Raw genomic sequence first — 57671 nt, 5'->3', positions numbered from 1 at the left:
TGCTCGCCGTTTCAAACCCCAAAAGGGGAGAAGGTCGCGCGCGACAAGCCGAAGCGCCGGAAGGCGAGCGCTTTTGCTTCGCCTGCGTTTCAAACCCCAAAAGGGGAGAAGGTCGCGCGCGACGATGGCTATGCAGGCCATCATATCAGAGGCCGAAATGTTGAGTGGGTTTCAAACCCCAAAAGGGGAGAAGGTCGCGCGCGACTGACGGGATATCTTCACCACGGATACGGAGCGGGCGCGCCGGTAACGTTTCAAACCCCAAAAGGGGAGAAGGTCGCGCGCGACCCGGAGTGGAATCCGGCGGCGGATGATGTCGTGGGCAATCTTCGTTTCAAACCCCAAAAGGGGAGAAGGTCGCGCGCGACAGAGTATCGAAGATTTGGCAGAGTTTCCATATGCCCAACGGGGTTTCAAACCCCAAAAGGGGAGAAGGTCGCGCGCGACGGGGATTTCGGCCCCAAAACCGAAAGCGCGGTAAAGTCGCTCCAGAAGTTTCAAACCCCAAAAGGGGAGAAGGTCGCGCGCGACCCCGCGGCGGGATTATGGTTGCGAGTAGACGAAGCGATTTGGCGAGGCGGTTTCAAACCCCAAAAGGGGAGAAGGTCGCGCGCGACTTAACGGTGGGAGGCTCCTTCCTCCCCCCGCCGAAGAGTTTCAAACCCCAAAAGGGGAGAAGGTCGCGCGCGACAATGTCGATATCGCCCCTGACCAGCCCCGGCTCGTAACCGTGTTTCAAACCCCAAAAGGGGAGAAGGTCGCGCGCGACGGATTGCAGCATATCGGTACATCGCTTGTCGGCGATGTAACGTTTCAAACCCCAAAAGGGGAGAAGGTCGCGCGCGACTTACCTTTTCGCGGGCCCGCATCAATATTAGCACAAAACGGCTTATGCAAGTAACCTCCCGCGGGCTGCCGAAAAAGCGATATTATAATATCACTTTCAGGCGGCTCCGGTTGTCGCGGAATCCAGCAGCGATGCGGGCTCATGCCTCATCCAAGTAACCTCCCGGCATTTTCGGGGTTTTGGAGGTTACTTGACGCCGAATCAAGCGCCCAAAATGCCGGTTTTCAAGGTACGCCGGGGCTTGCGCCCGCGAGCAACGGTTATAAGCCGCCGGGATCAAGGCTTGGAACGCGCTTCACAAGCATTGAAAAGGTCGTTTTGTCGCGGCTTTCCGGCTTGGTCTTTCGGTCAAATTCCTCCTTCCACACCGCGACGACATCCGGGCGTTCAGCCGCAATCCGCCTGGCAAGCTCAACGTCGCTTCCGGGGGAGGATTGATCCCTGCACTCCTTGCGGAAAAGCATTTTTATGGAATCTTCGTCGGCGGCAGCCAGGTCGAAGGTCTCCAGGTTCGCCGAGGCCGGAGCGGCACTCGATGGATTGACGGAGGATGCATTTTGCGCAATTTCGAACCAGCCGTAGCCGGCGCATTTCTTTGCGCCGACGCCCTGGGCCGCGAACGCGGCGGCAAACAGCTCCGGTAACGGCGAGGGGGGGTGGAAGTCCCGCTGCGGCCTGTACCAGAACGTCCAGACTCCGCCTTTCTTCACGGTCAGGAAGGTGCTGGGCACCGGGTCGAACCAGTCGCCGGGGGCGGGGATTCGGTTTCCGGAAGGCATGTAATAGGGGCCGTAGTGCGGCGTAAGAACATCCACTTCCAGCTCCGGCCATTTGTCCGGGAAAGCGTCCGCGAAAGAGAGCTTGCCGCGCGCTGCATCTTGATTGCCGTCGCCGAGAAGCGGACCGAAGGAAGCGTCAATGGCGGCACTTGACCAGCCGGCGGGTTTTGCGTTGGCGCGAAGAAAGCCCTTGACGGACGAGGCGGGGATGTACGGGCATCCGGTCATCCGGTCGAGCATGAATCCAAGCTCGGTGGGATGGTCTAGGCCGAGGCCGAGCACCAGGCGGGACTTGAGCTTCGCCGAAACGGGCAAGTATCCGGCGGCCCGCAGCGCGGCGGAGCGGCGCCTGATAAACCTGCCGAAGCTTTGGTCCATCCCATTGTTAAATTTCGAAGCGAAGGAGTGGTGGAATCCGGACTTGCCTTCGCCTTCGCCTGTACCCAATGTCCAGCCCTCGCCCCAGGTGTGCAGGTAGCAGTCGTGGATCAACGACCGGTTCGCCAACCGGTAACCATTGCTGCCCGTAAGCACCGGCTCTGCATGACTATTGATGTCAGCGGGCATCGGAAGGTTGAACGGCATCAGTCTCCTCCTTGGCCGCTATGCAGCATTGCTTCCGCGAACCGCTTGAACCAGAGCGCGATTTCCTTCGCTTCAACACTGGCTTTGCGGTATGCCTCGGCATCGGAAGACGTGATCAGCTGCAATAAGTCGCGTCCTTGGGGATTCTCGAATATCCTGCGTTCCGGATCGGCAAGCCACTCTCTCAACCAGGCAAGTGTTTCCCGGTAACTGCCGCTTTCATTATCCGCCTTTGATTTATAAAACGCCGCCGTCTGCCCAAGCCCGTTTGTGTGAAGCTGCGTACCGAGATCCAACAAGCGCGTTCTGAAATCCTTTTCTCTTGGCTGCCCGGCCCCGGAAATAGCGGATACCTTTGCATATGCAAAGGCAGCCCGCTTCTGAAGCAATGTCTGCGGCATCAGTTCATACCTCCATTTTTAAGCGAAACGTGGGTAATGCCGCGGCCGATAGTCTCGTCCGCGCCGATGCGTATCAACTTATGCCCGCCGAACCACTTGAAATACGCGTCCACGTCGGCGTCGCTGCGGCCGCGCAGCGAGCTTACGAAAATCGCGTCGGACGGAACAAGCTCCTGGTTGAACAACGCTCCCCTCGCCACTGTGCCCTTTTCCTGATCTATCCTTACGCGCGTCACGACGTCTGTTGCGGTTTTGACCAAATCGCGGAACACAAGGTCGCTTACGGCCAGCAGCCGGGTATTGAGCGCTTCCCTGACGTAATTGAAGGCTTCGTCCGACGGAAGCAGCGCCGACACTGAATTCACAATGCCCTCGGGAAGCCCCGGCTGTGCACTGACGAGCGAGTCTTCGAGGCTGATATCGCGTGCCGCGCCTCGACAGACGAGCGCGTTGTCATCCGCAATGGCGGGAACGGCGGGCGCTGCAACTCCGTAACGCGCGGCGATGCGGGCGAACCGCTCCAGAGCATAGGGGCAGGTCACCCAGAAGAACGGCTCAAGAAGCGAGCGCACGGGAAAGGCGACGAGCATACCGTCCGCGACGCAGATTCCGCCCTTGCCGTCCTTAGAGCCGAAAACAGCAGCGGCGCCGCTTTCGCCCTTATCGTCATGGTATTCCGCGCGCAAGACCCCCTTCAAGGTGGAGCCGGGGATGACCGGATACTCGGTGTGCTTTTCGCGCTGGACGGGCATATCTATAAAACCGGAGCTGCCCTCGTCGCCGCAATGCATGGATGTCTCGGCGTAAAGTCCGAGCATTGCAAGATCCCTGTATTTCATTTCCACTCTCCTATGGCCAAAGTGCCAAAACCTTTTTTTGCATCTTCGGGATAATCGGTGAACTTTGCTTGAAGCAGTGAATTTGGATCACCGCTTAAAAGCTCGCAAAAGTAAACGGTGCCCGGCCTGACCGCGCGGCGCAAAACGGTTGGAGCCCCACTTGCGCCGTCCCAGCCGCCGCAAGTTATGTATCCGCCGCCCGCAACCGAAACAAGTTTCAGTGCGACGCCCGCCAGCACAAATTCGCCGGTGCTCGAGTCGAAATCGCGCGGGAATATGCCCAGCGGATGTTCGAAAATCGCGGGGGTGACAAGCGCCAGCTTCAGCTTTTTCGCATCGACCGAAGCGCTCGGAAACGAGGACGGCGACGCCGCGCGTTCAACGGAGACCGTCCGTCCTTCGCCGCCGAGTCGGATTATTCCGTTTTCGGGAAGATCCTCCGAGCAGTCCACGCGAATGCGTAAATCCGTTTTCTTCAGCGGGCGCGCAAACTCGACGCCGAAAAGCACGGAATCCTCAACTTTGCCGATATTCGGGGATATTTCTATCCCCACCCTCGGCTCGAAAGTCCATAGCTCGTCGGAGTGAACAAAGCTTTCCGGCGAAGGATGTTCCCCTTTCGCCCAAGCCGACAGACCCGCGTAATCAATCCACCAGCCGTCCGGCTGCTTTGCGGAAGAACTTGCACAGACGGCGCCGCAAAATCTGTCCGAACGAAAGCCGACGCCATCTCCATCGGACGGTTTGGCAAAATGCGCGGCCAGGACTTTTTTTCTGTTTTCGCCGGATTTAAATTCAAGCCACAGATCCGCCGGACAGGGAAACAGATCGCCCTTTCCATCAGCTTCAAGCCACGGTCCTCGCACAACCAGATTGTGGTAGGAATCCGGGCCGCGTTTATCATTAACAACTTTGCGTATATCGCCCGAAATCCCGTTGTCGTTGCACCATTGATACAGCAAAACGGCCTGCAGCGCGCCGTAGACGGTCTGCGGGGAAGGCGGGAACAGGCTCTTCTGGAAATTGGCGAAGGGCTTGCCGTCCCGGAAAAAAAGCACGTCTTCGGGCACAAGCGAATAGTTTTTCATTTATTTTCCTCCTGCACGCGCATTTCATTCATCGCAAGAAAGCGGGCAAGTTTGAGGACTTCGGTCTTTCGATGTATCACGAACGGAAGGAGCAATTCCGAAACGCGCAGGGCAATGCTCTTATCTTTAGAATCGCCGCGCTCCCCGCCTCCGAGCAGGCCGCTTTTGGATACCGAGTGCAGCACAAGCGCGCTTAGCGCCGCTTCGCCGATTCCGTCGGAGACGTTTTCCCCCGTCAGCTGCTCCGCAAGCTCGATTATGGAATAAAGCTTGGTGGAGCCCAGCCGCGCGCCCAATTCGGACCTCACTTTGCGCAGTTTCTCAAACCAGTCCGGCTGGCCGTCGCATTCCACGAACTTGAAACCGCCTTTTGCACGGATGCCGTTGCGCTGCATGACCTGGAAGGCCAGGGCATTGCGCTTAAGCTCGTCCTTTGCGTATCCGTCAAGCAGGCGATGAGTCTCCGTCAGGAGTGGGCCGACCGGGGACAAAGCATGTGGGAAAATTATCGCGGCCGAAATGGTGGCGTCCGGCCCCGCGAATTCAAGGCCTTCCCGATACGACAAGGCAAGTTCCGCGCAACAATCAAGCGCGGAAGCCGCGGGAAGAAACGCAAGAACATCATCGCCCCCGGCGTAAACAAGGTGGCCGAGATGCCGCCTCACAATCCCCGGAACCATTTTCAGCGCAAAGTTGTTGAGCGCGGACGAAAACTTTGCGTGGCGCTCGGCCAATCCGTTTGAATTGCCGGAGCCGCGCAACAGCTTGCCTACATTGTCGCCGTCCATCAGGAGGATCGCGTAATAGCCGGACGGAAAAGGCACGCTTTGCGCTTTCAGCGATCTCTCGAATTCCTGGCGCGCCGATTCTGCTTCTTTGGCTTCAGTAGGAAATTCCCGGAGAAACCAGGTCGCATTTACGCCCCGCCCGTCCTCGGATTCGCAATTCCCGCGGCAACGGACAATGGCGGGTTCGTCCAACTTTTCGTCCGCCCGTTCAAGCGCGGCGCGGAATTTGCCGTATGCCTGGCGCAATTCATCGCTATCCCTGATGGCCTTTCCGAGTTGCGAGCGGAAATCGCCAAGCGAAATCTCGTGGGTTGAAGGAAAGGCAAACGCATCGCCGTCCCCGCCGATGGGAAAAACGCGCTTCGCCAGGCAGACCGCGCACAAGCCCTCCTTTTTGCCCTTTCGGAAGAAACCCTTGCTCTTGTCCTTTAACGAAAGGGCTTGCCATGCTTCTGAATCTTTTTCGCCACCGTGGTTAAGTGCGGTGCGCTCGCCGCACAAAAAGCACTTCGTTCCGGGTTCGGATATCTGGATAAACGGCCTTCCCGCCCTCATCGCATTGAACGCGGACGCCGCGGCCTCGTTAGACTTTGAGTAATCGGTTTGCAGAGGAACGGCGCTCCAGCTTATCTGAAACTGGGAGGGAATCTGGCGATCCAAAACGCTCATTTCAAGCAGGAAACCGCAGTTGCGGATGTAATTCGCCGCTCTGTCGACAATAGCCTTCCAAGCCTGCCGGACTGAATCTTCCATCTGCGCGGTTAATTTGTCCAACAATTCCTTGGGCACTACGGCCGAGAATCTGTTTGGAAGCGCCGCGATATCCGAGCCGATATCGGACTTGCCCTCACCGTCAAAGTTGTTCGACAGCCATTTTTCAAGCGCCGGCTGGTTGCGCATAGAAGGAAATGCGATCGCCCAGGGGCCGAGCTCGCGGACAATCACCATTGCCGCTTCGCCCGCCAGCGTGGAAAGGATCATGCTCCCCGCCCATAAATCCGCGGTGCGCCGCGCCTGCGCGATGAAGCCCTGGACGGGGCCGATAGACCATGTGAGCAAAAGCGGATTCCCCCCCCCCGCCAGCCGGGCCAAGGCAGCATCGGTTTCGTAGCGGCCATCGGATTCGGGAAGCAAATTCCACGCGCTTACGGCCTGCGGAAATGACGCGCCCGCGGGAAGTTTCAGCATTTCCAGCGCCGCGTCCGACAAGCGGCTCCAGGAGTTAATTGAGGTCATATGAGCACCTCCGGCGTGATGTCAACAAGACGCCCGTTGCCGGAATAAAAATTCAGGAAGTCGTCAACTATCTGTGATTGTTCAGGAGCAGAAAAATTGCGCCTCTTCCATTTAAGTTTGACTCCTTGAGGAAGAAACCTGCTTTTCAGATATAGAAAAACGGGATAATAGCTGCCATCGTCGGATTTTTTAACAGCTACAAGAAGCGGGCTTGCGCGCCTGTCGCCGGTATTTGCGTTTTCGGAAATAGATACGATCTCATCGTTGAATCTGCCAAAAGGCAATGGCAGACCGAAACCTATCCTTCCCGGCAATTCAACGTTGCCGACATTCCTATTCTTTGCCCATTGGTAATCTCTTTTTGTTCCGTATAGTATGCGGTTTTCGAGCTGTATTCCATATCTGCGCCTGAATGCCACAAGAAGGCAGCCGGCAAAATCCAGGGCATCAAGCGGAGAACCAAATTGAACATTGGCGCTTTTCGCTTTCAAGATGCGCGTATGTCCCTTTGCAAAATGCGAGTAGTTAGGAAAGCCCAACCGCGGTTGCACATTAAAAGCAGATGATAATTTTGGCAAGATTTCCTGCAATCCGTCATTAGGTTTATTGACATTCCTAGCCGAAACAATATTGAGTTCCGAGCATTTTGCAAATATCATTGACCCCCACCCTCTTCGCGACCTTGAACCCAAACCTCCGAAAGTTACGTAGCACCAAAGGGAAGCCTCCAACAACTTCATTTCTTTCTCATTTAAACCCGCGCTGCCAACGCGCGACGAAATGATCAGGTTGAGATTGCATCCCGAGGGAAAATAAAATTTTTGGGCATCTCCCTTGAAACCGACACATCCATAACCCAACCAGCCAAGCATGTTGCTTGGAGTTTCTGAGCCAGATCTGGGACTGACGATCTTTAGGCGATTCCTGTGAGATGAATCGAAACCTGAAACCTTTGTAAGAGAATCAGCAATGAATTTCTTCCCGCCGACATCCTTTTTCGTCGAAGAACAATCATGCTCAACTCGTAACGCGGCATTTGATGCAATTGAAGTATCCCCAAAAATCCTTGTCTCAATTGTTTTGGCATTTTCTAAGCCATTGGAATCACTTCCATACAAATACCCCAGCAGCGCGCGCGCCCAGAATCTCAACCCTCCGCGGATTGCGCTTGCGCGTATTTCTGCCGTGTTCCTGTTGTCCGCGCCGCCGGCAAACGCCGGAGTCAAAAGCTCAATTTTCGCTTGGAGCATCGCATACCTCCCGAACTGCAAAATCCACAGGCTTGAATCCCGACAAATCCGGAGAACTGGAATTTCGCCTCCGCCGCATCGGCTGCGCGGGACGCACGCTGCCCAGGCACGCTCCGGTTTTTGCCCCCAGTCCCGCGAACGGCGCGATCAGCCCGAGCAGGTGAAATCCGGCCATTCCTTCAGGCGAGTCGTACGCAATCTCGACCCTGCCGACTATTCCGCGATCCCTGACGCCGGGGCGAAGCATAAATTCAACGGTTGCGCAATCAAGCCGCACCAGTCTTGATTTGGACGGTGAAAACTCCTCCAGCAAATCCTTTACTTCCGCCGGTGAATAAGCCGAAACGCGCCTGGAAAGCTGTTTAAAAACAATCTCGGGGACAAAGGCAAGATTGCCCAAGCCGCCGCGCCTGCACTGGAACGGCGACCTGAGCTCAAGCGAAAACTCGTCGCGGCTTTCCGAGCGCTCAAGCGCAGCGGAGATGGCATCCTCCCATGCCAGCGACGCCTGCCCGGCATTCGACAGCCTCGCGTTTCCGACCGGCACAAGCGTCCGCGAGCCGATGCGCATGGGGAGCGCGAGCAAAGCTTCGCTTGAAGCAAAACGCTGCGCAAGTCCGTCGTCCAGAAAGCCGAACTCCCAAACGAAAACCGCCGCGCCATCCCCGGCCGCGCATGGCGCCGGCCATCCGACCGAAACGGAAGATGCGTCCCTGCCATGATAAACGGCGGCCGCGCCGTCAACCGAGTGCAGCAACCTTGTTGCAAGCCCATGCCACATCGAAACGGGCGCCGCGGCGGTCCGGGCAGGCCCAACAAGCTCCAACGCGACGATAGATGGCATTTCGTTCAGGCTCCCAACTTCACGACCGGAAATGAAAGCTGCTTCAGCTTCCCGTCAAATTCAAAACCGTATTCATCCGAAACAACCTTAAGCACACGCTCCGCGATGACAAGCAGCTTGTCCGCCGCCGCCTTATCAATCGGCTTCGGAATCATTCCATGCTCGAACTCGCATCCGTTGCGCACATTCATAAGCTTGCGCAAATCCTGAATCGAATGCTTCAGCTTTCCGAACAGCCGCCCGTTCTTGGCGCAAAGCAGCATGAATCTCTGCGCAAATCCGGGCATGAGAAGCAGCGGCATTTCGGTGTATTTATCCTCGAAAATCTCTCTGCCTGCGGAATGAAACAAATCCAGTTCGCCCGTATCCAAGCAAGATTCGGGTATTTTGGAGGGGTTCAATCCGTGACCCAGGAGCAGAGCAAATCCAAACGCCCTTTCCAGTGAGGAATATGCGAGTAGCACGGACGACGAATAACCGCCGGCGGCGAACGCTCTTTTGGCCGAAGCGAAGTGGTTTGCGCAGACAAGGCCCGCATCCTCGGCGGAATAACCAGTGAAATCGGGGGATTGGGACTGAAGGGTTTCGAGTCTTACAAGCGCCTCGATATGCGCCGTAATCCCGTCGTAAATCCTTCTTGCCCAGACCCATCCATCCTCCGGCCCGTATTTTTCAACGGCGGAGCGTAGCTTTTGCAGATGCCCGCGCGCCTCTTTGAATTCAAACCGGTTCCAGGCGCCGTATCCCGCGCACATCGCGCCGAGCGCCGCGCCGAGGTGCTCGAAGTGGCTTTTATCCTTAAACTCCGAAGCGGCCCTGGACGCCAGATCGAACTGACAGGCGTTGAAGCTGTACTCGATTTTCCTCAATTCAAGCGTTCCGAATTCAATCAAGGGGTTCGTTACGAGGCGCGGATACTCGGTGCCGGCCAATGGCATGCGCAATGCCGCGTCATATTCGGCGTAGTCCACGTACACTATCAGCGCGCCCATCAGGAAAGCCGCCAGCGCGGCCGCCAACGACATCGTCTTTTTGCCGCCCGTCGGATCCACCACAATCCGCCCGGGCGAAACCTCGTTTTCCCTGCAGAAATCATTTACGGCGCGGTAAATGCCGCGTTCTTCCGGAGGACGCACTTTGACCACTTCGAGCCTGTTTCGGGAAAGCCCCGAAACGCGCGAGATGACATCAATCACGTCTTCGCCGGCGACTTTCACGGCCAGAGATTCGGCGGTTCCGATTATTAAATGCTTATCGGGATTGAACTTCGCCGCGAGAAGAGCCGCGGGCTGCCATGACAGTCCGAGTACGCTGACAAGATGCTTGACCTTGGGAAAGTCGCCCACATGGCCGTCAACTGGAAGCCTGGAGAAGAGCCTTGCAAATTTCGGGCCGAATTCACGCGCGTATATGACGTCCTTTTCATGCCTGTCGGCATCCGACCAGCGCGCCCTGACCTCGTCGAGGCCCGCATTCAGCACCGCGATTTTAGGCTTCTCCAATTCCTCTTCCCCGGAGCGGTGAAAGCTCCCTTCAAAAACTATGGAAAATGCCGCTGAATTCTCTCATCGGCATTATACAAGCTTCTGTTTATAAGCCCGCCAACACAAATCTGATTTTCAAACTGCAAAAGACGATAGCGCCGGACTTTGAATATTGACCTTTGCAGCCTCCCATAGGCGAAGCCCGCCCCGTATGGTGCGGATTATCCATGTTTTCCGGCATTTGTCAAGGCTTCGCGGTTTGCATTCAAAAACAAAAGCAATATTGCAGCCGAAAGCAGTTTCCGGCCGCCTGAGCATGATCGCGCCCGCTATTGCCGTCCACCGTCCGCGCCGCCGTCTTGCGGCTCCCGCACGAACAGCGGTGTCGCGGTGTAAATCGCCGTGTCCAGAACCAGTACGCCGGCAAGCGCGGCGAAAACCTTTTTCAAATCGAGAAATGCGAACCAGGACGCCGCCGCGAACAGAATCATCAGGACGACGTCCGCGATAATGCCTATTTTATCCGCGCCGTCGAGCCCGCCTAGTACGGAGATTGCAGAGCCTAAATCTTTCCTGTGCTTAAAGTATTTGCACGTGAAACGGACGCTGATCGAGATATGCAATATCAAGATGGCCGCCATTAAGTAGTACAAGAGCAGCTCCTCCGGAAATCAAATAAGGATGCAGCCGGGGATATGGAGTAATCCTGCTGGGCAAAAGTGGAAAAGCTCCCGCGCGATGCCGTAGGGGCGCACTGCATGCGCCCGATGCGGGATTAGCATCGGCTTCAATCCCCAACAAAAGGTGAGACGCTCCCGCGCGACGCCCCTCACATACGGAAACGCCGTAGGGGCGCACTGCGTGCGCCCGATGCGGGATTAGCATCGGCTTCAAACCCCAACAAAAGGTGAGACGCTCCCGCGCGACCGAGGAATGGGTGCTCCATTTTATAAGAACGCTGCCTCAGACCGAGCAGTTTCAAACCCCTAAAGGGGAGAAGGTCGCGCGCGAGCGACGAAGACCCGGACGTCGCGATCCGCGAAGTCATCGACGCTTACGCGTTTCAAACCCCTAAAGGGGAGAAGGTCGCGCGCGACATCCGGAAGAGCCAGACATGGTTTTCTCGGAGATGGTCCATGGGTTTCAAACCCCTAAAGGGGAGAAGGTCGCGCGCGACTCTGTATTTTGTTCGCGGTATTCGCCACCACGGGTATTCTCGCGTTTCAAACCCCTAAAGGGGAGAAGGTCGCGCGCGACCGGCCGAAAAGCGCGGCGGCTCCGGCAAGGACAAATACGCCTGTTTCAAACCCCTAAAGGGGAGAAGGTCGCGCGCGACGTCACCAAGACCGCTGCCGACGTCGCCGGAATGCCACTGGAAGCAGTGTTTCAAACCCCTAAAGGGGAGAAGGTCGCGCGCGACCCTGCTCTGCAAGCGCGCTGCCGGAGATTTTCACGCGGGTAAACGGTTTCAAACCCCTAAAGGGGGGAAGGTCGCGCGCGACACGTAAATATAGACGCTACCGATGAGGAGTTTGATGCTCTAGCTGTAGCGTTTCAAACCCCTAAAGGGGAGAAGGCCGCGCGCGACCAGCAAAACTGAATCTACGTATAAACACCTCGCGACCACTGCTGTTTCAAACCCCTAAAGGGGAGAAGGCCGCGCGCGACACAAGTTAAATATGAAAACAACCGTTTCCACTTTACATTAATTTCTGGGTTTCAAACCCCTAAAGGGGAGAAGGCCGCGCGCGACCAACGTAACTAGCCGGCGCGCCGGCGTACTGGCGCACCTGTTCGTTTCAAACCCCTAAAGGGGAGAAGGCCGCGCGCGACTCTTATCACAAATTCCGCAAAACCGCCCGATTTGTGCTAACTGTTTCAAACCCCTAAAGGGGAGAAGGTCGCGCGCGACAGGTAACGATCAAGTGGATAGACGGACTTGTGTCCCGCCGCTGTTTCAAACCCCTAAAGGGGAGAAGGTCGCGCGCGACAAGTCGTGCGAAAAAATTGGGCCAAATTACGCCCATGAGACGCGTTTCAAACCCCTAAAGGGGAGAAGGTCGCGCGCGACTGGCCTGGAGGCTGGGAGTCCGAGGATAGGGCTGCCAGAAGTTTCAAACCCCTAAAGGGGAGAAGGTCGCGCGCGACTTGGCCTACGATTACTCGCTGACCCTTGCGTTCCAGATTTTCTACGCGTTTCAAACCCCTAAAGGGGAGAAGGTCGCGCGCGACATGCAGACGTGAAAGAGGTGGTTACACTCGGCAAGGCACTGAAGTTTTCAGTTTCAAACCCCTAAAGGGGAGAAGGTCGCGCGCGACCAACGGCAGGATGCTGTGACATCATTAGCTCAAGATGTTCTTGTGCGTTTCAAACCCCTAAAGGGGAGAAGGTCGCGCGCGACGAAGGTGTCGCGCGCCAGGATTTATGCCCTGGGGAAAAAGGGCATAGTTTCAAACCCCTAAAGGGGAGAAGGTCGCGCGCGACCGCCTCCCGTCTCGCCTCCGGGAACCCGTCCGCCCTCCCTCGTTCCGTTTCAAACCCCTAAAGGGGAGAAGGTCGCGCGCGACGGAGGTTGATAACCACCCGCTATTCCACCGCCTATCCTGTCAAGGTTTCAAACCCCTAAAGGGGAGAAGGTCGCGCGCGACTTTCGCGCGGCACCCACTTTCCGGCAAGTTTGCCGAATTTGCGAATATGTTTCAAACCCCTAAAGGGGAGAAGGTCGCGCGCGACTGATGTAGTTGTTGCGGCCCCAAGCGCTAAGCCCGGTCTAGGAGGGTTTCAAACCCCTAAAGGGGAGAAGGTCGCGCGCGACTGCGCACGCCTGCATTCACGGACTGCTACGGTATCAGCTAGCACAAAGTTTCAAACCCCTAAAGGGGAGAAGGTCGCGCGCGACAGAGGTTCAACAAGCGCAAGGCGAAATCGGACACGTATTGCCTTGGTTTCAAACCCCTAAAGGGGAGAAGGTCGCGCGCGACTGCTCTACAAAGAGCATGACGTACGACGAGCCATGGCAGGAGAAAAGTTTCAAACCCCTAAAGGGGAGAAGGTCGCGCGCGACCTGAAGGAGAAGGACCACCTTCAGGGAGAGGTGCGCTGGGCGTTTCAAACCCCTAAAGGGGAGAAGGTCGCGCGCGACGTCCAGTAACGCCTACCAGTCCTATCTGGATTACCTGAAGGCCGGATGGAGTTTCAAACCCCTAAAGGGGAGAAGGTCGCGCGCGACCTGATGGCGTAGACACAATTGCGCTGCAGTATGGCTTCATGCGGTTTCAAACCCCTAAAGGGGAGAAGGTCGCGCGCGACCTATCTGAGGTCCGCACACCATTTACTGGAGAAGCGACTTAGGAGTTTCAAACCCCTAAAGGGGAGAAGGTCGCGCGCGACGAGACCGGGCAAATCGTCGAGGCCCTAAAGACCATTGCCGACATTTCATGTTTCAAACCCCTAAAGGGGAGAAGGTCGCGCGCGACGGACGGCTCTTGGTGCGACGATAGCGGCAATAATCGGCGGATTCGGTTTCAAACCCCTAAAGGGGAGAAGGTCGCGCGCGACCTACCCCGAGGTGGTCGGGAGCTACGACGCCTGGGGAGAGACGTTGTAGTTTCAAACCCCTAAAGGGGAGAAGGTCGCGCGCGACTAACCACCCGGAGCGTTGTCAGTCAACTATACCCGGGTCGCAGCGTTTCAAACCCCTAAAGGGGAGAAGGTCGCGCGCGACCTACAGGTGCTTTACGGCGAACGCTTATCAGTTACGGAGAAAATAAAGTTTCAAACCCCTAAAGGGGAGAAGGTCGCGCGCGACTCGGTACAGCCTACTGGGTGGCTGAGGCGAACGCAATTACGTTTCAAACCCCTAAAGGGGAGAAGGTCGCGCGCGACTTACCCTTCCGGCGGGCCAGTTCCGATGCGGTTTTCCGGCCGCCTTCCAAGTAACCTCCAAAATTCAGACCCCAGAAGGGGAGTTGGGAGTGCCCGAAAGCAGCTCCGGAATCGCCGGAAATCAAGCATTCATGCGGCCTCCGGCCCGATCCAAGTAACCTCCCGGCCTTTTGGAGGTTTCCGAGGTTACTTGCGGCTTGAATGTAGCACGGTTTTAAGGAAGCTGTCAACAACCCCGGCAATCGCCGCGTCGTTGGAAACCGGCGGATTCGTTCCAGGCATCACTTCCTTTTGCCGCGCCTCCCACTTTTTAAGCACCTTGTGAAAAGCGGCGCGATTCAGCCGCAGACCTTCCGGCGTGTTTTCGAAGTCGTTTTCCGGATTGACTTCCCTGCGGTTGAACGCGGACAAAACGAACCGATCGCAAAGCGCAGGACGCAGCGGCTCCATCAAATCGAGTGCGAGAGAGGGGCGGCCGGGGCGATCCGCGTGCATAAACCCGGCGTCCGGATCGAGACCCGCGGCATCCAGCCTTGCGGTCAACTCGGACACCACAAGGGAATAGGCAAGATTCAATAGGGCGTTGACTGGATCCGCCGCGCCGCGTCCGGTCCTGCCCGGCCATTCCACAGAGCCAAGCATGGGGCCGAACGCGCGGAAGTAGGACGCGGCGGCGGCTCCTTCAATTCCGTTAAGCTCCGGAATTCCTGGGGCGGAATCCGAATTGGGCAATGCCTCCGACAGGACTTCGCGCGCGGCTGCAACTTCGGGGGGCTCGGGCTGGAGGTTGCTGGAATAATCCTCGACGACGGCAAGCGAGGCTTCGAGTTTCGCCCGAACCGTCGAGCGCGCCAGGGCAAGGCACGCATTCGAATTTTCCAAAAGCGCATACTGGCGCCGGAAACGGCGCTCCGTCCCCGCGGGCAAAATCCGCGCTTTGAGCCTGCTTCCGCTTTCGGTAAGGAACGAAACCGGAATGCCTTTCCGGACGCACAGCGTAATTGCGGGAGTGGTGATCTCGATGCCGCCGAACAGAAGGATGCCGTCGCACCGCACCGTTTCGATTTCGCCGATTTCCTTCCCTTCTATGGAGACAAGAAGGCGTTCGGATTCGGCGGACAATTTCGCTCCCTGCGTCGAAATGTAAGCAATCATTGCGTTTGCCTGCGGATGAAAATTAAAGCGCGGCATCTAAAATACAAGAACATCCGGGTCAACCTCCTCGGGGGGCTTATCCGACGGCTTTGCAATTATGTCCGTCTTGGCCAGACAGTCGCGGCAAATCATCCAGCAGACAATCGCGTTGGCGTCCTCGTCCGCGATTTCCGAAAGCCGTTCGCGCATCGCGGCGTATTCCGCATCCGATAGCGAAACCTCGAATACGCTGTACTGCCGGCGCGCGCCGTAGTCCTCAAGAATCGAAGCAACCTTGGTCCGCTTCGCATCGGAGGAAATGTCGTAAGCGACTATGTAGTGCGTCCGCTCGCCGGGCATTATCGAAGCTTACCGTTTATATCCCTGCAAATGGCCTCAAGCTCCGCATTGATCAGGTCGTCGCGGGTAAAGGAAAGTATGGCCTTGCTTGTTTTCCCCCCGCCGGAGAGAAAAAGTACTACGCCGCTTACACCTTTGCCGCCCTTTTTGACAGAACTTATTTTCGCATGGCTCTTGAATTCGCCTTCGGGATGGCGGTAATATACAACTACGCGTGTAATGTATCGGCATTTGGCAAGCAGGCGGTTGATCATCTTGTCCGCTTCGGGATGCCTTCCCTTGCCGTAGCTTCCATCCTCCCAAATCACCACGGCTTCTCCGGTTCTGTCGGGCGGCAGGGATACTTCAAGCCCGAACCTCTGCTTCATCGCGCGGTGGAACACGCCGCCGGTGATTGTCAATGAAGCGCAATGCTTGCCCTCCACTTTCGCGACGTCAACAAGCGGACCCATCTGCTTGCGGATGGCGGCAAGCCAGTCCGGGATTTCATCGAACGCCAGCATCGAATCGGATGCGAGTGTTTCCAGCCCAAGGGAGTGGGTTTTCCAAAGCTCGTAATCAATCGAAACGGGCAAGGGCACGAGACGCTCGACCGAGTTGAACAGCTCGTACTTGTAAAGCACGGGCATGTCCAAAACCTGGGCCAAAAGCGTTGCGACGGCAATCTGGGCTTTGAAACCGCCGGTCGCGTCTACGGCGATGCCCATCCCCGCGCTCCGGACTTCCTCCCAGCGCCGGCAGATTATGTCCGCCAAGCTGGCGAGACCCTCCGTTATGAAGCGCCGGCCGTCTTCAGGAACCAGTCCCCTTACCACGTGTACAGCCGTGCTGAATTTCAGTGTTTCCGAGATGCAGGCGGGATTCCTTTTCACGTGCTCGGCAAGAACGTCACCAACAAGCTTTCCGTTGTCAGTGTCGCTCACGAGAAATTCTATTCGGGAAAGCTCGGTGAAATCCCTTAGCCTCCGACTGGATGCATCTCTGGCAATAAGCGCTATCGAATTCAGCTCCGCGCCGCATTCCTTGTCAAGCGCGTTGCGCTCCGCAAGGTAGTCAAGTATATCGGCGCGGCGGTGCGCGGCAAACTCGATACCGGCGGCCTTAAGGTAACCGCCAATCGAAGTTCCCACAGTGCAAAGCAAAGTGTTAATTTGGCTTCCGCTGTAATCGTACATTAAATTCCTCCAGTGAAAAATCCAACGATTAAGATAACATTCCCCCGTTGTTGGTACCGGGGCGAATGTGTTAAATCCACCAAGTTGGCCGCGCTCCCGGCAAAGGCCAATGGGGCAAAATACGCCGACTAGCTGTGCGGCCTTTTGTTATTGCAATGCAAACGCCGTGATTCGATCCTTTCTTTCACCTCCTTAAAACATGAGTACCGGTTCCGATCCAGGCAGCCCCCACGCAACCTGCCGCTGAAGCTCTCCGCAAACGCGTTTTCCACCGGCCTTCCCGGACGGATGAAACCGAGGGTCATCCTTGTTCCCCTTTGCCCATTCACACATCGCCTTGGACGTGAACTTCGTCCCGTTGTCGCACGCAATCACCGCGGGCAACGGACGATCCGAGCCGGGCGGTTATGACCATCTTTTCCCGTCGCCGTCGGCGCCGCGCCGCGCCCGGCTCATGCGTGCGGCAGAATCACGATTTTGCCGAATCCCGCGCCGTCCTTTATCGCCCGCCAGGCCTTCGGCGCGTCGTCCAGTGCGAACCGCTGGCCGACGACCGGCTTGACCTTTTTCGCGGCAACGAATTCAAGCAGGCTCGCCTCCGCTTTTTCCAAAAGCTGCGGAGTTTCACGAAGGGTCATCATCGTAAATCCCAGCACCCCTGTGGCTTTGGATATGAGCGAAGCGAAGTCTATCTGCGGCGGGGTGCGGCCCACCGCGCCGTAAACCACGACCCTGCCCAGCGGCTTCAAGCATTTCATCAATTGCGCGGTGGTCTCGCCCCCGACCGCGTCGAAAGCGCCGTCCGCACCGCCGAGCCCCGCGACCGCCGCGGCGAGATCTTCCTTGGATGTTACAACAACGCGGTCAGCGCCAAGCTCGGATATCCGCTCGGCTTTCTCCTCGGAGCGCGTCGTTGCGATGACGTAAAGCCGCATTGCTTTCGCCATTTGCACCGCGATGTGCCCCACGCCGCCGCTTGCCGCGGTGATTACGACGGTCTGGCCTTCCTGCAAACCGAGCAAATGGATAAGCCCGCCCCATGCGGTCAGCCCGGCCAGCCAGAACCCCCCCGATTCCTCGTCCGTGAATTCTTCCGGCGTGCGGATGAGATCGTCCTCGCCGCAAACGACGTACTGCGAAAACGCGCCCGCGACGCGCCCGAAACCGACGCTGCCCTGGCGGAAGGTGACGCGTTCTCCGGTCACCCACTTTCCGACCCCCATGCCGATCGCCTCGACCACACCCGCGCCTTCGAATCCGGGCGTGTAAGGCAGCGGCGGCTTGCGGAAGTAATATCCGGCGCAGATGAGAACGTCCACGGGATTCAGTCCGGCGGCGGCGACCTTGACAAGCACCTTGCCGGGGCCGGGAGCGGGCACGGGGGAGTCCGCGACGGTCATCGCGGTTTCGTTGCCCAGGTTTTCGAAAACGATTGATTTCATCGCCGACGGCGCGAGGCCGCGGCAATTTTACCAGACCTGCGTCCGGAATTCAGCCCCCGGCTAGCGGCCGGGAATCAGCTTGTCCAGATTGCCCAGAGCTTCCTTCGAAACGAGCCTGTCGAAGGTGACCGATCGAAGGGTGTCTTTCATACCCTTGTCCACCTTGCACCAAACGTTGTGAGCGGCGCACAACCCCAACAGGCGGCAATCGGCGGGATCCTGCAGGCAGGGAACGATTTCGATCGGACCGTTTATGGCTTCCACGACGTAAAGCAGGTTTATGCTGGAAGCTTTCTTGATGAGCTTGTAGCCGCCGTACGGACCGCGTATGCTTTTGATCAGCCCCAGGTTTTTGAGGTCGCGCAGAACCTGCTCCAGAAACCTGTACGGCACGTCCGATTTCTCGGCGATTTCCCTCGCGGGCACCGGATTGTCTTGCGCGGCCGCCAGCAGGATGAGAACCCTGACTGCGTAATCCGTTTTGCGCGTGATGTTTATCTTGCATCCCTCCGTCGAGGATAATGCGGGGCGGCGCCGCCGCGTCCGCGAGTCTGATTTATACTATTCCGATAGTGATTGTCAACAATCGCGGCGCATCCGGGGTATTTCGCGCTCGAAACCGGAGTTTGATACGAAACATTCAACCGGGTGGTTTCCTTGAAGCGGATGTATAATTTCATTGCGTCCGGCAAATCGCGCGGCTGCAAAAGGGGAAATTCCATGAAATCCGCATTCAGACTGCTTTTGGCAATAACGCTGGCGCTTGCCTGCTGTGGCCCGCTTTGCGCGCAGGAGCAGGAAAAGCTGCGCATCGTCGTGATGAACTTCGAAAACGTCCAGGCCAAAGAAGAGCTCAACTGGCTCTCCTTCGGAATCGCCGAAAGCCTGACTACCAAACTGGCGAAAGTCAAAAGCATCGTCGTGGTGGAGCGCGCGCAGCTTGCCAAGATACTGGGCGAGCAGCGCCTGCAGCAAAGCGGCTTCGTGGATACTACCGAGGCGGTCGAAGCGGGTAAGTTGATCGGCGCGAAGAGCATGGTGGTCGGAAGCTTCCAGGTAAGCCAGGACAAGCTGCTCGTGAGCTGCAGGCTGGTCAACGTCGAGTCCGGCGAAATCGAGGCGCCGTTCGAGGTGGAGGAAGCGAAGGACAACGTGAGCGTCCTTTACGCCAACCTGGCGACCCAAATTATCGGCGAAGTGAACAAGACCGGCGCCGCGTCCATCACGCTTGACTCGCAGGAAACCCAGGCCATCGAAAAGCAGGAATGGAAAAACTGGGATTGCTACAAGGAAATCCAGCTGTCCAACATCATCCTGTTCGGCAGCGAAGAAGGCGCGGGCTTCGCACGCGAGTACATTTCGCCGGAAGACCTGGAAACCGCGATGGGACACGTCGAAAACGCGCTATCGATAGAGCCGGGCAACGCGCACGCGTATTTCAACCGCGGCCTGATTCAAACATACCGTTTCAAATGGAACGAAGCACGGCAGGATCTGGAAAAAGCGGTATCGCTGGAGCCGTCGTTCGACCGCGCGGTGTTTTCGCTGGGCGTGCTCGATTTCATGAATTTCAAATTCGATGACGCGAAGCGCAATTTCGAAAAATCTCTGCAGATAAATCCCAATTTCGCCGAGGCGCGGTTCGGGATGGCGTATATCGAGTTCGTGCGCGGCAGGTACGATGAGGCCGAGCGCCTGTTCAAGGAAGCAATCGAAAAGTCCGACCAGAACAGCGTCAAGGTTTCATGCTACGTCGGCCTGGCGAGGCATGCCTACTTGATGGGCAGGCTCGACGACGCCCTTTCTTATTGCGACAAGGCCGCGCAGCTCGCGCCGTACGACGCGCAGCCGCTGTTCGCGCGCTCGGAGGCGCTCGAAATGTTCGGACGCTACGACGACGCGCTCGCCGAAGCCAAAAAGGGGCTGGACAAGAATCCCGGCAACACAGGAAGCCAGCTCGCCTACGCGCTTTCGCTAACCCGCGCCGGCCGCGCGGACGAAGGCCTCGCCATCGCGCAAAAAGTCGCGCAGTCCGAGCCGACAAACGCGAACGCGCACCTTCAGCTTGCGACTATTCATATGAGCCGCGGCGAATCGGACGACGCGATTTACGAGTACAAGCGCGCGCTCGAAATCAAACCCGGCGACGTGGTCGCGCTCAACGGATTGGGATATACGTACATCGTGAAGAAGGACTACGCGCAGGCGCTGGACAACTTCAACCGCGCCAAGTCCATCTGGCCGGAAGGGATAGACACGCTCCTCGGCATCGGCCGCACGCACGCAGACCAGCAGAAATGGGACGAGGCGATCAAGTGGTACAAGCAGGCCCAGTCGCTGTCGCCTAAAAACATCAACGTGATGTGCATGCTGGGCGAGGCCTACGCGCTCGCGGGAAAATCGTCCGAAGCGTGGGCGGTTTACAAGCAGGCGGACGTTATCGCGCCCAGCCATCCGCAGGTGCTTTCCGCGGAAGGATATCTTCTGTTCAACGAAGGAAAGTACCCGGAAGCGGAGGCGAAACTCAAGAAGCTGCTGGAAGTTTCTCCGAACGACCGCATCGGCCACAACTTTTACGCCTGGGCGCTTTTCAAGCAGGGCAAAAACGACGACGCGCTGTACCATTTCCGGCGCGCGATCGAGATCGATCCCAAATACGCCGACGCTTACTTCGGCCTCGGCCAGGTTTACCAGGCAAAGGGCGACGCGGCAAAGGCGAAGGAAAACCTGGACAAGGCCGTGCAGCTCGATCCGGCATACGGCCGGGCGGCGCAATCCCAGCCGCAGGCCGGCGCCTCCCCCCCCGCATCGAGCGACCTTGCGTCGGGACTGGCCGCAGCGCAGAATATGATCCTCTCCGGAAATTACGCCGGTGCCGTCCAGATGTTGATTCAGCTCGACGCGATGTACCCCAACACGCCGGAAATTTATCATTTTTCCGGGGCGGCGTACATCCTGGGCGGCGACTTGATAACCGGCTCCAACATTCTGTCGAACGCGGTCAACAAGTGGCCAAGCTACGCTCCGCCGTACTATTGGCTTGGCATCGCGTTCGAAACCGCGGGCGACCTGGAAAGCGCATACGGCTATTACTCGATGTATCTGGAGCTGGCTCCGGACGGGGAGTTCGCGGAAGACGCCGGCGAGCGGATGGAGAACATCGAGGACGCGATGGACGACTACTACGGCGGCGACGATTACGGATACGGGTACTGAAGTTGGCGCAGGATCGCAGTCCAAACTTCAAGGCGGGCCGAGAGCGGCAAATTACGCGATATGCCGGCGGTTCCAGGCGATATCCTGCTGAAAGCACCGGCGGCGAATCAGCTTAGTAATTATCCTTTAAGGCTTCGATAATTCGGGAGCAGTTTGGACGGCTGTTCGTCCAATACCGCAATGATTCAAAATCCGTAACAGCGATAATTTTCGACCGACGTACTGTTACAATTCCGCGCGGCGGGTCTCCGCCGGAGGAACCTTGGATGAGGGAACCGGGCTGCTTTTCGTTTTTCGCGCTCGCCGCGGTGTTGATTTCGGCTGCGGTGCTTCTGGTTTGCGGAATCGGTGAAATCAATGCGGGCGCGCTTGCAACGCATGCGGCGTGGGGGGCGGAGATGGCGTACTCTCCCGATCCGTTCGCCGAGGCGCTGGGGCAGCTCGGACTGGATTCGTCGGTGCTCGGAATAGACCGCGCGGACCGCGGGATGTTCGGCGGGGACAAGTACCGGCTGCACACGTTCGATGTGCTCTCGGACGATCCCGTGAAAATTCCGCCGTACACGCGCATCGTGCGGGATTCGCTTCTGGCGAACACGAAAGGCTCTATGGATATCCTGTATTCCGCGTCGAGCCAGATCGGAAGGAAGATAAGAATCACTTTGGTCGGCGAGCCGCTGGAGGATTATCTGCCCAAGTGCGAGGGGAAGGACGCTCTGTACGATGCGCTGATGTACATGTGGGATAACATGGGGGGAGGGAAAAGCATCGCGAGGCTGCGGGACAAATCTGAATTCAAGAATCAGTGCGTTGAAATACCGGAAGAGCTTCAATCCGCGGCCGCGATAATCATATACGGAACGGTGAAGGCCGCCGAGTATCGCGAACTCGCATTCGCGGATTTTTCTCCGGAAGAGCGCGAAAATTTATTCGACGCCGCGATGAAATACATAGGCGAGGTGGACAGCGAAACGCCGGATGCGGAAGTCGGGCGGACCGTGGAAGGCGCGGCCGACCGCGTGGACTGGGGATATCTGTATACCGGGTTGATGTACGTTTCGCATGCGGTAGATCTGGCATACGCGAAGCTGAAAAACGGCAATGTCAAGCTGCATGGAAACAGCGTCCGGCTGCCTTCGCCGCTAGGAGAAATAATATTCGGAAGCGTCGGGATAGATGAATATTCCGGCTCAAGTCCGTTTCTGGTTGTCGAAACCGGAGGCGACGACAATTATTCGAGCGGCGCAAGGACGGATAACGCGGATAACTGGGCGGGCATCATTCTCGACATGGCCGGTGACGACAGTTACACGGAATCAGGCGCACTGACTCCTGCCGAGGGGGCGGGTGTGCTCGGCTATGGAATCGTGATTGACTTTTCCGGAAACGACAAATATTCCGCGAAAGCGGTTTCGCAGGGCGCGGGGCTGTTCGGCGGCGGCGCGCTTATTGATCTTGCAGGCAACGATTACTACGAGTCGGTCGTCGGCAGCCAGGCGGCGGGGCATTTCGGAGCCGGCGCGCTGTGGGATGCGGGCGGCGACGACGTTTACTACAGCTACCAGACGAGCCAGGGATACGGATGGACGCTGGGGTGCGGAATCCTTCTGGACAACTCCGGGAACGACGAATACATCGCGGAGGACGCGGACATAAAGTTCCCCAGCGCGCAGAGCGACAAGCACAACAGCTCGCTCTGTCAGGGATTCGGGTTCGGCAAAAGGGCGGACATAACCGACGGCCATTCGATGGCGGGCGGCGTCGGGATTCTTGTGGATGGCGCGGGCGACGACAAGTATTCGTGCGGGGTGTTCGGCCAGGGCGCGGCGTACTGGTACGGCGTGGGGATTCTGGCGGACGTTTCGGGGAACGACAGCTACTTCGGCCAGTGGTACGTGCAGGCGAGCTGCGCGCACTTCGGAGTCGGGATTCTGGACGACGCCGCGGGCGACGACAGGTACACGGCGAAGATGAACATGGCGCAGGGCGCCGGCCACGATTTCAGCGTCGGATTTTTGTTCGAGGAAGGCGGGAACGACGTTTACGAAGCGCCGAACCTGTCGCTGGGCGGCGGGAACGCACAAGGTACCGGAATTTTCTGGGACGTCAAAGGCGACGACGAATACCGGACTTCGGGAGTGACGCTGGGGCAGGGGAACGGCGGGCCGCGCGGCTCGCTGCGCGACCTGATGCGGACGATCGGGCTGTTTCTCGACACCGGCGGGGATGACACCTACCCGGGAACGCTTGATTTCGCCGGGAACAATGCCAAGTGGACCCGTCCCGGGCCGGACACCGCAAATCCGATCCGCTTCGAAATAGGCTGCGGGCTGGATGCGGAAATGCAGGTTATACTCAATTCCGCGACTCGGTGACTGATCGTCCATTTTATTCGCAAACTTGATTGACCGGAACACCTTTAATAATTGCGGGCGATAGGGTACAATAATTCAATCCCGCCGCTGGCGGGGCGGTTTTGTACGCATTCATTTGATTGGGGCAGGTGAGGAATATGCATAACTCGCTTACCGTTTGGCGCGCAGCGGTTGCAATTGCCGTATTTTCCATTGCAATGTATGCGCTCGCGTCTTGCCAGGGGGGCGCAAAGCCTCCGACTGCTCCCGGCGGGGGAGGGCCGGCGCCGAAGGAAAACGCCTGGGTGATAGCCGAAGGAATAGACCAGGTGTTCATCGGTTCGTACGAGCCGAACGTGATGGACATTCCGCACGGATACGTCGCCTTGGATTCGTTCAACCTTGTAAATCAGGCTGGAGGCGATTTCGGCGCTCCGGTCAGGGTGACGATTCAGCTTCAAAATCCGGTCAGTCCCGGAACAGTGGTTTATCTGTACAGGCTCTATCCAAACGGGGTGGTTCTTCCGGTGGCGTCCGGCATTGTCGGTGAAGACGGCCGCACGGTCGTATTCACGCTGGAGCAAGGCGGAATTTACATTATTTTGATTTTGCATTCCCAGCTCGACGACGCCTCGACATTCAAAGCCTGGGCGTTCGCCGATTACGCGCTGGGCCCGGCGCCTCTTGAAGTCAACTTCAACGCGTTCCACGAGCGCGGTATAGAGCCGGTGACTTACCACTGGGATTTCGGCGACGGCGAAACCGCGACGGGCGCTTCGGTTTCCCATACGTTCTTTCCCGTCGGCGATTACAACGTCGTATTGACCGCGACCGACGCGGGCGGAAGAATTTCTGTCTATTCTTCCACCTCGGTGAGCGTGACCACCGGCATCGAACCGCTGGACTTGACGGTTCAGGATCCGCAGCCGACGGGCAATCCGCGGGAATTCCAATTCTTCTCGACGCTGTCGGGCGGGCTTCCTCCTTTCACCTATCACTGGGATTTCGGCGACGGCACCACGTCGGACGAAGAAAATCCGGTTCATCAATACGCGGAGCCGGGAATCTACCGGGTATCGCTCACCGTTTCCGATTCGCTGGGCAACGTCGTGGATCGCTCCGGAAGCATCCACGATCTTCGCGAAGTGATATTGAATGCCAATCCGTTGGCCGGCCCGCGCAATCTTGACGTGGTTTTCAGCGTGACCGTGCAAGGCGACAAGCTATATCCGTCCGAAGTCACGCTTGACTACGGCGACGGAACCATCAACGAGATAAAGCACCTTTACGATCAGCCGTCCTTGGAGGCCTCCGGCGATTACCCGCGCACTTATACAGTCGTATCCGATTACCACGCTGTCCTGACCGCCACCACGATATTTGAAGGAACCGAGTACACCTTGACGGACGAACTCGACATCGTTGTGGGCGCGGCTTTCCCACAGCTGTCTTCGATCACCCCGGGAATGGTTCTGCCCGGAGAAAACGTGGTTATTTCGGGAAGCTATTTCGAAGATGCGATGGGAAGCGGCTCGGTTGCGGTGGGCGCACGCACGGCGACCGTGATTTCCTGGAGCGACACGCAGATTGAAATCGGGATTCCCGCGGATATGGAATTCGGCACGTGGGATGTCGTCGTGACGAACGATTTCGGTCTGGCGTCAAATCCGCTGCCGCTTGTGATTGACGTTCCCACGCCGGTTCTTGAAACGATCTCGCCGGCGTCCGGCGTCGAAGGAGACATGGTCACGTTGACCGGGCTTTATTTCGGCGATGGGACGACCGGACTTCTGTTTTGGAACGGCGTCCAAATTGCGGCGGACACCTGGGCCGATTCGCAAATTACGTTTTTCGTCCCGCCCGGTACGGCGAACGGCGTCGTACACATTGTGAGGGACGGCAAGACGTCCAACGCGTTGCCGTTTACCGTGCTTCCGACACCGCCCGACTGGAGTCCCGGCGGGCCGGTGCAGCTTTAGGAGGATTCGAAAATGAAATACTCATACGCATACTTGATTGCGATTGCGATATTTTCGATGCTGTCGGCCTTGACTTCCTGCGGCAAAGGCGGGACTGTCTTGGAGCCCGGGCCGTCCGGCCCCGGCCTTGCGCCGGGCGAATTAAGGCTGGAAATCCTGCGGGACGAAAGCGGTTTGCCGAGAGGAGTCAGGCTTGACTGGTTTCGTTCGTCACAGCCCGACGTCCGAGGATACAACATCTACAAAAGGCAATCGCCTTTCACTGTCCCTTCGGAAGCCACCAAGGTGAACTCGACCATCGTGTCGGGCGGCTCCGGGCCGCTCGCCCAATACTTCGACTATTTCAGCCCGATGATCGGCCAGACCTACTACTACGGGCTGACCACGGTGGACATCGAAGGCGACGAAAGCGCGCTTTCGACGGTTATGTCCATCACGATCGGAGCTCACCAGGTAACCACGTTCTCGCCCGTCAGGGGCATGCCGGGTTCGACCGTTACGATTTCGGGGATGAACTTCGGCGAGTACAATTCCGCAACCGACAAGGTGTATTTCTGGGGAATCGGCGGAAGCACCGTAAGCTCGGCTGGCCAGCGGCAGCCTTCCGAAACCGTCGTGCAGGGCCAGTTGGAAGCCGAAGTGGTTTCATGGAGCGCATCAACGATCGTGGCAAGAGTGCCGGCGAACACCACAAGCGGACCGATAGGCGTATCCATAAACGGCGTCGTGTCCCAGACTGTCGAAGTGTTCACGTCCAGCGCTCCTTACTTGCTAAGCGTATTGCCCGATCCGGTGAACGAAGGTGAACTCGTGCAGCTGGAGGGCAACAACTTCGGAAATTTCGTGGGAACAAGCACGGTCAGGTTCGGAATTCGCAGCATAGACAACCGCACCGCGGGGCTGTCGTGGTCGAATACTTTGATTTCGTTTCCTGTCCCCTCCGGCCTTGACGGGCTTACCGAGGTGTGGGTAAACGTCACGGGTGCGCCGCAGTCGAACCATGTTTTCACGACGGTCATTCCAAACCTTACACCGACGATTACGAATGTATTTCCGCAGAAGGCGCAGCCGGGAACGGATATTTCGATTTACGGCACAAAGTTTGGAAATACACCTGGAAGCATTGATTTCAACGGCGTGACAATCGACGCGGTCTCCACGGATTTGATTTCCTGGGCCGATACCGAAATTCATGTTTCGCTTCCCGCGGGCGCCGAACATACGGGAACCGTACAGGTTACCAACAGCCAGCCGCTGAGCAGCAATACCTGGTATTACAGGCTCGGTACACCGTCTGACTTTTACAAGTTCCAGCAAAGCCGCTTAATCGCGGGCGAAATGACAGGATTGGGTACGTCCTCGTGCTTCGACGGAACGTTCATCCACACGTTCACGATAGGCGGCAACGCAACCGCGCTTCGATATGACAAAACGGAGCCGGGTGCGGGGTTTGAAACCTATTACCTGTTTCCGGGCAACTATTCCGGCGCGGTCGGATGCGCGTATTCCGGCGGAGCGGTTTGGGTCGCCTTCGCGAGGAACGGAATCATCGAAGTGTCAAGCTCCGCCGACGGCGGTTTCACTTGGGATCCTCCCACGGCTATCACGTCCACGCCAAGCGAAATAGGCTGGGTGTCTGCCTGTACAGACTTCGATGGCCGAATTTACGTCGCCTGGGGAGACATGACCGACAAGGCGGTGTATTTTGCAAGCTTCGACTCCAGCGGCTCGCAGTGGATAGTCGAAACCGTGACGACGACGAATTACGTCGGCGGGCAGGTCGATGTTGCGGTAATCAATTATCCGGAGGGAGCCCCGCCAGAAGGCAGCCCCCCCCCCGCGTTCGGCGACAACGACGCATTCGTGAGCTACACCGATCTTGTGGGCACTTCGGTACGCGTTAGTTCGAACTCAAGCGGAAGCTGGCAGTCAATGGGCACGCCGGGAACCAATTCCGCCGGCGCGCACAGCCTTTTGATGATTTCCTACAACACACCGGCGATCGTTTACCATTTTCAGAACCAGACCTCGCATGCGGCCCGCTTGGTGTTCTGGAACGGCAACGGTTGGACGACTCGTACGTTGTCGAACGTGCCCACCGGCCACTACGACGCGATTTACGACGACGGATTCGTTTATGTTGCAACCGGCGACACCCAGGGCACCGCGCTTCTCTACAGGCACGATTTCTATACGCCTTCAACCACGACGTTTTCGTACGAAGTTCCCGGCACTAACGCGGAGTTTTACTCTTCAATCGTTGTAGATTTGAACGGAAACATCCACAGCACTCACACCGACACCGTTTCCTGGGATTACTACATGGTCGATTGGGACACTTCCGGCGGAGGCGCACACGGTTCGTTCCTTCTTGGTGACGGATATGGCGACTGCGATCTCTTATCCGGCGACGACCAGATAGCAAACGACTTCAACGGCGGCACCGGATTCCTGTTTAAGGACATTACCTTCAACAAGCTTTACTTTGGATTTGAGAGCGGTGGAATAACGCAAATAACGGAGATTGAATCGGGAGGCCCCACTGACTTCCTGTCCGGCGGCCTGGATGCGCAGGGTTCCGTGTATCACATTTTTTATCAAGTGGGTCCGGAACTGATGTACCGCACTTACGACGCGTCGGACGACATACTTAGTCCTTCCGAAATGGTTGGCTCCGGCAGCATAGGCGACGTCGGATTCACGGACATGGCGGTGCTTTCGGGCAGCCCTGAAGGCACGAATGCGAGCTGCCTGTTCGTACATACGTCGGCCACATCAACCATCAATCGAACGCTGAAGCTGGCTTCGTTGCTTCCTGGAGGCGGATGGGATATTCGCGATGTGGATAATTTGGGCGTAACCGCGCCGATTGGAATCGATTTGGTAATCAGGCCCGACGGAGAGCAGTTGACACCGGTATATTACGATCCCGGCTCGTCCGAGGCGCTTTGGTTGGAGTTCACGGGCGGCGTTTGGGTTAAGCATCCGATCAATCTGACGGACGGCATCGGCGAAAATCCCGCCATGGACGGCCTGTCTGTTCAGGGGATGGAAGGAGCGGGCATTTCGCCCGGAGCCGGATTCATAGACATGTTCTACCAGCAAGGAACAAACTGGGTGCAGGACAGGATTTCGACATCCGCGCTTTCCACCTCTCCGTTCGATTATTATTGCGGATACAACGCCATTTTGTCCGGATGGACAAGCTACGCTCCGTTCTTCGACACGGCGTTTTACTGCGCCGTGGGAACCGCTCCCGGTTCGGTTTCCAATGTTCCGCTGAATTTCATCGTAACGCCCACCGGTGTGGATGCGGTTTCCGGCGCAATCGATCTTGAAGGCGGCTTGTCGGCTGTGTACTCCGGCAATTTCGAGCACGGCGTTTACTACGGATTCCGGCGCGTCACTGCCGTGGAATGATTTGAAGCGATGAAAATAACTGACGGCAATCCGGCCCGTGAAAAGGCCGGATTGCCGGTATAGCCTGCAGTTTGTGAAAACGCGAAATTATTCCGTGCGGATATATTGGACTTGGTTGGAGATAAACGCACCGCGCCTGACGTAAACCGGACCGGACTCGGCGTCTTTTTCCGCAGGAAGAATGGCATTTTGGGTAGGCGGAACGGTAACGCCGCCCTCTCCGTTGACGGAGGCGTCGTCCGGGACGCCGGGAGGAATCGCGACGGGCAGCGATAAAGGATTGTAGGGAACCAGAGCCGTGATTTCGTCCGTTGACCATGAAATCACCGTTGCTTTTATCGTTTCGAAATAAACACCCGAATCCGCCCCGCCATCTCCGAAGGAATCGCCCCTGAAAACAACGGTCGCTCCCAGGGGCGCGTAGCGCGGAATCATTGAAGCAATGAACGGCGCGTATACGTCATTTTGAGAAAGCTCCCTTGTGGCTGTCACCTGGGAAACCGACACGCCGTTCGGTATCGAGTCGCTGTCGTGAAGCACGTCGTCCCCGGCTTTGAATTTGAATATTACGTAAATCGCCTGCATCGAAGGAAACTCGATTTTAACCTGCTGCCCGTTTTGAGCAAGCAAGTCCTGCGCAATCAAAATCCTTGAGTATTCGGTCCTTCCCGAAAACTGGTCCGATTCCACGCCCGCCAGGTAAACATCGAATACCTGGCCGTAAAATCCGCCAATTATGTCCGGTCGCTGCTGAAGCGTGATTGAATTTATTGTTTCCGCGCCGTCAATTTTCACTTTCAGTTCGACGCTTCCCGAAACGGGGACTTCGGCATACCAATAAGTTTCCTGGTCGTCGTCGATAGACTTGGCCGCGTCAAAAAGCGCGGAAAACTCCGATGACGCGCCAGCCGCGGCCCCCGACGACTTTGAAAGCGCGTTGAACGAGCTGGATGTCCCGCTTATTTCGATGGTTTGTTCGTACGGTTGCATCAGCTCACCGTCCTCGGCCTTCAACCCCGATATCGTAACGGTATACGGGACAAGCATATATATTTGCCCGACCAACAATCTAACGCATCTGCCTCCGTCCAAAAGCACGGCTCTGACTATGCCAGGATTCGGCGTTATCGAATAATGTGACAAATCGGTGGCGGCCGGCGCGTCCAATTTTCTGGAGAAAAACAGGTCGATTTCCCAAAGGCCGTTGTGAATGCCCCCCTTGCGTTTGCCGTTGAACCTTGCTTTTTCCATTACGGGAGGCAATGATACCGCGGGCTGCATTGCCAGCGGGGGATTTATCCTGCCCGCTCCCAGCTTGCCTTCGTAGCCGGGATTGCTCGAATCTATGCTGGTTGCGGTGCCAAGAATGACGTTGCGAACGTCTTCCGCCGTATAACCGGGGTGTGCGGCGAAAACAAGTCCCGCCAGCCCGCTTACGAGGCCGGTTGCGAGGCTCGTACCCGAAGCATAGGTATATCGGCGGTCCGCGCCGTTCGAGTTAATGGTGTATAAAAGCTTCGCCGGCGCGCAGACATCGACGAACGTGCCGTAATTCGAACCTTCGTTCGCGCCGTTGCTCCAAATACTCCAGCCGGCTTGAGTGCCCGCCACGGCAAGCGCTTCCGGGAAATATGCCGGCGCGCACTTAACAGGAGTGTCCAGACCCTCATTCCCGGCCGCAGCTACAAGAAGCTTGCCGAAAGAAGCGCACGCTTGGGTTGCCTCGCGCAAAAGGGCTGCGTCGCGCGGAAAAACGATGCTGATATTGACAACGCGCACATCGGGAAACCGAAGCGTGTACGCCATTGCCAGCGCGGTGTCGGATTCCCAGATTTCGGACCCCGGTCCGCCTTCGTCGCCGTTGGCGGGAGTTACGCGAAGCGAAAGTATCCTGGCGTTCCAATCCATTCCGGCGATTCCGTAAGCATTGCCGCCGGTCGCAAGCGCGACTCCGGCGACTCTGCATCCATGCCGTTCGGATTCGTCTATCAGAAAATCCCCGTCGTCGTCTATCCCGTTCCCCGGCGTGGCGCGCCCGTCACCCGCGGCGGGCGGACTCATAAAATCCCGCCCTCCTTCCGGTATTCCGTCGCCCGGATTTGGATCCGTGACGATACGTCCGGCGAAATCGGGATGGCCGTAATCCACTCCGCTGTCGATTATCGCGATTACGACGTCCGATGAGCCCGTTGAAACAGCCCAAGTTTCAATCGGGTCCAAGTATAGATAATAGGAATCGTATTGGTATCCGTACTCGGGATCGTCGGGAATTACGGATGCAAGCGAGCCGTAATAGTGCGGCCGGGCCGCTTCTACGCCGTCGGCGCTTGCAACCCGGTTTATCGCCTCCGGAAGCCCCGGAGCGGCGTCGGGCGTCAGCGCCGCGATCGACCGGCGCTCCGATTCCGATGCGAGCGTGGCATCGCTTACGATTCGGTTTCCCTCGCCGGTTGCAAATCGGATTACAGCTCCATGGATTTCCGGAATCCATACGACAAGTGCGCCGCCGCACTCCGATGCAACCTTGCGAGCGTCGTCCTCGGTTGAATCCGCATTGAGCAACGCGACCACTTCGTTTGAAGCGATACCCGCGCCGGCGATTTGTGTTTTAATTGCGGAATCCGGAAATTCGCCATTTTCGGCGCGAACGGGCGGCGCCGCGGTTCGCTGGGGATCTGCGCCGGTTGCCGCTTCGATCGGCTCCGCGGCGCTGTTGCCGTCAAGAGCGGCGCGCGGCAAGCTCGATTTCGCGTTTTTGCTTTCGCAGGAGCACAAAAGGATTGCGGCAAGCCATACAGCCGAAATTGCCGATGCGAGCGCCCGACTTAACTTGTACCGGCCCACGTTCACATTCTACCCGAAACAAAGCGGCATGGGCGGATTCATTCGCGGGCCGGCGGAAACGGTCAAACCACGCTTTCGATGTTCGTGTAATCTCCAAGCACAAGGCTTCTGGCGCTCTGGCTGACGACCGCCTGATAACCGATGAGCGAATCCTGCAGCATGTAGCCGGTTAAATGCGCTTCGGGATTCACGATTGTGTTCGACAGAATGCAGCGTTCGACGGATGCGCCGCTTGCAATCGTCACGTTCGGCCCCACGATGGAATTCGAAACTTTCGCGTCGGGCGCAACGAATACGGGCGGAATGAAAACGCAATTTTCGCCGGCCGGTGAATGCGCGAGCCTCTCAAGGATGTGCCTGTTCGTGGACAGTAGCGTTTGAGGCTTTCCGCAATCGAACCATTCGTCCACCCAAAACGCACGCAAATCGGCACCCCTTTCAATCATAATCTGGAAGGCGTCCGTGATTTGTATTTCGCCGCGGGTTCTGATGTCGTTCTCGACCACGTAATTCAGCGCGTCGAACAACTTTCCGGCGCTTCTGAAATAGTTGACGCCGATTAGCGCGGTATCCCCCATGAATTTTTCCGGCTTTTCCACGGCGCGTTTGATTTTGTCGCCGTCCAGCTCGACTATGCCGAAGCGCTCCGGATCCGGCACGGTTTTTACGCCCAGCGTTCCGTCGCCCGCCGCGTCGAACATCGCTTCCATATCGCCTTCAACAATCGTGTCGCCGTAAATGATGAACAAGCCGCCGTCGGACGGTATAAGCTCTCCGCACATCCAGATGGCGTGTCCGAGGCCAAGCAGCTCACGCTGGTGCACATATTCGAACGATGCGCCTTTGAAGTTCGCGCCGACGTAGTCCTTGATCATGTCGCCCAGGTAACCCACGACGATGACGATATCCTTGATGCCCAGGCCGATTACCCGTTCGAGGATGTGTCCGATTATCGGTTTGTCGCCGACCTGCACCAGCGCCTTGGGCGTGGTGTTCGTTATCGGACGCAGCCGTGTGCCCACGCCCGCGGCGGGGATGATTGCCTTCATGATGTTTCCTCCGAAGCGATGCAAGGCCGCTCGATGCGGCCGGGTGATGATAGCAGATGGCGGTATACGGCTCACTTCTTCCGCCGAGAGCGGACATATATTCAGTGCGAATCAATCTATAATTGGCTCGTGCGTGCGGCGCGTTTCATGATGGAGTTTGTTTTAACCCTGGTGCTTGCCGCCGGACTGATTTGGGCAGTACGCGAGCGGATGGAGCTAGAATCCGGCGACGACGCCCCGCGTTCGGACGCGGCCGCGCAATCGTATAATCGAAACGTTTCCGTCAAGTCGCCCGGCTCGGTTGAAATTGCGCCGGCAAGGGAGCGTTCCGATTTCGCCTCCCGGGCTCCGGCGAATACAGTCCCAAGCATAGCCGAGCCTGCCGTTGTTGGGGAGGCGAACGAACCTGCGGAAAGTGTTTTGAATTCGGCCAAGCCGGGAGACCCGCGATCTTCGAGTTCGTATTCGGAACTTCAATCGAAACCGTTCTATGAATTTTCGCGGTTTTTCCGCAAGCGCAAGCCGCAGCCCGCAATAATCAAAATAGGCCTCGCCGGGGACATAGACATCCCCCAGGTACTGAAAGATCGCGTCGCGAAAAGCCCTGATATGGACATCCTTAAAGGCGTAGCCGAGGTTCGCGACCGGCTCGACCTGCTCGCGGGCAACCTGGAAGGCCAGTTGACGCGCGCCGGCACGCCTACCGCCGGAAAGACGCCGGAGGATATCGAGGATAAGAAGGAGTTCCTGCTTAAGGACGATCCCAAGTGGGCCGCGCGGCTTCGCAAGGCGGGATTCCGCCTGCTCACGACCGCCAACAACCACGCGATGGATTTCGGATGGAAAGGTTTGGAGGAATCGCTTGCCGCGCTTAACAACGCGGGGATTTCGCCTGTAGGCGCGGGGAAGGACGACAAAACCGCGCGCGCGCCGCGGTTCATTGAAGTCAAAGGCAAAAAGATAGGCTTCCTTGCTTATACGGCCACCATCCCGCCCGGATACGCCGCGGGCGCGAACCGGCCGGGCGTGGCCGCGGGGCGCGGTAACGGCACGGCTTCGCTCGGCTCGACCTGGAGGAACAAGCTTGCCGCGGAGGTCAAAGCAGCCCGCGCCAGATGCGATTACCTGATTGTCGGATTCCACTGGGGAACGGAAAAATCGGACAAACCGAGCGAGCTTCAGCGCGAAATCGCGGAGGTTTTGACCGCCGCGGGCGCGGACTTGATATTCGGGCACGGGCCGCATGTGCTCCAGCCGGTCGAACTGATAAACGGAAAGCCGGTCGCGTTCAGCCTTGGCAATTTCATATGGCACGGCGGCCGGGAAACGGCATTGCTTGAGGTCGAGCTTGAATCCACACCCGACGGCAATCTAAACACCAAAGCAGCGCGCCTGCACGGATGCAAATTGGAGAAAGGAGCGCCCGTGCTTACCGGAAGCGTGGAAGAAGTATTCCCGGCCTCGCAACCGGATGTTGTTACTGCCACCGCAAGGACGAACCCATAGTGTCCGAAAGAAACCGCATTGCAGTGATTGTTCACGGCGGCGCCGGGATGATTCCCGATACGGAGGCCGGATATTACCGCGCCGCTACGTCCGCGGCCGCCGCGCTTGCCCGAGACCTGATTCTTGGCGGAAATGACGCGGTCGCCGCTGCCTGCGCCGCGGTGCGGTTGATGGAAGACGACCGTTATCTCAATGCGGGATACGGGAGCGTGCTGGACGAAAACGGCGAGATGTGGTTCGACGCGTCCGTGATGGAAGGAAGAACGATGCGGGCCGGCGCGATCGCAGCGATTCCGTCCGTACTCAAAAATCCGGTGGAATTGGCGCGGCTGGTGATGGAAAACCACCCCAGTGTTTTGCTTGCAGGGGAGGGCGCTTTGGAATTCGCGCGGGAGTGCGGACTCGATTTCGTCGAGCCTCAATCGATGGTGTCCGAGCGGCAGAGGGAGCGCTGGGAAAGGTGGAAGGTGAAAGCGGCGGAGCGGGCCGGAAATCCGACGGACGACAGCGGCCTGCCGGTCTCGCCCGGCCAGCCGGAGGCCGAAGACTACAACGCCTACGACGCGCTCGTAAACAGAAATCTGAATAATAATGGAAACAACGACGATAACACCGGCGATACGGTGGGCGCGGTCGTTCGCGATTCGGCCGGAATGATCGCGGTGGCGCTTTCGACGGGCGGCGTTCGGGGCAAGCCCAGAGGACGGGTTGGCGATACCCCCGTGGTAGGATGCGGGCTGTACTGCGACGATGCGATCGGCGGCGCGGGCGCAACGGGAATCGGCGAGCACATCATCCGCGCGATGCTTTCGGGGCGCGCGGTGCTCGCGATGGAAAGCCGCATTGGCTTAGCCGGCTCAACTTCGCTGGCCCAATTCGGTGCCGAAGAAGCCTGCCGTTACATGCACGCGCGAATCGGCGGAAATGCGGGCGTTATCGTTCTCGACAGGGATGGAAACATCGGATACGCGCACACAACTCCGCGTATGGCGGTCGCGTATTGGATGCCCGGAATGGACGAGCCTGCCACCGATATGGACGGACGCAAAATCGGCTGATGCGTTTCGGGCGGAATTGACGTTCAGTCGAGATAAAGTCCGGCCAGTCCGTTAGGCTCGATTTGCCTGTGCATTCTGACCGCGACCGGGTCTATCGTCCGGATGAACATCTCGATAGTTGCGGCGACGGTGGCGTCCGCAAGGTGTCCGCCGAAAACCGTGAAGTCTTCACGGCCCAAAACCGCGTGGCAATGGATTATCGGTTCGTCGTCAAGCCAGGCGATGTTTCCCTGCAGCGACAGCACTTCGAAACAACCTTCGTGCACCGTGAATTCGTACTCGCCGCCGGAGCCTTTGAAATAGCCGAGTTTCGGATTGTCGAACATTCCGATTCCGCCCCAAATCACCGCGCCTTTGATATGCTCCTTGCGCGCCAGCTCTTTCAGATTTTCGAAGTAGTTTTCGCCCCGCATCATGCGGATCGCATACACGTGGCCTTCGTTCTTGACTTGCATCGGTGCCTCCGTCACGCCCGGAACAACCCAAAGCGCGTAATCGCGGTCAACGGGCGCATCGGTGCCGATTCTAACACGGCCGGGCTATAATCCGCTCGTGCGCATCGGGTTCGACATGCAGGCTCTGGTCGGCGGCGGGGAAACCGGGCTGGGCGCGTATGCCCGCGGCGTGCTTTGGGGAATGGAGCGGCTGGCGCTTACGGGTGCGAATGCGGCTGAAATCCGGCGCGACATTCCAGGAAGAGCGGCGGAAGCGCTTTTGCGAAAGCAGGGCTGGCCGAAGGGCGTTGAAATCGCGAGGCTGTATCCCAACCGGCTCGAAAAACCACTCGCGCATTCCGTCACCCGCACGGCATGGGAGCAAAGCGGGCTGCCTGCGTCGGCCAAATCCGCAAGAGCCGATGTCGTCTATTCGCCCGCGCTCGGCGCGCCGCTGGGACGGGCCATTCCCAACGTCGCGACCGTGCACGACCTCATCCCGCTGCATAAAAAAGACCGCGAAATCCGGCTGGCGGAGCTTTATTTCACGGAGTATCTGCCCCGGTGCTGGCGGAAAGCGGACATGCTTGTATTCGACACCGAAACCGTCCGGGCCGAGTTTCTTGGGCGCTGGCCGGATGTCAAAATGGACCGGACGCTCGTTGTTCCCTGCTTCGCCGCTTGCCGGGTGCCCAAGCTGTTTCCGCCGACTTCCGGCGGAATCTGGGAGCCGGGCTACCTGGCGGGGATTGCAACTTCCGAGCCGGTTCAGTACTCGGAAAGAAGAGGATTTTTATGCGTCGCGACTTTCGAGGAGCGCAAAAACCTGGGGCTGGCGCTCGACGCGTACGCGCAGCTTGCAAAGGACATCCGGGAAAAACACCCGCTGATTATGATAGGGAAGGGCGGGGAACGGGACATCCTCTGGCAGCTTGTCGAGCAGTCCGGAATGGCGCGGTTCGTCAAATTCACGGGCTATCTCCCGATTGAACAGCTTCGCGAAACCTACGCAAAGGCGCTCGCGCTGGTGTTTCCCAGCACCGACGAGGGATTCGGCATTCCGCCGCTGGAAGCGATGAGCTACGGGACGCCCGCGGTCATCGGCGACGCGCCCGCGGTGCGCGAAGTTTACGGCGCGGTCTGTCCGTCGGTCGCGCGCGACGGCGCGGGCAACCTTTCGGGTGAAATGGCGCGGCTGGCCAAGCACGAGGAGCACTGGAAAAAGCTCTCGGAAAACGGGCTGCGGTTCGCCGCTGGATTTTCGCCGGAGCGCACCGCGCTCGTTGCGATGGCCGCGTGCGAGATGGCGGCGAGCAGCGAGTTTTAGCCGCTGATATAATTCCCGCGTGATTTTGATACTCGATCTCGACAACACGCTTTACCCCAAAAGCTCCGGAGTATTCCGGATGATCGACCGCCGGATGAGCAGGTACATGGTGGAGCGGCTCGGATTCGACGCGGCGACGGTGGACGAAACGCGCGTGCGCTACTGGCATGAATTCGGAACGACGATGAAGGGACTGCGGGAAACCATCGGAATTGACGAAGAGGATTTTCTTACGTTTGTGCACGATATTCCGGTTGACGAAATGATAAAGCGCGATCCGGAGCTCGAATCCGCGCTGAACGCGATAGACGCCCCGAAATATATATTCACCAACGCGGACACGCGGCATGCGGGCCGCGTTTTGAAAGCGCTCGGCATCGAAAACTGCTTCAGAGATGTGATAGACATCCGGGCGCTGAATTTGGCGGCGAAGCCCGACCCGAAGGGATACGAATTCGTGGAGGAGAAAATCGGACTTGACGGCGATCTGGCGGTGTTCGCCGACGATTTCCCGATGTATCTCGAACCGGCCAAAGCGCGCGGATGGAAGACGGTACACGTCTGGGACGAAGCGCCTGATGAAATCGCGGCGGGCGGAAAAGAGCCGTACATTGACTTCACGATACGGCGGATTCACTCGATGCCGGAAGTGATCGCGGAGATCGCGCGGTGATTATCGGCATCGGGACGGACTTGATCGAGGTCGCCCGCGTCGAGCGCGTCTGCACGAACAACAAGCGGTTTCTGGAGACGATGTTCACCGAAGCCGAGCGGGAATACAGCGCGAAGAACATCAAGAACCCGTATATGCATCTCGCGGCGGCCTGGGCGGCGAAAGAGGCGCTTTTTAAAGCGACAAACATTCGATTCAGATTCGGGGATGCAGCGGTGGCTCACGAAAAAACCGGCAAGCCTTATTTCGTATTCTCGCAATCCGTGATGGACAAATTCGGGGCGATGCACCTTCACCTGACGATAAGCCATGTCAAAGAGTACGCGATCGCGACGGTTGTTGCGGATGGACTAAGGTAAGCGCCTCGGCATTTTGCTGAAAATGCCGGCCAGAAATCAACCCAACCGACCTCCCACCTTCAAATCGGTGCATCCCGCCGCAAACTGCTCCGCCTCTTCGTAAGCCGCGTCGACGTGGCGCATGATGCCGGTGCCCGGGTCGGTGGTGAGAACGCGTTCCAGCTTCGCGGCCTGCATTTCGCTGCCGTCCGCGACGACGACCATTCCCGCGTGGATGCTGTACCCGATTCCCACGCCGCCGCCGTGGTGGACGCTCACCCACGACGCGCCGGCGGACGTGTTGACGAGCGCGTTTAAAATCGGCCAGTCGGCGATGGCGTCGCTTCCGTCTTTCATCCCTTCCGTCTCCCTGTAGGGCGACGCGACGCTGCCGCAGTCAAGATGATCGCGGCCGATGACGATCGGCGCTTTGATTTTGCCGCTTCGCACGAAATCGTTCATCGCAAGCCCGAACTTTGCCCGCTCGCCGTATCCGAGCCAGCAGATCCGGCTCGGCAGCCCCTGGAAAGCGACCTTCTCCCGCGCTTTGTTTATCCACCGGTGCAGCGCGCTTTTTTCGGGAAATACCTCAAGCACCAGATCGTCCGTCGCGTGGATGTCCGCAGGATCTCCCGAAAGCGCCACCCACCGAAACGGGCCTTTGCCCTCGCAGAAGAGAGGCCGGATGTAGAGCGGGACGAATCCCTGGAACTCGAAAGCGTCCGCCATCCCTTGCGCGTGAACCTGGCCGCGGATATTGTTTCCGTAGTCGAAAACCACCGCGCCGCGGCGTTTCCATTCGATCATCGCGGCGACGTGGCGCTTCATCGAATCATACGAGCGACGGATGTACTCCTTCGGATTATCGGCTCGCAGCCGCAGCGCGTCGTTGTACGGCATCCCGCCCGGCACGTAGCCGTTAAGCTCGTCGTGAGCGCTGGTCTGGTCGGTCACGATGTCGGGTACGATTCCCATCTCGACAAGCTTCGGATGCGTTTCGCTCGCGTTGCCGAGCAGCCCGATGGAAAGCGCTTCGCCGCGTTCCTTGGCGCGCATCGCAAGCTCGACGGCTTCGTCCAGCGATTCGGTCGCTTTGTCAAGATAGCGTGTTTCGAGTCTGCGCATGATCCGCGAGGGATCGCATTCGACGCACAGGATCACGCCGTCGTTGAACGTGACGGAAAGCGGCTGCGCGCCGCCCATCCCGCCGAGGCCCGCGGTCAGCGTCAGCGTCCCCTTGAGCGTCCCGCCGAAGCTTTGCTCGGCAGCGGCCGCGAACGTTTCGTACGTCCCCTGAAGGATGCCCTGCGTGCCGATGTAAATCCAGCTTCCGGCGGTCATCTGGCCGAACATCGTCAGCCCCATCCGTTCGTACTCGCGGAAATTTTCCCAGGTCGCCCAGTGCGGGACGATCATCGAGTTGCTGATAAGGACGCGCGGCGCCCATTCGTGGGTACGGAATATACCCACCGGCTTTCCGCTCTGCACCAGAAGCGTTTCGTCGGATTCGAGCGAGCGCAGGCACGCGAGGATTCTGTCGAAGCACTCCCAGTTGCGCGCGGCGCGGCCGGTTCCGCCGTACACGATAAGCTCGTCGGGATTTTCCGCCACGTCGGGCGAGAGATTGTGCTGGATCATCCGAAATGCGGCTTCCTGCACCCAGCCTTTACAGTGCAGGTCGGTACCGGTAGGAGGATGAACGGTTCTTGCTCCCTTCATCGCGCATCACCTCAAGAAACACCTTGCGATGATATCACTACGCAGCATCGCCCCGATTTTATCCGCCCGTCCGCACGTTGCGTCACTTCGCTACCTTTGAGGACGGCGGCGGCTTGCGGTTAAGAATCGAGCGGTCGATCGCCCTCGATTCGAGGAACGGCACCGTTTCCTCCAGGCGCACGAAGTCGTCGTTCCAAATGTCGGCGCTTTCCGGGTGATATTCCCGCCACATCCTGTCACCGGCGATAAATATTTCGCGGCAGGGCTTTCCGAGCTCGTAATAAACCGAGCGGCCGAGGCGCACGTGCGTGACGCAGCTGTATTTGCGAAGCTTCGCCAGTTTGTGGGAAACATGGGGCTGACTGAGATTCAGGGCCGCGACGATTTCCTTCACGCTCAATCTGTAGCGCGATATTAAAAGAGCTATGCGGTAAGTTACATCGTCCCCCACCGCCGCGTAAAACTTACTGGGAAGCATCGGCAAGTGCCGATGTTAGCATATCCCGGTGTCAATGGCAAAGCCGGACGGTTCAGCCTCCCAGGCTGCGGCGCGTCGCAATCTTGCCGGCCTCGACTCCCGGCTGGTCGAAGGGATTTACGTTGAGCATAATCCCCAGAAACGAGACTGCAAGCTCCCAGAGCATGATGAACTGGCCGCAGTAATACGCGTCAAGTTTGGGCAGAATTATTTGATAAACCGGACGGCCCGCATCGGCAAGCGAGCCTACGGTCGCGTCGCATTCGGCGTTAAGCACGGCCTCGTACGCCTGGCCGTCCAAGTATCCGAATCCGGATTTCGCGGCCGGCGGAACCTCGATCTGTTGCGGCGAAGAATCCCAAAGCGATTGCCTTACGATGCAATACAGCTTGTCGGCCGGCCCTTCCATGAACAATTGCACCATGCTGTGCTGGTCGGTGGTTCCGAGCGCTGCCAGCGGAGTGGTTCCCGCGGGGCCGGGCAATTCGTCACCATCGGCCGATTTCTTTTTTCCGAGGCTTTCGGCCCAAAGCTGCCGCCACCAGCACGCCCATGCGTACATCGCCTCACTGTAGCTCATCATGACCGAAATGGGAAGCCGCCTTTCGACGGCGAATTTGTAGTTGACTTGAGCCAAAAGCAGCGCGGGATTGCCCGCCGGATTGCTTCCCGTGCAGGCTTCGCGCATGTCCAGCGCGCCGTCCAACAAAGCGTCCACGTCCACGCCGGTTGCAGCTGCGGACAAAAGTCCCACCGAGCCCAGCACGCTGAAACGCCCGCCCACGTCCGGAGTGATAGGAAGCGTGCGCCAGTTGTTCTCGCGCGCCAGCTGCCTCAAAATGCCCCTGTCCGGCTCGGTTGTGGCGATAAACCTTCTCGAAACTTCCTCCGGAAAGAGCTTCTTTTTGAAGTGCGACAGCGTCACGAAAAGGTTGACCATCGTTTCAAGCGTATCGCCGCTTTTCGAAATGACGTTGACGTAAGTTCTCGCCGGGTCGAGCCTGTCCAGGATTCCGTGCGTGACCCTGGGATCAACATTATCCAGAACGTGGAGCTTCAAACTGCCCGCAAATTCGTTTGCACGCGGTGGATTGAGCGACTGGCGCAACGCGATGTTTCCCAGCGCGCTTCCGCCGATTCCCAGCAGCAGCAGATTGTCCGCCTTGGCGTTTATTTCTGCGGCAAGCTCCTTGCAACGCTCCAAAGCGGGACGTTTTTCGGGAAGGTGATACCAGCCGATAGGCCACTTGTGGGGATTATTGAGCAGATAAAAGACCGGTTCGTGCGCGGCCTTTATGGGCTCGACCAGCTCTTCCCAGTCGAAGCCGACATCCCCGACGCTGCGTCTAAGACAATGCGTGTAATCGAGTTCAATCACGGCGCCCTCCACCGGCAGATGGCCCGACAGACCGTACTCAGACGACTGTAATTTCCATTGTCACGGTGACCGGGAGTCCTTTTCCGTCATCCACCGACAGCGTGATCGTGTAAGGTCCGGTCAACGTTGTTATCCAGTCCACCGATACCGTTTCTCCGTCGTACCGCTGGTTGCTGAATACTCCGTATTCCTCCGAGCCGTCGTCCCAGCTGAAATTGAGCAAGTCCCCGTCGGCATCAACCACTGCCGCGGAAAAGGTCACGACCTCGTTTTCCACCGGTGTTTCGGGATCCATTGAAATTCCGTCTCCGCTTAGCTCCGGGGGGACGTTTGGACTTTCGTCCGAAGGCTTTTCGGCGAAAAGCGCGAAGCTTCCCCCGTAACCCTGCACGCCGCTGGAAGGCATGACTGCCGAGGCAAGCAGTCCGGACGCGTCCGCCTGCGCAACGATTCCGATGATTTCTATCCAGGCGAGTTCGAATTCGTCGTATTTGTAAATTTTCCAGGTGCTTCCGGCCGCGACGGCGGTGTTGAGTACGAAAGTGAATGTGATGTTTTTGTGAAAGCTGGTGTCCACCGGCGAATTAAGGATAAGCGCGCCGAGTACGGTCGCAGCCCCTTCGGGAAAGTACGCTGCGTCGATTTCCGTGCCCACCAGCGTATCGCTGATAAGTACTATGGTTTCGGAGCGGAATGTTCCGGCCGGAAAATCAACCCTCGTACCGCTGTCCATGTCGGCAAAGTCGTCTTCTCCCGGCGATATAACCGTTTCGGTCAAAAGCGAATTTCTGCGCTCGTTATCCGCGGTGCCGCAGCCGGACACCAACATCGCGGCCAAAACAGTCAAGAAAAGAAAACACCGCATACATCACCCCCGGGACTCATCCCGTTGAGAATCAACCCCCGTCGAGTATAACATGGCTCAGGTTGACGGACTGGCATGTTCTTGAAGTGCACGCAGCCTTGAGGCAAATTCCAAAAACCGGGCTTCCCGTTCCCGGTCCAACCTGAACTGCCTGTGAAACTGGAATCGCGGAATTAGCAATGCTCTTGCTCCCGGCAAAAACGGGACGCCCTCGACGTCCTCCGGACGCGTTTTGCTGAACAATGCAGCCGCCAGGCACGGCTCGATGGATGCTTTTCGAAGGGCGCGGATGTGTCGCGCGAAGCTCCGCCCCGTCCAATGCACTGTATCTATGACCGCAATCCGGCTTAAACGCGCCGGGATGCTGGCAATTTCCGAAAGCGAAAATACTGGAGTGCGAAGAATGTCCGAAAGCTGGACTCCCAAAACCCAGCCGCTTCGCTTTATGGCGACGAGAGCGTGAATGGGCCAGGTTTTGTGAAGGCGGATTGATTCCGCAAGGCCCAACGCGCGGACATAAAATTCCAAAGGGCCGATATGTTGGCCTGGAGGCGGCAATGCTCCTTCTTCGCTTGCTGTCAAGTGGAAAGACACAATGCGATTGTAACAACAATCTGTTGACAGAAATGCGGCAAAAAGCGATGTTGTGAACCGTTTCACTCCTGATAATTCAGCCTGCAGGTTGTAATACGCATGTTAGAATCTTGCGCCTTTCGGGACGTTCCGACCGGCAAATTCCAGGCTTTCCGTGGAGCGATGATGGCCGAAATCGAATTGAGCATAGTATCCCCCGATGAAACGAACATCGGCCCGTACGATGCGCGCCGCGCGTCGTTCGATTGGTCTGTCGCGAAAAAGGAGCTTGGGTACGAGGATAATTCCCTATTCAATATCGCCTACTTCTGCGTGGACCGCAACTGCGAGCGCGGACTCTCCGGAAAAACCGCCCTTATTTGGGAATCGAACGAGGGCGAAGAGAGGAAGTACACCTACGACCAGATGCGTTTGTACTCGAACGCGTTCGCAAAAAAATTGACGGAATTGGGAGTCAAGCCGGGCGACCGTGTTTCGATATACCTCGACAGGATTCCGGCGCTTTATTTCGCGTTTTTCGGAATCCTCAAAATCGGCGCAATCGCCATGCCGATGTTTTCCGCATTCGGCGAGGACTCGCTCGAAGTAAGGCTGGCCGATGCGGAGGCATGCGCGATCATCACGAGCGCGAAGCTCGTTAAGCGCGTAAGGAAAGTCCGCGAGAACCTGCCTGCGCTGAAAAACGTAATCGTAGTTGACGGCGAGCCTTCCAAAGTCGCCGATAACGAGACGTTTTTCGACGTCGAGTCTTCGGAAAGAGTGGATAATTGGGACATTTTCCCCGCCGATTTTGAGACGCCTTCCGTCCTTCACTATACATCCGGCACCACGGGGCAACCCAAGGGAGCTTTGCATGTCCACAACGCCATCTTCGGCCAGCACTTGACCACCAAATGGGTGCTCGATCTCCGGCCGGACGATATTTACTGGTGCACCGCCGATCCGGGCTGGGTGACCGGTATTTCGTACGGCGTAATCGGCCCGTGGAGCATAGGCGTCACGCAGGTCGTTCTGGAGGTTGGATTCATTCCGGCGCGGTGGTATGCCGCAATCGAAAAGCACAGGGTTACGGTTTGGTATTCCGCGCCGACCGCAATCAGGCTGCTGATGCGCGACAGCGAGCCGATTATTCCCGGTTACGATCTTTCGTCGCTTCGCCACCTATGCAGCGTCGGCGAGCCTCTCAATCCGGAAGCTGTCGTCTGGGCGCAGAAAGTTTACGGCAAGCCCTTCCATGATACTTGGTGGCAAACGGAAACGGGCGCGATCATGATTACGAACTTTCCCGGTATGAAGATTTATCCCGGTTCCATGGGCAAGCCGTTTCCGGGCGTTACGGTCGGAATCTTGGACGACGAATACAAGGAGATGGATGGAACCGGCAAGGCGGGCAAACTTGCTCTCAAGCCGCCGTGGCCTTCCATGTTCCGCCAGTACTGGAGAAGTCCTGAAAAGTACGAGTCGAAGTTTATAAACGGATGGTACATCACGGGCGACCGGGCGCGCCTGGACGAGAACGGTTACTATTGGTTCGAGGGGCGCGACGACGACGTTATAAACACCGGCGGGCATCTGGTCGCGCCGTTTGAAGTGGAAAGCGCGCTTCTGGAGCACGAGGCCGTGGCCGAGTCCGCGGCGATCGGCACGCCCGACCCGGTCAATATGGAAGTTGTAAAGGCATATATCTCGCTTAAGCCGGGATTCGAAGCTTCAAAGGAACTGGAGCTGAAGATAATGAACTTCATCCGCAAGAAGCTTTCGCCGTTTGCGATGCCGCAGTACGTCGAATTCGTTGACAGCCTTCCGAAAACCCGAAGCGGGAAAATCATGCGCAGGGTGCTGCGCGCGATGGACCGGGGCGAGCCGGTCGGCGATCTTTCCACGCTTGAGCAGGATTAACGAAAAGGAGCAGCAAATGGCAATAGAGAACGTCGTGATCAACTACATAACCGAGGAGTATTTGGAAGACGACGACGACGAGGTGACTTTGGATACCCCGTTGATTTCGTCCGGCATCGTGGATTCGTTTTCCATGGTGTCGCTGAAGGCTTTCTTGGAGAACAAATACAAGATAAGCATTCCCGACGAGAGGGCGACGCCGGAGGCTTTCGACACCGTGCGAAAGATAATCGCGCTGGTGAAGGAATACGCGCCGGACGCCGAGTAGTCCAAATCGAACTTTGCAGTTCATTCCGCGCGGTCGGCGGTTTTTCGAGCGGCCGCGCAAGGGAGGTTGATCAGGTCATGGCATATTCGGACACCGCACGCTCCATCTACCAGGAGCAGCTTGCGGGCATCAAACGCGACGGGCTTTACAAGGAGGAGCGTTACATCCACTCCGAGCAGGGAGTGGAAATCGAGGTCGAATATCCGGCCGGCTCGGCTCCGAGAAAGGTGCTCAATTTCTGCGCCAACAATTATCTGGGATTGTCCAGCCATCCCGAAATCGTAAAAGCCGCGCATGACGGATTGGGCAGCCGCGGTTACGGAATGTCGAGCGTCCGGTTCATCTGCGGAACGCAGGATATCCATCGCGAGCTTGAAAACAAGCTGACGGCGTTTCTGGAAACCGAGGATACGGTTTTGTTTCCGTCCTGCATGGACGCGAACGCGGGAGTCTTCGAAGCCGTTCTGACTAAGGATGACGTGATGATAGCCGACAGGCTTATTCACGCGTCCATAGTGGACGGAATTCGCTTGTGTTCCGCCAAGTACGACACATACAAGCATTCGGACATGTCGCACCTTGAAAAAAAACTGCAGGAGAACAAGGATGCGCGGTTTAGGATGATCATCACCGACGGCGTCTTTTCGATGGACGGCGACATCGCAAAGCTGGATCAAATCTGCGAACTCGCTGACAAATACGACGCGATGGTGATGGTGGACGATTCACACGCGTCGGGATTCATCGGCAAGCGCGGCAAAGGCTCGCACGAGCACTGCGGCGTGCTCGGCCGGATAGACATAATCACGACGACGCTCGGCAAGGCGCTTGGCGGCGCGTCGGGCGGCTGCGTGAGCGGGCGTCGCGAGCTTGTAGACCTGTGCCGGCAACGCGCAAGGCCGTACCTGTTTTCAAACACCGTCGCTCCTGTGATTGTATCGGGCGCTATACGCGTTCTCGACATCATTTCGGCGACTACCGAGCGCCGCGACAAACTGGAAGCCAACACCGCGTACTGGCGCAAGGGGCTGACCGAAGCGGGATTCGACCTCAAGCAGGGCGAGACTCCTATCGTGCCGATAATGCTCTACAACGCAAAGCTCTCGCAGGACATCTCCCGCGACCTGATGGATGAAGGAATATACGTTATAGGATTCTTTTTCCCGGTCGTGGCGCAGGGCCAGGCCCGCATCCGCACACAGATTTCCGCCGCGCACGAAACCCACCACCTCGACAAGGCGCTGGAAGCGTTCAAGAAGATCGGTGGAAAATACGGCATCCTTGGATTGAAGAAAGACGAGATCATCGCGAAGTACGGGCTGTAGAGCAATTTGCGGCCGTCCGCATATCCAATCCCACACCCTGGCGCTCGAATGCGGGAAGCCGTTTTGGCGGGCGCGAATCGGCTGTTCGATGTTATACTCATCCGGGGGTATTGAACCGCGCGCGATGAGCAAGGAATTGGAAACACTTGAAGCGCTGGAAGCCGTTGTCGAACTGCTGGCCAAGCGCGAACAGGAGCTGGCCGAGCTTCAGCAAGTTGTCGAACGTCTCAAAGCGGAAAACATCGAGTTGATGCAGGGAAAGGCCGCGTCGGGTCAGCCGGCACAGGCTCAATCCGCGCAGCCTGCGGCGGAGCAGCCCGTCGCGCGCCAAACGCCGCCGCAACCGGCGCATTCCGAGCCCGCAGCCGCGGTCGCCCGTCCAGCGGCTCCTGTTGGAGTCAAAACAGTGATGATTGCGGACTCCAACCGGCTGTTCAGGATCAACCTCAAGAGCATCCTCGACTCGAACGGCTTCGCGCTGGTCGGCGAAGCCGCGACTCCGATAGAGATACTTCCGCGGGCGAAGGAAACAAATCCGGACATCATGATATTGGACTACGGAATGTCGGGGCTGGATTTCAAAACGACGATAGCGGCGCTTCGCCAGGTGCTTCCGTCCTGCAAGATCGTCGTCCTGTCCAACAGCATGGGACGCGACGAGATTTACGAAACGATCAAGGCAGGCGCAAGCGATTTTGTGATGAAGCCGATCCACCATATCAGATTCGTCAGCGTTTTGAAGGGGCTTTACACATCCAAAAAAAACTAGGCGGTTTCATATGTTTTGCTTTCGTCATCATTCTTGCTTGTTTGCATTCGCATTCATCTCAATTGTGGTCTCCTCCTGCACCGGCGACAACCGAACAGGGGCATCGGCAATCCGCGGCTCCTCCGATCCGCCGGCTCCCGTGCTGATATCCGCAGAGCGTTTTGAGGATTCCGAAAAGAATGCTTCAGGGCTTCCCAAGGGAATACAAATAACATTCACCCGCCTGACGAATCCCGGAGTCGCGGGCTATTACGTTTACCGCGATTCCCTGCCGATTACCGCTCCCGATCCGTCGCTGCGGATCACGGTCGGCGGCGACACGCTGATTCCCCAGCCGGAAAGCGGCTCGTCGGTGGTCGTCCTGGACCTGTTCGAAAACGGGTTCTTCATTGTTCCCTGGACTTACTACTACCGCGTTTCCGCACTGGACATTTACGGAAACGAAGGCCCCATGTCCAACCAGATGTCCTTCACCACGTCGGAATTCAATCCAAGCGTTCCGGTGCCTTCCGAAGGGTATTGGGGCGATCGCATCGCGATAACCGGCTCAAACTTCGGGGAGTACGATGCGGACACCGACAAAGTGTTCTTCCCGACCGGGAACGGCGGTTTGGCGCAGGCGGCGATCGCTTCCTGGTCGGCCGGTGAAATCCAGGTGGATGTGCCGCATTCATCCGTCACGGGGCCGATTACCGTCTCGATAGCGGGCACCGCGGCCCAAACGGACCAGCCTTTCACCGTTCTCAATCCGTTTCTGTTTCATGCCGAGCCCGATCACGGAGCGGAAGGCGATATCATTCATTTGCACGGCGGCAACCTTGGCGAGCTTTCAAGCAGCAATCTCGTGCTGTTTCCCGGCCTGACTGCAAGCCCCATCCAAAACATTATCAGCTGGACGGACTCGGAAATCGAGTTGAAAGTCCCCAAAAATACGCGTGTGGGCCAAATTTTCGCCCTCATAGACGGCAAAGCCACAAACACCGTTCCATTTTCGGCCCATCCGAGAATAGATTCGGCGTTGACCTCCGGCGGCCGCCCCGGCCAGTTGTTCGTGATAGACGGCATCAACTTCGGCTCGACGCGCAGCGGCGGCCTTGTCACTTTTCCGCTGCTTAAATCGGGCGAAAACTATCCGCTCTGGAGCGACACCAGGGTGGTGGTGGAGATTCCGGAAGGCGTGATTTCCGGCCAGGTTTTCGTCAAGGCCCGGGATCAATTCTCGAATCCTCTGGATTTCGTCGTCTGGGACGATCTTTCTCCGGAACTGACAAGTCCCGCTCCGGACGAGATTGTATTCGGCGATTTCCGTTTTTCGGTTGCAAACAATCCCGATTACGACGGTGTCAAGTGGTACATAAGGCCGGTTGGGGCGCCGTTCCTGGACATTCCATACTTTACGCCGTCGGAGCAGCCCTTCGATTTTGAAGGCAATTCCCTTGCCTTGGCCGGCATTCGAAACGGGCATTACACGGTCACCGCTCGGGTGACGAGGGTGGGCGAGTCCGCGGACGTGGCTGTGGATGTATATATTGTAACCACGCCCGGTGACCTTAATCTCGACGGAGTTGTGGACGACATGGACATAGCGGTTGTAGACGAGAATTTCGGTCTTACCTCGGGCCGGGAGGGATACTCGCCCCTCCGCGATGCAGATTTGAACGGTGTCATAGACGAAACCGACGTTTCCACCATCGGGTATCACTTCGGCGAGACGTCTCCATAGCCGTTTCCGTTACAACTTTTAACAACTTTTGCTCCCGAAACCGGGAACAAAAGCTGATGTCGTGCGTCTAAACGTTCGGAAGTCGCCCCTGATGGCTTCCAGCTTCAATTACCCCTCCCCCCAATGAGGGCCTTCCTAATAGGGAAGGCCTTTTTTTTGCCTTGGCAACGGTTGTACGAGCTCGCGTTTGCTAAAATTCCCCTTCATGAGGTTTCATCCCTTCAGAAGCGGTGTGGCGCTGGCCGTCACCAATGCTGTATTTACGATCGCGCTCGGCATTGTTGCCGGCTTTTTCAGGCTGGGCACGGAAGTGGTTCGCGTGCTTCGGAGCTTGTACTGGGGTTACGATACAACCATTGTGGGCGTGCTGCTGGGCGCATTTTCGGCGCTCCTGCTGGGCTTCGCCATTGGGTGGTTTTTCGGCGCCGTATTCAACTTTTTTTCCTATGTGGACGAAGCGGCGAATTACGATTAGCGGCGGGGACGCGGATTTGTTTCGCGCATGTTAACATTCTCCGGCTTGACGTTGCGCGCTTACATTCCGCTGATGACTCTTCAGCTGTTCCTGGTCAGCGGGACATACCTTTTTGCCAAGCTCGGCACGGCTGAAATTCCCGTAATCCCGTTTGCATTGCTCCGGTTTTGCTTGAGCGGTTTGGTTCTGTGGCTGTTTTGCCTGGCCACCGGCAGAATCCGCCGGATAGAGCGGCGGGACTGGGCAATGCTTGCGCTTTTGTCCATCCTGCTGATTCCCATCAACCAGGGGTTCTTTCTTTTCGGACAGAACCTGTCCAGGACTACGCACGGCGCGTTAATCTACTCCCTTGCGCCTATTTTCGTGGCCTTATTCGCGGGTATTTACCTCAAAGAAACGGTACCGGCCTACAGATGGGCGGGAATCCTTTTGTCGGTGGTCGGCGCCTCCGTTGTGATTTCGGGACAAGGGATCTCTTGGGCAAACGACAGCTTCCGGGGAGACGTGCTCATACTCGTCGCAATGCTAAGCTGGGTGGCATTCACCGTCGCCGGCAAGGAATTCGTTACGAAATACGGCGCCTTTTTCAGCATGACGGCTATTCAGCTGGTTGGATTGGCGATGGTGCTTCCGCTCTTTCCCCTGGCGTACCGCCAGTATTCGGCAAGTGTGCCCGTTTCGCCGATCGGATGGATATCTCTGCTTTACGTTTCGCTTGGAACGTCGGTTCTATCTTATGCCCTGTGGTACTGGGCGCTCGCGCGGGTTGAGACTGCAAAACTGGGAGTGCTGATGAGCCTTCAGCCGATGGTTGCCGCTGTTTACAGCTATGCCGCATTCGGCGCGGAGGAAATCACACTTCCTTTTGTCGTCGGAGGGGTGCTGGCGATATTTGGCGTATGGATGGCGCATTCCAACATGGTTCGGCGGCCGCCGGATCGAAGCGTGAGTGATAAAATCTAAACGTGTTCACTGGGCTGATTCAGGCGGTCGGCGTCGTCAAAAGCGCCGTTTCAAGCGGGTCCGGTATCCGGCTTGCGATAAATCCCTTATCGGGTACGGATTTTGGATTTGCAGCCAAAGCCGGGGATTCTGTCGCGATTGATGGAGTTTGCCTTACGGCGGAGAAAAATTGCGACGATGCTCTTGAATTCTTCGTAACCGGCAAAACCGCAATTGCGACAACGCTCGGCAGCCTGAAATCCGGGGACAAGGTGAATGTCGAACCTGCTTTGAAAAGCGGCGATTCCATCGGCGGCCATTTTGTGGCCGGGCACGTTGATTCCATGGGAAAAGTGCGCACTGTTCGACCGCCTATTGGGCAGGACGGCTGGCTGGAGATCGCCGTCGAAAGGGATTCCAAGCCGTATTTGGTTTCCAAGGGCTCTATCGCGGTGGACGGAATCAGTCTTACGTTGCAGGAAATCGATTCGGACGCATTTGGATGCGTTTTGGTGCCCGAAACCTGGAAAAGGACGAAGCTTCCTTGGGTTGAATGCGGGGACATTGTGAATCTTGAGTTCGACTTAATCGTCAAAGCAGTGGTCAGGTCGGTCTCGGGTATCATCGGGAGCGACTCGAAGCTTTCTTTCGAGCAGCTTTCCTTATGGGGTTATTGATGGAAATCGATCGAATCGAGCGGGTGGAAAAGGCTCTCGAAGAGCTTCGTTCCGGCCGCTTCATAATACTTGTCGACGACGCCGACCGTGAAAACGAGGGAGACCTCGCAATGGCGGCGCAATTTGTCACGCCGGAGGCCATCAACTTTCTGGAGCAGCACGCAAGGGGGCTTATCGTCGTCCCCATGACTTCGGAGCGGCTTGCCGCGCTCGATCTGCCGCTAATGGTGGACAAACCCACGGAAAGACATGGCACCGCGTTCACGGTGTCCGTGGACGCCAAATCCGGCACTACAACAGGAATCAGCGCCAGAGACAGAGCGAGAACGATTCAGGTGCTGATGGATCCGGCATCCAAGCCCGACGACCTTTTGAGGCCTGGCCATACTTTTCCGCTGCGGGCGGATCCCGCCGGCGTGTTGCGGAGGGTGGGGCAAACCGAAGGAATAATCGACCTGACCAAGCTTGCGGGGCTCACTCCGGGCGGAGTCCTTTGCGAAATCAAAAACAAAGACGGCAGCATGGCGCGGATGAAGGACTTGGAGTCGTTTGCCCGGGAGCACGGATTTTTAATCGTTCAAGTCGCCGATATCGTCCATTACCGGCTGCAGAAAGAAAACTGGGTTCAAAACGTCGCCTCGGCGGATTTGCCGACGAAGTACGGCCATTTCAGGATTGTCGCGTTCGCGACCAAAGACGGGGCGGAAGAACACGTCGCTTTGACGATGGGGGATATTCTGCCCGAAGAGCCCGTACTTGTGAGAATGCACAGCAAATGTCTCACCGGAGATACGCTTGGCAGCCTTCGTTGTGATTGCAACGATCAGCTTGTGTTCTCGATGAAAGCCATTGCGGATGCCGGCAAGGGTGTTCTCGTCTATCTAAATCAAGAAGGGCGCGGTATCGGGCTGGCGAACAAAATCAAGGCATACGCTTTGCAGGACGAGGGTTACGATACGCAGGAAGCAAACGTTAAACTTGGTTTCCCGCCCGACAAGCGGGATTACGGAGTTGGTGCTCAAATTCTGCGGATGCTCGGCGTTCGGAAAATTCGCCTGATAACGAACAATCCCTTAAAAATGATCGGTTTGGAAGGTTACGGTTTGGAAATCGTCGAGCGGGTGCCTGTTCCTCTGGAGGTTGTTTGCAACGACGAAAACAGAAGGTACTTGAGCACGAAGAAGGAGAGAATGGGACATTTGCTTGAAGAAAGCATGGAGGTCGCGCAGGGCGGGAATGCACAATAATCGCAATCACTCGGCACTGTTTTGGTATCCCGCTGTTGCATTCGCGCTTGTTGCATGCATCTTCATGGCTGGATGCAATCCTGGCGAAGATTCCAAAGATGCGGAAGCCGCAAGGGACGGAGGTGGACAAAAACCGGACGCCGCTTTATACAAGCTTGCGCTCGGCTTCGATGGAAGTGAAACGCCGGCGGGGAAATTCGAAGAGCTTGCATCCGTGGCCGCGGGCGCCGGCAATGTGTACGTCGCGGACAGAGCTTACAGCGCGATTTACGTATTCGACGAACGCGGCAAATTTCAAAGCTCGATAGGATGCGGATTCAAAATTGACGATTACGCGTTGGGAAACGATGAGCTTGCGTTGTCCAACGCAACGATGGTCGATCCATCTTCTGAAGCCTTAAGACACGAAATCGCCCTTCACCGGTTCTTTCGGCCGGAAGATTTGGAATTTGCTTCAGGCCACATTTTCGTTCTTAATTCGTTTTTTTCATCCCTGGTGCCCGAACCGGTTGCGGTTCCGGAAGTGATAGAGTTCACGTCGACTGGCCAGTTTTACAGGAATAAAAAGCTGCATATGGCGATAAGACCCGGTTACCTCGCAGTGGACGGGTCTTCGAATTATGCCCTCACAGACCAGGAAGTTGACGAGTTCTACACCGCTGACAGCAACGGAAACGATGTTTATATCAACAAAAAGAGCATGGTGGGGTTTAGAGGCTATTACCTGAAGTTGCTTGATGCCGGGGACGACACCAGAGCGATTGAGTCTGTCAGGGCGCTTTTGTCGAATACGGGAGCGGCGCGTTTTCAGTTTCGAGGGATTGGGGGTCTGGCGATTTTCACTCCGGTTATAGACGGAGAGCCCAGCCCCGGGGAGAACAAGCTGCTCGTGTGCGATTCGGGCAACAACAGAATCAAAGTGCTGACGTACAAAGGCGAGTTATTGAAGATTATTGACGGGATCAGCGGAAAGAAAAAATTGTTTTCGCGCCCAATCGACATCTCCATTCTTGATGGAGGCCGGTTGGCGGTTCTTGTCGCCGATCCTCCGTCGGTCGTGCTTCTCGCGAGCAATTTCGAAATATTGGGGAGGTTCGGTGACGGTGATCTCGTGGAGCCGCGAACAATTTTCGCCGACTATTCCGGCGATATTTGGATAGCGGACAGAGGCGCTGCAAAGGTTTTCCGTTATACCCCCGCGGACCGCGGAAGCTGATTGTGACGGCGAAAAATACGGAAATCGGTGAATTGCTCCGCGACGTAAAGCGCGGCGACAGGCTTGCGCTATCCCGCGCCGTCACTATCGCGGAGAAATCCATCCAATCCGCGGCGGGGCTGATTTCGAAAATGGACGCGTTGCCGGCCAGGGCGAAGCGCATCGGAATCACCGGTCCGCCGGGAGTGGGAAAAAGCACATTGATATCAAGGCTTCTCACCCCGGCGCTTGCCGAAGGATTCAAGATTGGATTGATATTGGTGGATCCCACGAGCGAACTTACCGGGGGAAGCCTGCTGGGCGACCGGGTAAGGCTGGGCGGGGAAGTCCAGGATGAGAAAGTTTACGTGCGCAGCATAGCTTCCCGCGGCGCAAAAGGCGGATCCTCGTTCGCGGCCGCCGCCGCCGCGGTTTTGATGGAGCACTGGGGAGCATCATTCATTTTTGTGGAGTCGGTCGGCGTGGGACAAACGGGCGGCTCGATTTCGGATATCGTGGATTTCACGTGCCTCGTTCTCGCTCCCGGCTCCGGAGACTCCGTTCAGACTCTCAAAGCAGGCTTGCTGGAAACCTCGGAGGTATTCATAGTTAACAAGTGCGACCTGCCGGGCGCGGACGCTTTGGCGGCGTTGCTCGAAGCGGAATACGGAAACGCGGGTTCGACTTCCCGGCATATCGTCCGCTGTTCTGCCGGCGAAGGAAGCGGCGTAACCGATGTTTGGAGACTCATCCTGCGGATATATGACGATATCGAAGGCAATCCCGGCGCCGCGGCGGAGCGCCTTCAAGGAAAAACGGCCGGATTGATCCGGGAACTCGTGGAAGGCGCATTTTCGAAGGCTCTGCGATCCGACCGATCGGTCATAGAAACCGTGGAAAGGCTTGCGGGCGCCGCTTCCGCTGGAAAAACTGATCCGTACTCCGCCGCTGAAATCGCGATAACACACATAATTTCCCGTGCCGCCGATTTTTGGAAAGCGGCATCGTGAATGGTAAAAGCCGCCTTAAGAGGTTCGCCGACAGCCGCAAAGCAATGTCAATAAGACGATTTACCAACTTTTTCGAAAATGTTTGTAAAAAGTGGCGAACGCGTGTTTTCGCCGGTATAATTCCTGGTCAGCCGGCTTCCGAGTTATCAACAACGGCGCCGCTGGCTTACCGGTTGTCCTGCGAACGGTAACGGAATGCAGGATTCCGGATTTTCCCGATTTTCACAAGGAGGTCGCTTTCAGTTGACCGATAAGCCAGTTTCAGCAAGGGATAGAGATAAGGAAAAGGAAAAGGACTTGAAAGAGGCTCCGCCGGGGCAGCCCGCGTCGGTGCCTGTAATCACGCGCGAAGGCTATCTGAACATCTCCAAACTTCTGGATGCGCTTTATAAGGAGAGGGGGAATAACGGCAAGCGCGTCGAGGAGGCGATCGCGGTGCTGGACTCGCCCGCGTACCGCGCCGTCGCCCGCAGCCGCAACAAGACCCTCTACGGCTACGACGGCGCCCTCCGCCACTTTTCCAAGGACGAGGTTAACAAGGCCGAGAACCTCCGCCTCGACGACTCCGTCAAGATGTACCTGCGCGCCATCGGCCAGGTGCCCCTGCTCATCCCCGAGGAGGAAATCTATTTCGCCCGCCGCTACCGCGAAGGCGACCTTTCCGCCAAGGAGCGCCTTATAGACTCCAACCTGCGCCTGGTCGTCTCCATCGCCAAGAAGTTCCTCAACCGCGGCATGTCCTTCCTCGACCTCATCCAGGAGGGCAACCTGGGCCTCATCCGCGCCGTCGAGAAGTTCGACCTCGACCGCGGCTTCAAGCTTTCGACTTACGCCACGTGGTGGATCCGCCAGGCGATCTCCCGCGCCTTGGCCGACCAGGGCGAGCTCATCCGCAAGCCCGTCCACATGGTCGAGACCATCACGAAGCTGTCCAAGGCGTCCAAGGAGCTGCAGCAGACCAAGGGCCGCGAGCCGACCAGCAAGGAAATCGCCGAGCGCATGGACGTGACCGAGGAGAAGGTGCGCGACATCCTCAAGGTCGCGCAGAAGCCCATTTCGCTGGAAAAGCCCATCGGCAACGACAAGGATTCGCTGTTCCAGGATTTCCAGGAAAACAAGAACATCATCGCCCCCGAAGTGGAGACGATGTACGAGCTCACCAAGGCCAAGATCGACAAGATCCTGAAGACCCTCGGCGAGCGCGAGGAGAAGGTCATCCGCCTGCGCTACGGGCTGGACGACGGCCACCCGCGCACCCTGGAGGAAGTGGGCCGGGAGTTCAACGTCACCCGCGAGCGCATCCGGCAAATCGAAGTGAAAGCGCTCAAGAAGCTCAAGCATCCGACGCGCAAGCGCCAGTTCATCGGGCTGCTCGAATTCTGCGATCGAACGAGGCCGTAACCCGGCCGGTTTGGTATGGGGATCAAGGAGAGCGGCGGCGGGCAACCGCCGCCTTTTTTTTTTTGTTACAACGAAGACACGAAGACACGAAGTCACAAAGGTGAATTTGTGACAGCGGTATCCCGCGCGAATCCCGCGAAAACGCCGCGATAGATGCCTCGAAAACCACGCGCGATCGCGGGGAGCGCGTGCAACGCCATGCCGCGCGATAGTCCGCGATAATCGGCCGATCCGCGTACGCGTACGCGATGCCTTGGGAATTCGGGCGCAGGGATAAGGAAACAGGGAGCAGGCAGGTTTACAGTGGTCGGAGGCTCCGGCCTCTTAATCCAGGCTTTGTGAAAAGGACGGCCGGATCGCACAAAGCACGATGGACGGGCGCGGGGCGGAAGGTGATATACGGCACCGGCAAGCCGGTGCACTCCCATAAAAACAGGCAAGCCGGTGCACTCCCATAAAAACAGGACAGCCGGTGCACAGCACGCGGACCAGTCCATTCGCTTTGCACGCATCACGATTATGGGAAGTATTGCTTGGCAACGGCAAGCCGGTGCACTCCCATAAAAACAGGCAAGCCGGTGCACTCCCATAACACTGGACAAAAGTTTTGTATAATTGAAGTGGAGGTGTCCTGTGGGATACAAGAATCTTTCTCCGCTTCTGAAGCGGACAGTTGTCGAGGAGTTCAGGCGGGATCCGAGGCCATGCGCCATCGCCGCCCGCCTCGGCCTGCATCATGCAACGGTCAAGCGCTGGCTGGCCGAAGCCGGGATCACTCCCGATCCGGGCGCAAGCTTCGAGGATCGCTGGCTCTCCGCGCAGCGGTCGCTTGAGGAGGCCGAAGCGCTGGAGCGCCGGCGCAGGGGGATACCGGACGGGAAAGCTCCGCTACATGACGAGGAATGGTTCCGCACCGCATCGCTTGAGGAAATGTCGCTGGAGGTCAGGCGCCTTTTGCTGGGCGTGATGCTGCGGCCGGGCGGCGTGGAGGATTGCAGCCCCGCCGACGCAGCGGCGATACTCAAGGACTTTCTGGAGATAGAAAAGAAAAAGCTGGGTGTTCAGAGTTGATGGTTGAGAGTTCGGAGTTGAGCGTTGGGAGTTAAAGAACCAAAGAGCGCGGCGGTTGGGCCGCGGATTGCCGAGGAATCGGGTGAAAAACCGACGGCGTGGCGGAATCAGCCGGAATCGGATACAATCCCAGTGCCGATGGTTGCGATTTCGACACAGGAACGCCCGGCGGATTGTCACTCGCCGGGATCGGGGAACAACCGCAGGGGCGCACTGCGTGCGCCCGCACTGAATAGCTCCGGTCCCCGGTCAGGCGAAATCCGGAAAACCTCACCGCGGATATTCTTGGGTTGGAGCGT

45 protein-coding genes and 2 CRISPR repeat arrays (1 of these 47 running past the window's edge) are annotated in these 57671 nt (G+C 57.6%); of the genes, 22 read left to right on the top strand and 23 right to left on the bottom strand.

Going from position 1 to position 57671, the window contains the following annotated elements; translation table 11 throughout:
• A CRISPR array of direct repeats spans nucleotides 1-847; the repeat unit is 37 nt; unit sequence GTTTCAAACCCCAAAAGGGGAGAAGGTCGCGCGCGAC; it reaches 3048 nt to the left of the window's first position.
• A gap of 260 nt (nucleotides 848-1107) precedes the next feature.
• The 15 genes from cmr6 to HRF49_09575 form a co-directional block, all read right to left on the bottom strand.
• Entirely contained in the window at nucleotides 1108-2211 is a 1104-nt protein-coding gene (gene cmr6 / locus HRF49_09645; protein MEP0814911.1) for a type III-B CRISPR module RAMP protein Cmr6, read from the bottom strand.
• On the bottom strand, nucleotides 2211-2612 hold the full coding sequence (gene cmr5 / locus HRF49_09640; protein ID MEP0814910.1) for a type III-B CRISPR module-associated protein Cmr5: 402 nt from the start codon (nucleotides 2610-2612) through the stop codon (nucleotides 2211-2213). Before cmr5 ends, cmr6 begins: the two co-directional genes overlap by 1 nt.
• Complete coding sequence (gene cmr4, locus HRF49_09635) at nucleotides 2612-3451, bottom strand: type III-B CRISPR module RAMP protein Cmr4 (GenBank protein MEP0814909.1); 840 nt, start codon at nucleotides 3449-3451, stop codon at nucleotides 2612-2614. The genes cmr5 and cmr4 overlap by 1 nt, the downstream gene beginning before the upstream one ends.
• Nucleotides 3448-4539, bottom strand: a complete 1092-nt coding sequence (gene cmr3 / locus HRF49_09630) for a type III-B CRISPR module-associated protein Cmr3 (GenBank protein MEP0814908.1) — start codon at nucleotides 4537-4539, stop codon at nucleotides 3448-3450. Before cmr3 ends, cmr4 begins: the two co-directional genes overlap by 4 nt.
• Complete coding sequence (gene cas10 / locus HRF49_09625) at nucleotides 4536-6563, bottom strand: type III-B CRISPR-associated protein Cas10/Cmr2 (protein ID MEP0814907.1); 2028 nt, start codon at nucleotides 6561-6563, stop codon at nucleotides 4536-4538. The genes cmr3 and cas10 overlap by 4 nt, the downstream gene beginning before the upstream one ends.
• The gene (cmr1, locus tag HRF49_09620; GenBank protein ID MEP0814906.1) at nucleotides 6560-7813 is read right to left on the bottom strand and encodes a type III-B CRISPR module RAMP protein Cmr1; all 1254 of its coding nucleotides are present in this window, start codon (nucleotides 7811-7813) and stop codon (nucleotides 6560-6562) included. Before cmr1 ends, cas10 begins: the two co-directional genes overlap by 4 nt.
• Nucleotides 7794-8657: a CRISPR system precrRNA processing endoribonuclease RAMP protein Cas6 gene (cas6, locus tag HRF49_09615; protein ID MEP0814905.1), complete on the bottom strand. Its 864-nt coding sequence runs from the start codon at nucleotides 8655-8657 to the stop codon at nucleotides 7794-7796. Before cas6 ends, cmr1 begins: the two co-directional genes overlap by 20 nt.
• 5 nt (nucleotides 8658-8662) lie before the next feature.
• Complete coding sequence (locus HRF49_09610; GenBank protein ID MEP0814904.1) at nucleotides 8663-10159, bottom strand: hypothetical protein; 1497 nt, start codon at nucleotides 10157-10159, stop codon at nucleotides 8663-8665.
• A gap of 311 nt (nucleotides 10160-10470) precedes the next feature.
• Nucleotides 10471-10794 carry a hypothetical protein gene (locus HRF49_09605; protein MEP0814903.1) on the bottom strand — a complete coding sequence of 108 codons (324 nt, stop codon included), beginning with the start codon at nucleotides 10792-10794 and terminating at the stop codon, nucleotides 10471-10473.
• A 322-nt stretch (nucleotides 10795-11116) separates the two neighbouring features.
• A CRISPR array of direct repeats spans nucleotides 11117-14027; the repeat unit is 37 nt; unit sequence GTTTCAAACCCCTAAAGGGGAGAAGGTCGCGCGCGAC.
• Nucleotides 14028-14213: 186 nt separating this feature from the next.
• Nucleotides 14214-15218: a CRISPR-associated endonuclease Cas1 gene (cas1, locus tag HRF49_09600; GenBank protein ID MEP0814902.1), complete on the bottom strand. Its 1005-nt coding sequence runs from the start codon at nucleotides 15216-15218 to the stop codon at nucleotides 14214-14216.
• Nucleotides 15219-15521 carry a CRISPR-associated endonuclease Cas2 gene (cas2, locus tag HRF49_09595; GenBank protein MEP0814901.1) on the bottom strand — a complete coding sequence of 101 codons (303 nt, stop codon included), beginning with the start codon at nucleotides 15519-15521 and terminating at the stop codon, nucleotides 15219-15221. It abuts the gene before it with no gap.
• Complete coding sequence (locus HRF49_09590) at nucleotides 15521-16696, bottom strand: putative CRISPR-associated protein (GenBank protein MEP0814900.1); 1176 nt, start codon at nucleotides 16694-16696, stop codon at nucleotides 15521-15523. The genes cas2 and HRF49_09590 overlap by 1 nt, the downstream gene beginning before the upstream one ends.
• Nucleotides 16697-16824: 128 nt before the next feature.
• Entirely contained in the window at nucleotides 16825-17001 is a 177-nt protein-coding gene (locus tag HRF49_09585) for a transposase (GenBank protein ID MEP0814899.1), read from the bottom strand.
• Nucleotides 17002-17148: 147 nt separating this feature from the next.
• Nucleotides 17149-18138 carry a zinc-binding dehydrogenase gene (locus HRF49_09580; GenBank protein ID MEP0814898.1) on the bottom strand — a complete coding sequence of 330 codons (990 nt, stop codon included), beginning with the start codon at nucleotides 18136-18138 and terminating at the stop codon, nucleotides 17149-17151.
• A 60-nt stretch (nucleotides 18139-18198) separates the two neighbouring features.
• Nucleotides 18199-18636 (bottom strand): Rrf2 family transcriptional regulator, encoded by a 438-nt coding sequence (locus tag HRF49_09575; GenBank protein ID MEP0814897.1) that lies wholly within the window; start codon nucleotides 18634-18636, stop codon nucleotides 18199-18201.
• A 222-nt stretch (nucleotides 18637-18858) separates the two neighbouring features.
• On the opposite strand from HRF49_09575, the gene HRF49_09570 reads away from it, so the two are divergent.
• From HRF49_09570 to HRF49_09555, 4 genes are all read left to right on the top strand, one after another.
• Complete coding sequence (locus HRF49_09570; GenBank protein ID MEP0814896.1) at nucleotides 18859-21354, top strand: tetratricopeptide repeat protein; 2496 nt, start codon at nucleotides 18859-18861, stop codon at nucleotides 21352-21354.
• Between the two features lie 266 nt (nucleotides 21355-21620).
• The gene (locus HRF49_09565) at nucleotides 21621-23729 is read left to right on the top strand and encodes a hypothetical protein (protein ID MEP0814895.1); all 2109 of its coding nucleotides are present in this window, start codon (nucleotides 21621-21623) and stop codon (nucleotides 23727-23729) included.
• Nucleotides 23730-23866: 137 nt separating this feature from the next.
• Nucleotides 23867-25687: a PKD domain-containing protein gene (locus HRF49_09560; GenBank protein MEP0814894.1), complete on the top strand. Its 1821-nt coding sequence runs from the start codon at nucleotides 23867-23869 to the stop codon at nucleotides 25685-25687.
• A gap of 12 nt (nucleotides 25688-25699) precedes the next feature.
• On the top strand, nucleotides 25700-29107 hold the full coding sequence (locus tag HRF49_09555; GenBank protein MEP0814893.1) for an IPT/TIG domain-containing protein: 3408 nt from the start codon (nucleotides 25700-25702) through the stop codon (nucleotides 29105-29107).
• 87 nt (nucleotides 29108-29194) lie between these two features.
• Here the strand turns inward: HRF49_09555 and HRF49_09550 are convergent, their stop codons facing one another.
• Together HRF49_09550 and HRF49_09545 are read right to left on the bottom strand one after the other, a co-directional pair.
• A complete protein-coding gene (locus tag HRF49_09550) occupies nucleotides 29195-31951 on the bottom strand; it encodes a S8 family serine peptidase (protein MEP0814892.1) in 2757 nt (918 codons plus the stop codon).
• Nucleotides 31952-32013: 62 nt separating this feature from the next.
• Nucleotides 32014-33000, bottom strand: coding sequence for an NTP transferase domain-containing protein (locus HRF49_09545; protein MEP0814891.1), 987 nt, complete (start codon nucleotides 32998-33000; stop codon nucleotides 32014-32016).
• A 147-nt stretch (nucleotides 33001-33147) separates the two neighbouring features.
• On the opposite strand from HRF49_09545, the gene HRF49_09540 reads away from it, so the two are divergent.
• The gene (locus tag HRF49_09540) at nucleotides 33148-34506 is read left to right on the top strand and encodes a CapA family protein (GenBank protein MEP0814890.1); all 1359 of its coding nucleotides are present in this window, start codon (nucleotides 33148-33150) and stop codon (nucleotides 34504-34506) included.
• A complete protein-coding gene (locus tag HRF49_09535; protein MEP0814889.1) occupies nucleotides 34506-35564 on the top strand; it encodes an isoaspartyl peptidase/L-asparaginase in 1059 nt (352 codons plus the stop codon). Before HRF49_09540 ends, HRF49_09535 begins: the two co-directional genes overlap by 1 nt.
• Before the next feature lie 23 nt (nucleotides 35565-35587).
• Here the strand turns inward: HRF49_09535 and HRF49_09530 are convergent, their stop codons facing one another.
• Nucleotides 35588-36019 carry a DNA-binding protein gene (locus tag HRF49_09530; GenBank protein MEP0814888.1) on the bottom strand — a complete coding sequence of 144 codons (432 nt, stop codon included), beginning with the start codon at nucleotides 36017-36019 and terminating at the stop codon, nucleotides 35588-35590.
• Nucleotides 36020-36080: 61 nt separating this feature from the next.
• On the opposite strand from HRF49_09530, the gene HRF49_09525 reads away from it, so the two are divergent.
• Genes HRF49_09525 through acpS form a run of 3 tightly spaced genes read left to right on the top strand, consistent with a single transcriptional unit; the run spans nucleotide 36081 to nucleotide 38357 of the window.
• Complete coding sequence (locus HRF49_09525) at nucleotides 36081-37325, top strand: glycosyltransferase family 4 protein (protein MEP0814887.1); 1245 nt, start codon at nucleotides 36081-36083, stop codon at nucleotides 37323-37325.
• A gap of 19 nt (nucleotides 37326-37344) precedes the next feature.
• Nucleotides 37345-37998: a pyrimidine 5'-nucleotidase gene (locus tag HRF49_09520; GenBank protein ID MEP0814886.1), complete on the top strand. Its 654-nt coding sequence runs from the start codon at nucleotides 37345-37347 to the stop codon at nucleotides 37996-37998.
• Nucleotides 37995-38357, top strand: a complete 363-nt coding sequence (gene acpS, locus HRF49_09515; protein ID MEP0814885.1) for a holo-ACP synthase — start codon at nucleotides 37995-37997, stop codon at nucleotides 38355-38357. The genes HRF49_09520 and acpS overlap by 4 nt, the downstream gene beginning before the upstream one ends.
• A gap of 36 nt (nucleotides 38358-38393) precedes the next feature.
• Here acpS and hutU read toward each other — a convergent pair whose 3' ends face one another.
• The 5 genes from hutU to HRF49_09490 form a co-directional block, all read right to left on the bottom strand.
• Nucleotides 38394-40055 (bottom strand): urocanate hydratase, encoded by a 1662-nt coding sequence (gene hutU / locus HRF49_09510; GenBank protein MEP0814884.1) that lies wholly within the window; start codon nucleotides 40053-40055, stop codon nucleotides 38394-38396.
• Between the two features lie 82 nt (nucleotides 40056-40137).
• Nucleotides 40138-40533, bottom strand: a complete 396-nt coding sequence (locus tag HRF49_09505; GenBank protein MEP0814883.1) for a winged helix-turn-helix transcriptional regulator — start codon at nucleotides 40531-40533, stop codon at nucleotides 40138-40140.
• A 52-nt stretch (nucleotides 40534-40585) separates the two neighbouring features.
• Nucleotides 40586-41911 carry a glucose-6-phosphate isomerase gene (locus HRF49_09500; GenBank protein ID MEP0814882.1) on the bottom strand — a complete coding sequence of 442 codons (1326 nt, stop codon included), beginning with the start codon at nucleotides 41909-41911 and terminating at the stop codon, nucleotides 40586-40588.
• A 37-nt stretch (nucleotides 41912-41948) separates the two neighbouring features.
• Nucleotides 41949-42776, bottom strand: a complete 828-nt coding sequence (locus HRF49_09495) for a hypothetical protein (protein ID MEP0814881.1) — start codon at nucleotides 42774-42776, stop codon at nucleotides 41949-41951.
• A 57-nt stretch (nucleotides 42777-42833) separates the two neighbouring features.
• Nucleotides 42834-43283 carry a hypothetical protein gene (locus tag HRF49_09490; GenBank protein MEP0814880.1) on the bottom strand — a complete coding sequence of 150 codons (450 nt, stop codon included), beginning with the start codon at nucleotides 43281-43283 and terminating at the stop codon, nucleotides 42834-42836.
• 252 nt (nucleotides 43284-43535) lie between these two features.
• Here HRF49_09490 and acsA point away from each other — a divergent pair, with 252 nt between their 5' ends.
• The 13 genes from acsA (at nucleotide 43536) to HRF49_09425 (ending at nucleotide 57372) form a co-directional block, all read left to right on the top strand.
• The gene (acsA, locus tag HRF49_09485; protein ID MEP0814879.1) at nucleotides 43536-45269 is read left to right on the top strand and encodes an acetate--CoA ligase; all 1734 of its coding nucleotides are present in this window, start codon (nucleotides 43536-43538) and stop codon (nucleotides 45267-45269) included.
• A gap of 16 nt (nucleotides 45270-45285) precedes the next feature.
• Entirely contained in the window at nucleotides 45286-45537 is a 252-nt protein-coding gene (locus tag HRF49_09480) for an acyl carrier protein (protein MEP0814878.1), read from the top strand.
• Nucleotides 45538-45614: 77 nt separating this feature from the next.
• Entirely contained in the window at nucleotides 45615-46862 is a 1248-nt protein-coding gene (locus tag HRF49_09475) for a glycine C-acetyltransferase (protein MEP0814877.1), read from the top strand.
• A gap of 124 nt (nucleotides 46863-46986) precedes the next feature.
• Complete coding sequence (locus tag HRF49_09470; GenBank protein MEP0814876.1) at nucleotides 46987-47631, top strand: response regulator transcription factor; 645 nt, start codon at nucleotides 46987-46989, stop codon at nucleotides 47629-47631.
• 10 nt (nucleotides 47632-47641) lie between these two features.
• Nucleotides 47642-49354, top strand: coding sequence for a hypothetical protein (locus HRF49_09465; GenBank protein MEP0814875.1), 1713 nt, complete (start codon nucleotides 47642-47644; stop codon nucleotides 49352-49354).
• A 205-nt stretch (nucleotides 49355-49559) separates the two neighbouring features.
• A complete protein-coding gene (locus HRF49_09460) occupies nucleotides 49560-49829 on the top strand; it encodes a hypothetical protein (GenBank protein MEP0814874.1) in 270 nt (89 codons plus the stop codon).
• A 27-nt stretch (nucleotides 49830-49856) separates the two neighbouring features.
• Entirely contained in the window at nucleotides 49857-50792 is a 936-nt protein-coding gene (locus HRF49_09455; protein ID MEP0814873.1) for a DMT family transporter, read from the top strand.
• Between the two features lie 2 nt (nucleotides 50793-50794).
• On the top strand, nucleotides 50795-51448 hold the full coding sequence (locus HRF49_09450; protein ID MEP0814872.1) for a riboflavin synthase: 654 nt from the start codon (nucleotides 50795-50797) through the stop codon (nucleotides 51446-51448).
• Nucleotides 51448-52695, top strand: a complete 1248-nt coding sequence (locus HRF49_09445; GenBank protein MEP0814871.1) for a bifunctional 3,4-dihydroxy-2-butanone-4-phosphate synthase/GTP cyclohydrolase II — start codon at nucleotides 51448-51450, stop codon at nucleotides 52693-52695. The genes HRF49_09450 and HRF49_09445 overlap by 1 nt, the downstream gene beginning before the upstream one ends.
• On the top strand, nucleotides 52685-53911 hold the full coding sequence (locus tag HRF49_09440) for a hypothetical protein (GenBank protein ID MEP0814870.1): 1227 nt from the start codon (nucleotides 52685-52687) through the stop codon (nucleotides 53909-53911). The genes HRF49_09445 and HRF49_09440 overlap by 11 nt, the downstream gene beginning before the upstream one ends.
• Before the next feature lie 2 nt (nucleotides 53912-53913).
• Nucleotides 53914-54900, top strand: coding sequence for a hypothetical protein (locus HRF49_09435; protein ID MEP0814869.1), 987 nt, complete (start codon nucleotides 53914-53916; stop codon nucleotides 54898-54900).
• 195 nt (nucleotides 54901-55095) lie between these two features.
• A complete protein-coding gene (locus tag HRF49_09430; protein MEP0814868.1) occupies nucleotides 55096-56301 on the top strand; it encodes a sigma-70 family RNA polymerase sigma factor in 1206 nt (401 codons plus the stop codon).
• A 633-nt stretch (nucleotides 56302-56934) separates the two neighbouring features.
• Complete coding sequence (locus tag HRF49_09425; GenBank protein ID MEP0814867.1) at nucleotides 56935-57372, top strand: hypothetical protein; 438 nt, start codon at nucleotides 56935-56937, stop codon at nucleotides 57370-57372.
• Nucleotides 57373-57671: the final 299 nt, after the last annotated feature.

It is taken from the genome of bacterium, from assembly GCA_039961635.1.
GTDB lineage: Bacteria > 4484-113 > 4484-113 > JAGGVC01 > JAGGVC01 > JABRWB01.
Note: the sequence above shows the minus strand (reverse complement) of the source record. Positions and strands in the feature narration are given on the sequence as shown.

What these genes read in the sequence shown, in the direction of transcription:
- HRF49_09590 (MEP0814900.1), bottom strand. Translation starts at nt 16,696, where the DNA reads ATGTACGATTACAGCGGAAGCCAAATTAACACTTTGCTTTGCACTGTG.
- cmr4 (MEP0814909.1), bottom strand. Translation starts at nt 3,451, where the DNA reads ATGAAATACAGGGATCTTGCAATGCTCGGACTTTACGCCGAGACATCC.
- hutU (MEP0814884.1), bottom strand. Translation starts at nt 40,055, where the DNA reads ATGAAGGGAGCAAGAACCGTTCATCCTCCTACCGGTACCGACCTGCAC.
- HRF49_09540 (MEP0814890.1), top strand. Translation starts at nt 33,148, where the DNA reads ATGATGGAGTTTGTTTTAACCCTGGTGCTTGCCGCCGGACTGATTTGG.
- HRF49_09465 (MEP0814875.1), top strand. Translation starts at nt 47,642, where the DNA reads ATGTTTTGCTTTCGTCATCATTCTTGCTTGTTTGCATTCGCATTCATC.
- HRF49_09475 (MEP0814877.1), top strand. Translation starts at nt 45,615, where the DNA reads ATGGCATATTCGGACACCGCACGCTCCATCTACCAGGAGCAGCTTGCG.
- cas10 (MEP0814907.1), bottom strand. Translation starts at nt 6,563, where the DNA reads ATGACCTCAATTAACTCCTGGAGCCGCTTGTCGGACGCGGCGCTGGAA.
- HRF49_09480 (MEP0814878.1), top strand. Translation starts at nt 45,286, where the DNA reads ATGGCAATAGAGAACGTCGTGATCAACTACATAACCGAGGAGTATTTG.
- HRF49_09460 (MEP0814874.1), top strand. Translation starts at nt 49,560, where the DNA reads ATGAGGTTTCATCCCTTCAGAAGCGGTGTGGCGCTGGCCGTCACCAAT.
- cmr5 (MEP0814910.1), bottom strand. Translation starts at nt 2,612, where the DNA reads ATGCCGCAGACATTGCTTCAGAAGCGGGCTGCCTTTGCATATGCAAAG.
- HRF49_09555 (MEP0814893.1), top strand. Translation starts at nt 25,700, where the DNA reads ATGAAATACTCATACGCATACTTGATTGCGATTGCGATATTTTCGATG.
- HRF49_09430 (MEP0814868.1), top strand. Translation starts at nt 55,096, where the DNA reads ATGCAGGATTCCGGATTTTCCCGATTTTCACAAGGAGGTCGCTTTCAG.
- cas1 (MEP0814902.1), bottom strand. Translation starts at nt 15,218, where the DNA reads ATGCCGCGCTTTAATTTTCATCCGCAGGCAAACGCAATGATTGCTTAC.
- cmr1 (MEP0814906.1), bottom strand. Translation starts at nt 7,813, where the DNA reads ATGCTCCAAGCGAAAATTGAGCTTTTGACTCCGGCGTTTGCCGGCGGC.
- cas2 (MEP0814901.1), bottom strand. Translation starts at nt 15,521, where the DNA reads ATGCCCGGCGAGCGGACGCACTACATAGTCGCTTACGACATTTCCTCC.
- HRF49_09570 (MEP0814896.1), top strand. Translation starts at nt 18,859, where the DNA reads ATGAAATCCGCATTCAGACTGCTTTTGGCAATAACGCTGGCGCTTGCC.
- HRF49_09545 (MEP0814891.1), bottom strand. Translation starts at nt 33,000, where the DNA reads ATGAAGGCAATCATCCCCGCCGCGGGCGTGGGCACACGGCTGCGTCCG.
- acsA (MEP0814879.1), top strand. Translation starts at nt 43,536, where the DNA reads ATGGCCGAAATCGAATTGAGCATAGTATCCCCCGATGAAACGAACATC.
- cmr6 (MEP0814911.1), bottom strand. Translation starts at nt 2,211, where the DNA reads ATGCCGTTCAACCTTCCGATGCCCGCTGACATCAATAGTCATGCAGAG.
- HRF49_09565 (MEP0814895.1), top strand. Translation starts at nt 21,621, where the DNA reads ATGAGGGAACCGGGCTGCTTTTCGTTTTTCGCGCTCGCCGCGGTGTTG.
- HRF49_09440 (MEP0814870.1), top strand. Translation starts at nt 52,685, where the DNA reads ATGCACAATAATCGCAATCACTCGGCACTGTTTTGGTATCCCGCTGTT.
- HRF49_09505 (MEP0814883.1), bottom strand. Translation starts at nt 40,533, where the DNA reads ATGCTTCCCAGTAAGTTTTACGCGGCGGTGGGGGACGATGTAACTTAC.
- HRF49_09580 (MEP0814898.1), bottom strand. Translation starts at nt 18,138, where the DNA reads ATGAAATCAATCGTTTTCGAAAACCTGGGCAACGAAACCGCGATGACC.
- HRF49_09585 (MEP0814899.1), bottom strand. Translation starts at nt 17,001, where the DNA reads ATGACCCTCGGTTTCATCCGTCCGGGAAGGCCGGTGGAAAACGCGTTT.
- cmr3 (MEP0814908.1), bottom strand. Translation starts at nt 4,539, where the DNA reads ATGAAAAACTATTCGCTTGTGCCCGAAGACGTGCTTTTTTTCCGGGAC.
- HRF49_09495 (MEP0814881.1), bottom strand. Translation starts at nt 42,776, where the DNA reads ATGCGGTGTTTTCTTTTCTTGACTGTTTTGGCCGCGATGTTGGTGTCC.
- HRF49_09455 (MEP0814873.1), top strand. Translation starts at nt 49,857, where the DNA reads ATGTTAACATTCTCCGGCTTGACGTTGCGCGCTTACATTCCGCTGATG.
- HRF49_09560 (MEP0814894.1), top strand. Translation starts at nt 23,867, where the DNA reads ATGCATAACTCGCTTACCGTTTGGCGCGCAGCGGTTGCAATTGCCGTA.
- cas6 (MEP0814905.1), bottom strand. Translation starts at nt 8,657, where the DNA reads ATGCCATCTATCGTCGCGTTGGAGCTTGTTGGGCCTGCCCGGACCGCC.
- HRF49_09470 (MEP0814876.1), top strand. Translation starts at nt 46,987, where the DNA reads ATGAGCAAGGAATTGGAAACACTTGAAGCGCTGGAAGCCGTTGTCGAA.
- HRF49_09445 (MEP0814871.1), top strand. Translation starts at nt 51,448, where the DNA reads ATGGAAATCGATCGAATCGAGCGGGTGGAAAAGGCTCTCGAAGAGCTT.
- HRF49_09530 (MEP0814888.1), bottom strand. Translation starts at nt 36,019, where the DNA reads ATGCAAGTCAAGAACGAAGGCCACGTGTATGCGATCCGCATGATGCGG.